Raw genomic sequence first — 57,671 nt, 5'->3', positions numbered from 1 at the left:
AACACAATTAGAACAGAATGTGTCTTTACGAATAAAGAACTATTTGCAAATCTCAAATAAATAGGGTAAATACACAGATTGGAGATAATCTTTATAAAAGTTATATTGTAAAATTACAACCTCAATTGGTAAATAATTCGTAAAATATGGTTGATTTGTATGGTAGGATAAAATATGATATTATCAATATTGTGTATTGAAAGAAAATAATTATTTTTGCGCAGTTTTTTGTTAAATGTGCAATTGATACACAGAAATGTCTAAAACACGAGAAATACTTGTAGATGTCGCAAGACAATTATTTGCAAAGTCGGGCGTCGAAAATACGACCATGAACGATATTGCAGTGGCATCTCAAAAAGGTCGGCGCACATTATACACTTATTTCAAAAATAAGAACGAGATATACAGAGCTGTAATCGAAACTGAACTGCAACACCTGTTACAACGGTTGACCAATATGGCCAACAAAGACCTCCCTCCTGAAGAAAAATTAATGGGATATATTACAACCAGACTTGATGCAATAAAAGAAACCGTAATTCGGAACGGTTCTTTACGGGCTGAATTTTTTAGAGACATCTGGAAAGTAGAGCAAGCTCGGAAAAATATAGATTTGCAAGAAGTGGAACTGTTAAAAAAAATATTGCAGGAGGGTATTAACACCGGTGTGTTCCGGATATTCAATGTCACAGCAATAGCTAACGTATTACATTATTCTCTCAAAGGGCTAGATGTTCCTTACATTAGGGATAATTTCTCAGATTTAGGAATAGAACGTTTTCGTTTAAAAGAGTATATAACGGATTTTATTTTATACGGAATTAAAAAATAATAATTTAAGACAGAATTTATGTTTATTAATGCTACCGGATATTTTATCCCAGAAGGGAGAGTGTCGAATGATCATTTTTTTGAAATAAATGGGTTAACAAGTGAATGGATATTGCAACGTACTGGAATACAGACCCGATCAAAAGCAGAAAATGGAGAAAATGCAGAGACAATGGGTATAAACGCTGTAAAAAATGCAATGCAACAATTACCTTATCCGATAGAAGATGTAGATCTTATTGTATCAGCTTGTTATTCTCCGAGAGACACAGTTGCAACTTTGGCCCATTTGATTCAAAGAGAATTTAAAATAGAGAATGCTAAAGCGATGTATCTTTCCTCTGCTTGTTCTTCTTTTGCAAATGGATTGGAATTGGTCGAAGGATATTTTGCAATGAACAAAGCCTCGAAAGCTTTGATTATATGTTCGGAGCATAATACTTATTACAGCAATGAATCTGACCCTAAATGTGGACATTTATGGGGTGATGCTGCAGTAGCTTTATTTGTATCAAAAGAAAAACAAGATGAAGATGAATCTCAAATTCTAGATGTATATACTCGTGGACTTGGTCATATAGGAAAAGGTCCAGATGGTGTGCACTTGCGTCCCAGAGAAGACGGGATTACTATGCCGGAAGGGAGGGATGTATTTATACATGCATGTAAATACATGATTGAGGTTTTAGAGCATTTGACCAATAAAAACAATATCTCCATACCTGATCTTAAATATATCATTTGTCATCAGGCAAATATGAGGATTGTAGCAAATGTCGCTCATCAGTTAAATTTAGATATGAATAAATTCCTAAATAATATTCAGGAATTGGGCAATACTGGATCGGCCAGTGCAATGTTGGTATTGGCACAACATATTCACGAACTGAAAAAAGGAGATCTTATCGGGCTTACTGTTTTTGGCGGGGGATATTCCAGCGGGGGATTTTTGGTCAAAATTTGATTAGTAAATTAATGTTTTAGTTTAATATAAAAAGTATGAAATTATTAGAAGGAAAAGTTGCCGTTATTACAGGGGCGGCCCGTGGTATCGGTAAAGCTATTGCAATTAAATTCGCAAGTGAAGGAGCAAATGTTGCTTTTACAGATTTGGCAATCGATGATAATGCAAAGGCTACAGAAAAAGAAATTGCTGCAATGGGAGTAAAAGTCAAAGGTTATGCTTCAAATGCGGCTAATTTCGAAGATACACATAAGGTAGTGGAAGAAATTGCAAAAGATTTTGGGCGTATCGATATTCTGGTAAATAATGCAGGTATTACTCGTGACGGATTGATGATGCGCATGACAGAGGCCCAATGGGACATGGTCATCAATGTAAATTTGAAGTCTGCATTCAATTTTATCCATGCAGTAACTCCGATTATGATGAGACAACGTTCCGGAAGTATAATCAATATGGCTTCAGTCGTTGGTGTATCAGGAAATGCTGGGCAGTGTAATTACTCTGCATCTAAAGCTGGTATGATAGGCTTGGCTAAGTCTATTGCCAAGGAATTAGGGTCTCGAGGTATACGTGCGAATGCTATTGCTCCGGGATTTATCATAACCGATATGACTGCAGCACTCTCTGATGAAGTAAAAGCCGAATGGGCAAAGCAAATTCCATTGCGTCGGGGAGGTACTCCAGAGGATGTAGCGAACGTATGTACATTCCTTGCCTCAGATCTGTCTTCGTATGTAAGTGGACAAGTAATTCATTGTTGTGGTGGAATGAATATGTAATAGAAAATATGTATTGAAGATAAAGCACCTGAACATTAAGTTCAGGTGCTTTTTATTATTACCTTTGTAATGGAAACAGAAAAAATATCAATATGGATGTAATATACGAAGACAATCATATTATTGTTGTAAATAAAACCTCTTCTGAAATAGTACAAGGTGATAAAACTGGGGATATACCGCTCTCTGAATCTTTAAAATTATGGTTGAAAGAGAAATATGGCAAACCTGGAAATGTATTTATCGGTGTAGCACACCGCCTTGATCGTCCGGTAAGTGGAATTGTAGTATTTGCAAAAACCAGTAAAGCTCTTACTCGATTAAATAACATGTTTCGTGATGGTGAAGTTAGAAAAACATATTGGGCAATCGTAAAAAGTTGTCCTGAAGAAAAAGAAGCAACATTGACACATTATCTAATAAGAAATGAAAAGCAGAATAAGTCTATTGCATATGAATCAATGAAACCTAAATCGAAAGAAGCAACTTTGTCGTATAAGGTTATTGCTCAAAGCAATAATTACTATTTGCTTGAAGTTGATCTTAAAACCGGTAGACATCATCAAATACGATGCCAGTTGGCAAAAATAGGTTCTCCGATAAAAGGTGATTTGAAATATGGGTTTAATCGTTCCAATCCGGATGGAGGAATATCTTTACATGCCCGGTGTATAAGCTTTGTTCATCCTGTATCCAAGAAAATAATAAATATTACAGCACCAGTTCCTGAAAATAATTTATGGAAAGCATTCGAAAATATTATTGAAAAACAAGAATAATACTTTTTGACAAAAAGTGATGAAAAATATTACAGAAGTTATTTCCCAAAGTACTTCTTAGTCAGAATTTGGAATTCCGGGCTTTCTTTTATATCTTTCAACCACACATTCAGACTATCAAGTAAAACAGGAGAAGTTTTTCTTAAAGCCCAAGATTGGAATTGAGTAAAACTTATGTCTGTCTGGTAATCAATCTCTGGAAATTCTAACGCCATCTGTTGAGCAATATTTTCATTTATCACAGCAAATTCGATATCACCTTTAGCAACCATTATGACCAGCTGTTCGGCACCATATTTTGTTTCCTCTTTTACATATATCGTATCACCGATTTCGTGAGCAAGATTTTCGATACGGTAACGAGTAGGAGCATCACTTATAATGTAAAGTGTTTTACGAGCCAAATCAAGTTGATTGCGAATAGGTTTTGTATTATTATTAAATTCAGGTTTTCTCTGTATCAATACTTGTTTATTCAATAATATAGTTTCAGTAAAATTGTATTCTTGTTTGCTTTCTGTAGTCACGGGCAAAGTTCTTCCGACAATATCATATTCATTTTTATTCAAACCCTGCAAACTTTTACTAAGACTTACTTCCGGGAAAACAAGCACGGCAAGTCCACTACGTTTACTAATCAGATTGGCCAATTCATAGTCAAATCCGATAATACTATCCTGTGTTACATAATAACTCAGAGGATTATAATCTGTTACAATACGTAAAGTATCTTCTTTTAAAATTTCCGGATAATCACGAATTTGGGAAGTTTCTGATTTTAAATTATTACGTAATATAAACATAATAATCAAACAAATTATCAGAAGTGATAGATACATAACCATTTGCTTTCCATATACAAACCGCATATCTTGAAATTTTAGTTGGCAAAGTCAATAGAAATCCCTATCTGAAGCATCGATGGAGGTAATGGATAATGGGGTAGTGTAAACGAGTTTTTCCCACCGAACAAACCTTGGTTCGCATGAGAATACATAACATAAAAACGTGTTTGCTTCAATTTCATATTTATATAGGCATTCATGAGAGGATATCCTCCAATTTTCACATCATTTTGGGTATGAAATGATAATATAGCTGGTTCGTATGCTTCTCCGTAATATTTTGTATAATACCTGAAATCTGCGCCTAATTGCACATGTAAAACTTTTGCTATTCGAAATAAAAAATACAAATTACTATATACACTGAAATCAGGAAGAGGTATTACAGAAGATTTACTTGATTTTTGATATACCAGTTGGTTATCCAGATTAAATGGACCAAAGTGAAAGTCTTGTTGCAATGTCGCACTAAATACTTGCAATATACTGCTTTCTTGTTTAGGCAAACAATCGTTTCCAAAATAAACATAGTTTTGAATATTCTCTACTCCCACATTCAGGCGAGTACCCCATCGAGGCACAGAAAATTCTCCCCCAACACGAAATCTCCTAATTTTCCCAAAATTACTATTATCCCATACAAAATGGTTAGACACATAATGTTTATAATAAAAAGCTGGCTCCGTATTTTTAAAAAAACCGTATGCTCGTAACTGGACTGTATCTTTGAATATTGGAAAGCGTGTATTGATATGTCCATCAATATCTAGAGAGCCCGCCTCTGGTCCAGTCAATCCAAGCTGTCCTTTTGCGTAATAAGTCAAAACTTTACCTTGCTGTTTCGAAACTTCAGCACCTACCCACAATATATTATCTGTATAATATTGACTATTTCTCGCATAAGAATACCTATAAGAGTCTCCGGTCAAAGAAGGAACCTCAGGCTTAGATATATAATCAATAGGTATAGTATCTGCCATAAGTTTAAATCTTCGTACCTCGTACGTCAAATAGGCCGCTAACCCCATCTTTGCATACTTATTAAATCCCTCTAACAAAGATACGCCAAAAGTATTTTTTAATGACCAATATGATGTAGAATCATTTGTACGATTATTATTTAAATATGTATTTTTGAAATATTTAGCTCCTTCACTTGCATCATTGTTGACAAACCGACGCATATTATCATTATATTCTATAGTGTGGATAAAACTGGTGACCGGGACAAAAATCTCAACCTTAGATGTATCTCGTTCTTCCGTTCTATAAAAGCCCAATTTATATCTTTGTGTTGCATAATAATTTTTCCCTCTTACACGATTGTATGCATCTGTTAGGTTCACATTTACACTTTTCGAATCTAACGTTTGTCCGCCTGCTAAATTTTCTGGATGCAAAATTTCATTATCGTCGGTTATTCCTCCGTTTTCCTGATTTACAAAATTTAGAGTATTAAATAATACTTGTAACTCATATTTCTCGCCTATATAGCTCCCGAATAATTGCCAGCTAAAATCTTTAGTAGCTAAACTTTGATAATGACCTCGGGACAAGACATAATCCATGCTTGCACCAAAAGCCAATTGCTTATTGACATTACCTGAAAAAGTAGCTCTTAAATCTTCCTGTTTATTTGTTTTTGAACCTCCGGAAAGGTAAGATAGGAAAGTGATAGGTATACGGGAATTGTAAAAATCAAAGTTTGCTGGAGTTTTGATCCAATGGCTATATGGTTCTTTAAATATAAACTGAGGCATTTCCGGACGTTCAAAAAATACTTTAGACAATCCCGGACCACCTAAGTTACCCGTATATCCATAAGCTGTTGAGTATGATGTCGGAAGATCCGTGCTATAATAATTCAACATCAATGTATCAACAGGTACACGGTAGCGATTTCCTAAAGGCTGGGTATTACGCCACGCATATGGGTCGGGACCATTATTCTTTTTCTTTGCAGAAATAGAGACGGTGCAAAGAAGAAATATGATTATGGCAAAATAAAATCTCTTCATACGGCTGCAAAGATAAAACTAAAATGCAAATATAAATAACGGATGATTTCTTTATTTATATAAAACTGCTTTATCCTCAATAAAAGGCGTTAAAATACAAACAGAAAAAGATTTATTTCATTTAACAAATATTATATCAGCAAATAAATCTAAATGGTAATGTGGCTTGTTATAGGATATATTTAGCTTACTTAAACATTAAAATAAATTATTATGGACATTACAACTTTTAATTTTTGGGGGAAAACAAAATATTGGTGGGTAATTATGCTGGCCGGAATAATTCTGATCCCTTGTGGGCTTTGGCTGTTATTTCAACCTATAATCGGCTATGCAGTTATTTCTCTACTTTTCGGTTGGGGATTAATTTTGACAGGTGTCGTACAACTTGTAGTTGCCGGAAATGTTGAAAAACGAGTCCATGGCTGGGGCTGGTGGCTTGCAGGAGGTATCATAGACATATTTATCGGATTCGTTCTGATAAGTAATCTTGCTCTTACGGAAATGACATTGCCATTCTTTTTTGCATTTATTTTCCTATTCAAAGGTATTAGTAATATTGTTTCTTCGTTTACAATGACATCCACATACAAATATTGGTGGTTGTACTTAGTAAATGGAATTTTCATGCTGATTATATCATTTTTATTTTTCTTTTCTCCATTCTCGGCATCATACACTATATTATTCCTTTGTTCTTTTGTTTTTATATATTGGGGTATATCGTTAATTGTTTTCTCGAATGATTTAAAACCAATTAAAAAAGGAGAAGCGTCCGCATCTTGAATATCATAAATTAAATAAGCCAATTGTTTTATATATATTTCTATTATTGAAGAGTATTCTTTTAAAAGAATACTCTTTTTATTTATAATGATTCTTATTAATCTTTTTACAGGTTCTTAGTTAAAAACTATTTCTATTATAATAATATTGGATTATTGTACTATTTTTGTATAAAGGTGGGTGGCACATGCAGCTTCTTATACTGCATGTATCATCTACTTAATATCGATGAGGATTAGACTCTTAAAAGATATAAAAATAATCAGATAGGCTTAAACCTTGTGGATAAAATGACGTCGAAAGATTAAAGTAGATAATAAATTTTGGAGGACACAGTTATGAGAAAGACAAGATTATCCTCTTTAGTAATTTTACTATCATTGGGTGGTAGCATCACATTTGCCCAAAAGTATATACCGGAAGATGATATTTATTATCAGCCGGGAGATGAAAACCCGATAGTAGAACAGAAAAAAAAGGAAAAAGCTGAAGATGCGAAAATACATCGAACGATTATTATCAATGAGATGAAAAATAATCAGGAACGTGATGTAGATGAATATAATAGACGGTCAAAAATCAATGTAGATTCTCTTCTGCAAAATCAAGAAGAAGATTCGGTTGTATATACTATAAAAAGTGGAAATAATGATGATGACGGATACTATCTAAATGGTTTCAATGGAACCCAGAACGATTTTGAGTATGCCGAACGGATTCGTCGTTTCTATAACCCTAAATTTACAATCCATATAAGTGATCCGGCTTATACGGATATTTATTTTCTCAATTCAAATGATTGGAATGTATATATAGACGATTCTTATGCCTGGGTTACTCCCACTTGGACAAACCCGTGGTACTGGAATTATGCCTGGGCTCCTTATAGTTATACCAGTTGGTCATGGCGTTGGAATTTTGGATGGGGATTTAACTTTGGTTGGAGCAGCCCTTATTGGGGATATAACCCATATTGGGGGTACGACCCATATTGGGGGCCAAGACCTTGGTATCCGTCTTATGGATGGGGTGGGCCTCATCATCATCATCCGGGGCACGGATGGTGGAGCGGACCTTCGTATCGTCAATCAAATGTAGGCAGGTCATCAGGTTATCGGGGTAGTAGTTATACAGGACGTCAAAGCGGTACTTCTAATTCTCATATTACAAATCGCGGTCGTACTTCGTCGACGTCCGTTTCGGGTAGACCCGTCCAATCATCGGGAAGGAATACATATACTAACTCAAGTAGAGGGCGGTCTTCATCTACAACTGTTACGACAAGACCGACAGTTGGTTCTTCGAATGATTACTACCGTAATTCAAATCGGAGCCGTACAAGGATAAGTAACTCTTCTTCATCAAGCAGTTCGAGCAGCAGTCGTCCGTCAAGTACAGGCACTTACAATTCGAGTAGAGGCCGCAGTTCTTCTTCATATGAAAATCGTTCTACATATTCTCCTTCAAACAACAGAAGTTCTTATAGCAGGTCTTCCGGCGTTTCGTCAGGCGGTGGAAGAAGTAGTGGAAGTTCTGGTGGTGCCAGACGGGGAAGATAGGTGATTCGTTTTCATATAGATAATCCTAAAAAATTGGAAAGATGAAAAAAATATATATTTTGACTACTGTTTTGTGTAGTATATCCTTGATGATATATGGGCAAGGAGAAACAGATGCATTGAGATTTTCTCAATTAGATATGAGAGGAACAGCTCGTTATATGAGTATGGCAGGGGCTTTTGGTGCATTAGGAGGAGATATTACAACTTTGTCTCAAAATCCGGCAGGTATTGGAGTATACCGTTCGTCAGAAATAGTTACGACTTTTGGATTTGATAATTTTTCCAACAATGTATCAGCATCTGGAGGTAAAGTTAATAGCTCGGATTTTCGCTTTGCGTTTAATAATATAGGGGCAATAGGAACCATCAATACAGGAAATAATTCGGGACTGGTTAATTTTAATTTCGGATTTGCTTATAATAGGCTTAAGACTTTTAATCGTAACTATCGGGCTAAATTTGATAATTTGCAAACCTCTCTGACTAATTATATAGCTAATAGAACAGGAGGAATACCGGAACAGGATCTTATATTGATAGACAATTACGATCCTTACAATAGTGTCTCATGGTTACCGGTATTGGCATATGAGTCCTCTTTAATCTCGCCTTTACCTGTGGGTGAAAATGGAAATCAACAGTATTTCGGATTATTTAACGGACCCAATACGATAGGCTATTATCCAGAGGACCCGGATAGTAAGGGTTATGCCGACTTATACGTCAGAGAAAAGGGACGTATCGATGAATACTCTTTAAATTTGGGAGGAAATATTTCGAATAAGGTATATTTCGGATTGGGTGTAGGTATTGTAGACATAGACTATACGCAAAAAACAGAGTATATAGAAAATATAACAAATCCTGAATATACCGGTAATGGTATAGCTCAGAAAAATGGGGACATAAACCTTGCCAACTATTTACAGACAAGGGGTACAGGTTTCAATTTTAAATTGGGGTTAATCGCACGTCTTACCGATTTTTGGCGGTTAGGTTTTGCATTCCATACTCCGACTGTTTATACTATGCGGGATGAGTATTGGGCTTCTGTAAATAATAGCGCGATATTAGAACAATCGAATCCGGGGGAGGCTGATAGCCCGTTTATTCCAATATACCGCACTACCCCGGACGACCATGTATATTACACAGATTATAAATACAATTCGCCGTGGAGAATAATGGCCAGTACAGCATTTATAATAGGGAAAAAAGGTATTGTCAGTTTTGATTACGAATATACTGGATATAATAAAATGAAAATGTCAGATGAAGACGGAGTTGCTCTGTATGGAGACTATGGTTACACTGTAAATGATTTGATACGGGAAGACTTTAAGGCTGGACATACATTTAAGATTGGAGGAGAATATCGTCTGACTCCGCAACTTAGCCTTAGAGCAGGGTATGCTAATCAATTATCGCCAGTCAAAGCAACAATTCTTGATATGAATACAGAGGTTATTACTGCGGGTACCCAACCTATGTACAATCTGAATCGTAGCACTCAGTATTTTACAGCAGGAGCTGGGTATCGTTTTGGTCAAGTCTATATAGATTTAGCATATATCAATAAATTGAACAAAGAAGATGTATTTCCATATTCTCCTACATTTATTGGTGATAAAGCAGATTTGCCTTCTGTTGCCAAGCTGACAGGTCATACCAATTCTTTAATGTTGACATTAGGATATAAATTTTAAAAATTAGGAATATAGAAACACCAAGGTTCCATTCAATAAAGAATGGAACCTTGGTGTTTTTATATCTTTCAGGAAAACAAAAACATTATTAGCAAATGTCTTGATAATTGCAAAAATTATTATCTTTGATAATAATATTAATCTAAGTACAGATTTTGAATATCGATACAAACAATATTGAGTTTCAGGATGCTCTGAGCCTAATTCAGTACACATCTCAATCTGTTTTTCTAACAGGAAAAGCCGGTACTGGAAAATCGACCTTCTTAAAATATATTTGTGAAAATACTCGAAAAAAGCATATCGTTTTAGCACCTACGGGAGTAGCAGCTATCAATGCTGGAGGAAGTACTATACACTCTTTTTTTAAGATGCCATTTCGTCCTATATTACCGGACGACCCGGATTTAAGTTTAACAAACGGACGAATCTTTAATTTCTTAAAATATAGAAAAGCTCATCGCAAGTTATTAAAAGAAGTCGAGTTGATTATTATAGATGAGATTTCTATGGTACGTGCCGATATGATAGATTTTATAGATCGGGTACTACGAGTTTTTTCAGGAAATATGAGACTTCCTTTTGGTGGGAAACAATTGCTTTTTGTCGGAGATATTTATCAGTTAGAACCGGTTGTGACATCTGATGCAAAAGAAATACTTGAACGCTTCTATCCAAATGCTTATTTTTTTTCGGCCAGAGTATTCAATGAAATAAAATTGGTTCCTATCGAATTGAAAAAGGTATATCGGCAAACAGATAAATCTTTTGTAGAAATACTCGACAAAATACGAAACAATACGATAACAAATTCTGATTTAAAACAATTGAACAGTCAGTATAATCCTGATTACGAATCTGATGAAAACGTGTTTTCCATTACTCTGGCTACTCGTCGGGATAATGTAGATTATATAAACGAAAAGCATTTGTCAGAACTTACGGGGCAAGAATATGCTTTTATTGGTGAAATACATGGAGATTTTCCAGAAGCAAGCCTTCCGACACAGAAGGAACTGATTCTTAAAGAAAAAGCTCAGATTATTTTTATCAAAAATGATTATGAAAGGCGATGGGTAAATGGTACTATCGGGATTATTTCATCCATTTCTGATGAGGGCATATATGTTTTACTTGAGAATGGAGAAGAGCATCTGGTAGAAAAAGATTCTTGGAGAAATATACGATATACCTATAATGAAGAAAAAAAATGTATAGAAGAAGAAGAGTTAGGGTCTTTTATACAATATCCCATGCGATTAGCATGGGCAATTACAGTACATAAGAGTCAAGGACTGACCTTTAGCCATGTAATAATTGATTTTACGGGTGGGGCATTTGCTGGAGGACAAACGTATGTTGCACTCAGTCGTTGTACATCATTGGATGGTATAGTTTTAAAAAAACAAATTAGTCGTAGCGATATATTCATCAAACCTGAAATTATATCTTTTAGCCGGAAATTTAACGATAAAAAATTAATAGAACAATCTTTAAAATTAGCTCAGGCTGATCGGCTTTATCAGGAAGCGGTCAAATATTTTGACAAAGGAGATTTTGACAATTTTTTAAATGCCTTTTTCGATGCCATTCATTCTCGATACGATTTAGAAAAGCCTGTAATAAAACGCTTCATACGAAGGAAATTGGGAATTATAAATGAGTTGAGGAACAAGAATGGACAACTTGAATCAAAGCTTCATGAACAGGCTCAATCTATGAAAGAATATGCACATGAATATTATTTGTTAGGAAATGAATGTATTACAAAAGCTCATGATGCAAAATCAGCATTAGCAAATTTTGATAAGGCATTGTCTCTCGACCCGTTATTGGTAGATGCCTGGATACGTAAGGGTATAACTCTGATGGATATGAATGATGACTATGAAGCTGCCCGATGTTTTAATGAAGCTGTCAGATTAAGCCCCCGTTATTTTAAAGCATTATATAACCGAGGAAAATTAAGATATAAAATAGGTGATTATGAAACAGCAATATCTGATTTGTTGAAAGCTTCAGATTTAAAGCCTCATAATCCAACAGTACACGACCGCTTGGGAGATGCCTATTCTAAAATTGGAAATATGGAGCAAGCCACACGACAATGGTCGATAGCCGAGACAATAAGAGAACAAAAATCTAAATAATATAAATTATGAATGCACGTGTAAAAAAAGGGCTTAAAATTACAGGGATTGTAGTTTTGTCGTTTTTCATTTTATTATTGATTCTACCTTTTGCTTTTAAAGGAAAAATATTGGGTATTGTAAAGAATGAGGCAAATAAAATGTTAGAGGCCAAACTTGAATTCAGCGATTTGAATTTAAGTTTTATTTCTCATTTTCCCAAAGCAACAATTGGATTGGAAAATCTGTCACTCGTAGGCGTCGGGGATTTCAGTAAAGATACCTTGGTATCGGCGAAAGAAATAGATATTGCTGTAGACATTTTGAGTTTGATAGGCAATGATGGAATAAAAATTCACCATATCATACTCGACAAGCCGGCGATAAGGGCAGTCAAATTACCCGATGGGAGAGTAAATTGGGATATAATGAAATCTGATAGCACGACACAGACTACAGACACGATAACATCTGAACCTTCAAATTTCGCGTTACAACTACAGAAATTTTCCATTAATAGCGGGCGCCTGGCATACGTTGATGACTCCTCGAAAATGCAGTTTAAAACTCAAGATTTAAATCTTAAACTTAGAGGTGATATGACAGTCAAAAGTACCGATATCGATTGCCAGATGACTACTGAAAAAATAAATTTTTTGATATCAGGTGTTCCCTATCTTAGAAATGCTGAATTTGAAATGGACCTGAAATTAAATGCAGATTTCGAAAATAATAAATATACATTTGATGAGAATAGATTAAGATTGAATGCCATAGAAATGAATCTCGACGGATGGCTGACCTTATTGGAAAATGGTATGGATATGGATATATCTGTGAATACTCCCCAAATAAACTTTAAAGACATCTTGTCCTTAATTCCGGGTATTTATCAGAATAATTTCGATGCATTACGAGCTTCCGGAAATTTAGATTTTAAAGCCGAAGCTAAGGGGCTGATGGTCGGAGAATCACTTCCCAAATTTGCAATAGGATTCAATGTGAATAACGGGATGGTCAGCTATGAAGGAATGCCTCAAAAAATAGAACAAATAACCATAAAGACTGCCGTCCAAAATCCCGGTGGCAATGCCGATAAAACGACTGTCAATGTCGAAGATTTCAGTTTCAAAATGGCAGGAAATCCTTTTAAGATAACCTTGTTTGCAGCGACACCTATATCAGACCTAAATTTTAAAGCTACTGCAAATGGTATGCTGAATTTGAACAGTATAAAAGATATATATCCATTAAGTGACTCTATAAAATTAAATGGTATTCTAACAACAAATTTGAATTTCTCTGGTAAAATGTCAGATATCGAGAAGGAAAAATATGAAAATATCAAAGGTGAAGGTAACTTGAAAATAGAGAAAATGAATTTGACAATGAGTGGTTACCCGGCAATTGCTATCCATACAGCTTCTGCGACCGTATCTCCTCAAGCTATGTCTTTAAATCAGTTGGATGTACAAATTGGAGAAAATGATATACATGCCCAAGGTGCATTGTCAAATTATTTATCATATATATTGAGGAACGAAACGCTAAAAGGTAATTTGGTATTGCAATCCAACAAACTAAACCTAAATGACTTCATAACAGATACTGCCTCCGGAGAAAATGAGGTAGCAGAGAATATGGATACAACTGCCATGACAGTATTTGAAGTTCCTGAAAATCTAAATTTATCTTTGAAAGCAAATTTCAAAGAAGTGATTTTTCAAAAAATTGACATTAAGAATTTAACAGGGAATATCACAGTTTCTGACGGAACAGCACGAATGAATCCGCTAAATCTGGATGCTTTTGGAGGAAATGTCTCTGCTGCGGGTTCATATAGTACGAAACAGAATAAAAAAAATCCTCAAGTTGATTTTTCTTTGGATATAAAAAAAGCATCCTTTGAAGAAACATTTAAACAATTGGATATGATACAACAAATTGTACCGATATTTGCAAAAACAGGAGGAAATTACTCTGTAAACGTTGACTTGAAAACACCATTAGATGAAACAATGAGTCCTGTTTTAAATGAGATATGGGCCAAAGGTGTCTTATCATCAAATGATATACATATCCAAAATATTGAAGTCTTCAATCAGTTGGCTACTCTTCTAAAAAATGATAAGCTAAAAAATATCGAAGCCAAAGATATTCGCATACCGTTTACTATTGAAAATGGATTATTGAAGACGTCTCCTTTCGATATCAAGTTGGGAAATATCAACATGAATCTCTCTGGAACTACAGGCTTAGACCAAAGTATCAATTACAATGCAAAAATAGAATTACCATCAAATGTTACTGGGGGATATGTAAATAATGTAACAGCCCAAATTGGAGGTTCATTTACAAAACCTTCGATAAAATTAAATACAAAGGAAATTGCTACAGAAGCTGTAAAAAAAGTAGTTGAAGATAAACTTACCGAAATTACAGGAAAAGACAATTCCGAAAGAATTGCAGCTCTTCGAAAAGAGGCTGATGCTGCTGCCGAGAAATTAGTACAAACGGCCCAAAATGAAGGTCAGAAATTGATAGATAAAGCATCTAAACCCCTTGAAAAAATAGCAGCTCAGGCTGCAGCAAAAAAGTTAGTTTCCGAGGCGGAAAAGCAAGCTGCAAAACTGAGAGAAGAGGCAGAGAAACAAATTCAAAAACTTGAACAGAAATAAATTTGTCATGATAATAATTCGGGATAGGATGTATTTTGTTGTTCTATCCCGTTCTTTTGTTTTTCCTCTCCAGAATTTTTTCAGAATTTCAGCCTATTTTTATTGCCTAAAATAATTGTCATGAAAGTATTGATTATAGAAGATGAACTTAGTTTGCAAGAGACCATGAAGCTTTCGTTGGAAAGAGAAGGGTTTGTTGTGGAAACAGCAGGAAATTATTCCCAAGGTTTACTTAAAATAGAAGACTACAATTATGATTGCATTCTTTTGGATATTATGTTACCCGGAGGCAATGGGTTAATGTTGTTGGAAGAGCTGAAAAGAATGGGGAAAAAAGAGAGTGTAATTATTGTTTCAGCAAAAGATTCTATTGATGATAAAGTCGCTGGATTGAACTTAGGTGCTGATGATTATTTGGCAAAACCTTTCCATCTTGCCGAATTGAATGCACGTGTCAAATCAGTTATACGCCGGAACAAAGCTGGAGGAAGTTTAGAAATTACATTAGGGAATATGGTTGTGTACCCCGATTTGCAAACGGTAAAAATAAATAATAAAGAACTTGTCCTTAATCGGAAAGAATTTTCTTTGCTTTACTATTTTATCACTAATCCCAATCGATTAATAAACAAAATTGCATTAGCAGAATCGGTCTGGGGTGATCATATTGACCAAGCTGATAATTTTGATTTTATATATTCACAGGTAAAAAATTTACGAAAAAAATTGACTTTGTCAGGTGCTTCTGTTGAAATAAAGGCTGTTTACGGATTCGGCTATAAATTGGTTACCGAATAAATATGAGACTATTACATTATACATTATCTCGATTGACAATTATACTTTTTTGTATTTTGTCGGTCTGGGCATTTATCTTTTATCGTTTTATGATAGACGAAATAAACGATGAAACAGATAATATGCTCAGTAATTATAAAGAGCATATACTTCGAAAATTTCTGATACAAGGTGACGATAACAGCATGCAAGAGCAGATAATGGGCTCCTACAAGATCACTCCCATCCCCAAAGATATTGCTAAAGAATATTCAGAAACATATATAGACACAGTAATTTATGTAGATATAGAATCGGAATATGAGCCGGCAAGAGCTTTAAAAACTACATTTATGGGACCAGATGAGCAACACTATGAATTGATCGTATTATCTTCGGTTCTTGAAAAAGAAGATTTGATAGAAACCATCTGGTGGAGTGTGCTTATACTATATATTATACTGCTTATTTCTATCATATGGGTTAGCGAATGGGTTCTGAAACGGAGTATGCAACCATTATACAAACTTTTGCAGTGGTTAAGTAAATACACACTCGGCAGATACTCTTTAGCACAGCCTTTAAATAACGAAACCCGTATCAAGGAATTTTCAGATTTAAACAAATCTATATCTGAAATGACTTTGAGAAACGAAAAAATATATCAATCACAGAAACAATTTATAGGGAATGCATCTCATGAACTACAAACACCTTTAGCTGTATGCATAAATAAGATAGAACTATTATCAGAGATGCCAGAATGTACAGAAAAGCAATTATCTATACTGAACGATATGTATGAAACTTTACAAAGGACTGTTCGTATGAACAAATCTTTATTACTATTATCCCGTATAGAAAATAACCAGTTTCCTGATACAAAAGAAATTTCCATTAATGATAATATAAAGCTATTACTTCAAGATTTCTCTGAAATATACGACGAAAAGGAAATTATTGTAAATATAGAAGAAAAGGGAGTTTTGAAATGGCTAATGAATGAAACTCTAAGTTCTGTTTTATTGTCTAATTTGTTAAAAAATGCGTTTGTTCATACCCCTAAAAAAGGGGAAATCAAAATAATTATTTCATCCAAAAAACTGACTATTGCCAATAATGGCTTTGCTAAACTGGACGAAAACAAAATTTTTTCTCGTTTCTATAAAGATGAAAACAAAAAAGAATCCACAGGGCTAGGATTATCTATTGTATCAACAATAGCTGCATTATACAATTTGAATATAAAATATAGCTTTCATAACGATATGCACCAATTTGAAATTACTTTCCCTAAATAGAGTTGTTTCTTTTTCCAGAATTATTCCAATTTTTGTCTATAATTTTGCCACAAACCTAAAAATGAATATAACAATGAAACGATTTGTTTTTTTACTATTTAGTGTAACATTAATAGTATCTTCCGCATGGGCTGATAGAAAAGATGTCGTAACAGACGACATTAGTAAACTGCCTCCTGCTGCAAGGACTTTTATACAAAAGCATTTTCCTAATATACCTGTTTCTTATCTAAAAATCGAAAAAGAATTTTTTTCAAAAACATACGATGTTATCTTAACAAATGGATATGATTTGGAATTTGATGAAGATGGGGCATGGATAGAAATTGACTGTAATAAAGATTCTGTTCCGGCTGATATCATTCCAAAGAAAATTTACCAATACTATAAAAATAAATTCGCCCAATACAAAATTATAAAAGTAGAAAAAGAAAAAAAGGAATATCAAATAAAACTCTCTTCGGGACTGGAGCTGATATTCAATCTAAAGCAAGAATTCTTACGATTTGATGACTAGTTCAAAATTATTTTCACATAAAGGATCCGATTTCTTTACGAGTCTTTTGGGTCATACATTTCTTTATATTATATCGATATGCCATAACTGCAAATATAAAATAAACAATACATTGAAGCCATAATGTGATATATTCTTGCCTTATATCAGCCATAGAAGCTCCCATAGAATTTATTTTCACGAAAGCTAAGGTTCCGGGAGCTGCCGGTATGATAAAATGTGCAACTTTCCAGTACCAAGGCATAAGTTCAAGAGGGTAGGAGACTCCTGATAAAAATATCAACCCTACAGAAAAAAAGGCTATCATTAGCAATGGCGATTCAGAGTCGGTATAAAATACAGAAGCAGCAAGACCAAAAAAACTGCTTGCAAGTAGATAAGGTATCATCAACATTGTAATTTCATATTTATGCCCTATATTTGGTAAACTAAATAGTACAGGCATTAATCCCAAAAGAAACAAAGAAAAAATAAAATACAGTGAACAATAAACGAAGGTTTTCCCTAAAACTATACGTGATACAGGGAAAAAACTTTTTTCCCGACCGGCATATATCGATAAAGCTCCTGTATTTTTTTCATCACCACTTATCATTCCTATTACCATAAGTAAGGTTTGAAAAATAATAACCATCAATACCGCAGGTATTAGATAACTACCATATCCCTCTGTATGATTATATAATGCTGTTCCAACTACGGAAATAGCTTTGGATTGAGTAATAATTGGGGTATCTTGTTGCGGTAAAAAAACAAGCATTTCAGGCCGATACTTCTCATCTATTGCCATCATAGCCCCGGATGAGGATTCTTGCATAGCCAGATAATAAAGAAAAGCATCAGTGGTCCCATACATTATATAAATAGATTCATTACCTCGATTTACACGTACGTCAAAATCTTCCGGTATATAAATAATACCTATTACTTCCTTTTTTTTCATTAATTCTTTTGCCTCTGGAAAATCAGCTGCATTAGTATACACAGATACTTGTGGGGCGGCATTTATCAAACGGGTGTATTCTCGGCTCAATGCTGTACGTGAATTATCCACCACAGCAATAGGGGCATTTCGTATAAGGTTCGGAGCATACATATAATTATATAAAAATCCGTATACAAAAATACCCCCTATCAATACAAGTAATATAGCATAACTCGTTGCTATAGTACTGAATTCACTTATCATTATCGAGATAATGTCTTGTATCTTGTATTTTATCTTATCTAATATTTTCATATTTATGACTTAAAATAGCTTTCTTGAGATGCGGTAACAATAGTAGTGCTACTAAAATAAAAGCAAATAAAGCTGCCACATTTTGCCATGTATAGGCATATCCATAATCTCCATATAACAAATTTTGATTAATTTCAATAAAATGGCGTACAGGAAATAAAAAGGATAAGTAATAGATAATCGGGAAAAAGAAAGGTGCAGGAAACGTTACCCCCGAAAGTGTCGCACCTAAAGATCCTACCATAGATACAATACTGATTATAATACTTATTGCAGGAAAAAGAGAGAATAGGAAAACGCCTAAAAATTGTGTTGCTATAATGAAAAGTACAGTGGTTAAATTCAATGGCCAAAAACCGCAAGAAAAAGGAATGTGCATTACTCCAAACATCACATAATTTGCGAAAATACCCATTATCACAAATATGGCAGTATAAGGTAATATTTTTCCCAATACAGCAATAACCATGTTTTTTTTTGCACATTCGAGCCAAATGTTTCCAGTTTTGAACTTGATTTCAATACCTATAGAGTAAACAGTAACCAATAAAATTATTACTTGAAACAAAATAAAGAAAAATGGATTACTCAGATAGACAGAATAATCTAAGTCCGGATTATACAGAGGATGACTTTGTGTATTGATGGGAACTAAAAAACTTTCTATTAAACTTTCATTAATTCCCAAAGCTGTTGCTTCTACTACAATTGGAGATAAAGACAAGGTTTGTAATACCGTCTCAAAGGCACCTCTGACTTCACTCCCTACACTCAATAATGCATAATGATAATAATAAGAGAGAGTAGCCCCATTTCCATTCAATAAGTTATCTTCAAAATTGGGAGGAATAACCAGATACCCATAAATTTGTTTTTTTTGTGTCGCATTTCTTGCCGAGATATCATCGATATAATATTCGGTTACTTTGAATGTGGGGACAGCAGAAACTGTACGTATTACACTTCTTGATGTTGCTGTTTGGTCATAATCAACGACTCCGACAGGAATATTTTCCATTTGTCCAGACCCAAATATTGTCGCCATGAAAAATATACTGAACAGAGGTAAAACAATACAGGCTCCAAAATACAATTTTCGAGATATCATCCGTATCCATTCACGCTTCAATACAGAAATAAAAGCACTATCTTTTATGGACCTATTCATTTTTTTGTTCATTGAGATTTACCAGTACAGACATACCCGGTCGCAATCCTTCAATAACAGGCTCTGGAACAGCATGTATTTCAAATGTTCGTAAATCGTAACTTCCGGTTTGTTTTGTAGACCGCCAAGTTGCATAACTTCCTAAAGGACTGATATAATTAATTTTGAATTTTATACTTTCTCCACCCAGAGCTGGAACACTACCATTGAATACACCATTCATCTTAAAATGAGGAAGAAGGTCTTCCCGTACATTCAATACAACATATGCATCATCCAAGACAACCAGACTCATTATAGGCATTCCGGCGCCTACCAGTTCACCTCGTTTAGGATATATGTTCGATATTTGTCCATTGTCAGGGGCCGTCAATCGTGCATCCTGAAGTAAAGCCTGAACCTCATTGACCGAACCTTTTGCTGCATTTACCAAAGAACGGGCACTTTCTCTATCCTGGATTTGAGCACCATCTACAGCCAATTGATATTGTTGATAAGCAGCCCTCTCACCGGCAAGAGCAGCTTTATATAAAGCTTCAACCTCATCCTTTCGCTGAGAAGTAATAACACTATCCTTATATAAAGAAAGTATTCGGTTATATGTAGTCTGGGCCAATTGCAAATCAGATTTGGCTTTATTCCATAGTTGAAGCATAGATTCCACTATTTGTTTGCGAGTTCCCTCATCTATTTTTTGATTTTGAAATTTTGCAATGCTTTCAAAAGCATTTACCTGTTCAAATTTTGCAAGGGCTTCAGGGCTATTTATAATCACTAAAGTATCTCCTATTTTTACATTTTGGCCTTCTTTCACCAAAAATGTATCAATCCGGCCAGGTAATTTCCCTGATATACGGATTTCTGTAGTTTCAATTTGACCTTGCAAAATAGTAGGCTTATCTTCAAGCAAAAGAATGCCAACAACAGATATAATAATAACAGCAATCAATATTATAATGAAAGCTATCGCTAAATATTTTCTTGTCTTATCCATATAAGTATATTATTTACAATAAAAAATCAAGGTTCAAATATGTAGTGCTCCGACTTGCCGTCAAGACTATACTGATGAAAAGAATCGGGAATGCCACATGTAGATAATAAATTGATTAATGCTACATCATATTGATAATAAGCTAATAAAGATGCTATCTGTACTTTAGATAACATAACTTCGGCATCAATAACTTCTGTAGATGTCGCCATGCCTTCAGTAAATGATTTTTTTCGTATTCTGACCAATTCTTTACTCATCTCTATTGTTGTATTCAATGCTGATACATTTTCCAAAGCATTTTGCAATTGATTATAAAACTTATCTAAAGCGACAGACAAGTCATCTATAGCCTTATCTTTTCCTAAAGCAAGAGCCTGTTTCGTTATTTTCGCTTGTTTAATTTTTTTTTCTCTATCCAAGCCGTCAAATAAGTTCCAGCTAAATCCGACACCTACCATTGTTCGAGGCAGAAGATTTTTTTCTATACCATGTGCATAAAAAGTATGCTTACCAAATAATGCTATATTAGGAATATAGCCGGTTCGACCTATTTTCAATTCATTATTTGCAATATTTTCTTGAAATCGGAGCTGGTTGACTATATAATTGTTTCCCTCAATTAAGCTTTTAAAATATAACACGGATGGCAGAGTATCATTTATAAATAAAGATGACACCGGTAATATATTAGTGTCAGAGTCTATCTTTATCAAAGTTTTCAATGCATTTTGTGCAACGTTGAGCTCTTTTTTTGCCGATTCCAACTCTCTTTTTGCCTCATCCATATTCACTTGTACAAACAATCTTTCAGCTTTATTTATCATGCCGTTGGCTTCCAATTTCAAAGCATCTTGAAAATGTTTTTGAAGTGACTTATAAGTTTCTTCTCTAACATCTACAATTCTCTGTCCCAGACGAAGTCCATAATAGTTTTCAACAAGTAAAATTTGCATATTTGCGCTGACCTGCTCTTTATTTACTTCTGCAATAGAAATCATGGCTTTACCTATTTTACCTGCGTAGATTCTTTTTCCTCCTGTAAAAATAGGCCATGTAATATTTGCATCAATGGTTGTTAAATCTTTAGGAGCCAGAGGAAAGGAGAGGGAATAAGCTCCTATTTTATCTAATATAGATGAAATAATCTGATCGTTGGGTATAATAGTATGGACGAAATCTTTTGCAGGCTCAGTAAATTGACTCAATGGTTCCTTGACTTCAACTTTGTTTGACATATGTACATAGGCGCCTGTTGCACTCAGGTTTGGATACCAAAGAGCATTTAATCGTTCATGTTCGTTTTTGGCAAGGTCGACTCCCTTATTTGCGATTTTTAAGCTTTGATTTTTTTCTTGAAGCATTTGTATTGACTGCTCAAATGTCAATTCCATATAATTACTCTGGGCCCAGAGAGTGACTTTGGAAAACAACAACAGATACAAAACAGATACAAAAATATTCCTGAACATATATATTTATTGTTATAAATTTTGTTTCTGATTTATAACGGGATATATAGACCTATTGTTCGCAGAAATTTCATTAAGTAACTCTTTATTCTAAAAACTAACTACCATTTATAAATGTTATATAGTCCATTATAAAGAAATAATTTCAATTTCTTTTTTTAAAGAAAAATATTCCAAAATCTTTTCAGAATTACTTCTTTATTTTGTAATCAAATTAAAATAAATAATAACCACTAAAAATTAGAATTATGAAAAAGTTGATTTTATTATTGGTATGTGTCCTTTCTATTCAAGTAACAATGGCAGATAATGACAAGCCTATTAGTTTTGCTCAATTACCTCAGACAGCTCAAAAATTTGTAAAGCAACATTTTCCAAAAGCAAAAATTGCACTTACCAAAATGGAAACAGAGCTATTTGACAAATCCTATGATGTAGTATTTACAAATGGGGATAAATTGGAATTCAATAAGAAAGGCGAATGGACAGAAGTAAATTGCAAATTCTCATCCGTTCCTGTCAAAGTTCTTCCTGCACAAATAAAAAAATATGTAGAAGAAAACTATCCTGAAGCAAAAGTCCTCAGTATTGAAAGAGACAATTACGATTATGAAGTGAAATTATCTAATTTCTGGGAAATTAAATTTGATTTGAATTTTAATGTGATTGATTTAGATAATGACCGAGATTAATACATTGAATCTCAAAGTCTATAACCAAAGGGGTACCACTTTACATTTTTTAAGCGGTACCCCTTTGGTTATCAGAATCCATATCAATATAAATTATTTTTTAAGTTGTAAAACTTTTTTAATTATTTCAATATGTTTAAGGGTTTGTCGAATCTGGCAAAGATATTTACTTTAAGGAGATAAAAGAATATAAAAAAAGTTTCATAAATTCAACAATTTATGGAACTTTTTATTTATTGTTTAACTAATACAGCGGAAAGACAGGTTTTTGAACCTATAACTCTAACCGCCTGTATTTTAGCTACTTCTTGTTCAATGCTTCATTAAGGTAACGAAACAGTAACGATTTTCAATCGCTTTTTTGTCCGACTTTGACCGTTGTCTGCCTGCGTAACTTTCAGGTGCAAAGATACAAGTTTATTTTGAAATGAACAAGTAGTTGATAATAAATATTCTGGGGTTAGTGCAAGGTGCAAGCCATATATATAGATATATGCTTGCACCTTGCACTAAAAATCACTGTGTTGCAAATGATTGAAATAAAATCCGTATCTTCGTGTCCTATTAAAAACAAAGGTGTATGATAACAAACCGGGAAGAAATCATTGACAGGGCATTCGGGGTATTTGTCAGGATGAACTATGAGAAGGCAAGCATCATCACGCTTGCCAGAGCCTGCGGACTGACCAAGACGGGCATCGTCTATTATTTTCCGCACAAGCTGGACTTGTTCATGGCTGTGGTGGACAAGTATGTGCTGCAAATACACAAGCCGGACAACAAGTTTGCCGCTCCCGCCGATACGTTGGCGGAATTTATCGGGCAATACGTGGCGGGAGTAGCCGCTTCCATGAAAAGGATTCTCGAACTGATTGGCGATAACCACAGCCCGCATGATTGCAGCCTTAATTCCTATTACTTCCATTTTCTCTCGCAAGTGCGCATGTACTATCCGGACATCAAGCAAAAAATCGAGCGGATTTTCCAACTGGACTATGAACTTTGGGAGAAAGTCATACAGAAAGCGAAGGAAAGCGGAGAAATCGGGAGCGACACGGACGTGAAGAAAGCGGCAGCCCTGTTCCGGCAGATGTTTCTCGGACTGTCCTACGAACAGGCGTTCCTGAACGGTCTGGACGTGGACGAACTGGAGAAAAACTTCCGCTATATCTATTCCCTGCTTAAAGCCTGACGCCGTTTAGTCTTTTTAACTTCCATATTTTGAACGATTGTTCAAAATATACCGTTTTTTCACTACCTTTGAAGCCATGAAGCAAAATTCGACGACATGGACAAGGCTCAGAGGCAAAGAGGAAGCATCGTTCTTCACAAGGAAGAAAAGGATGGTGTGGATTATGTCCGGATAGAGTATGCAGGAAACGGGGCAATCCCCCTGCTGCTCGCCCAGGATACAGGCGTGGAAATGACCGGCAAGGATTCCGCTTGCATGGCGGCTGCTGTTTTCAAGCTGTCGGATTTCTACGACCGCTATTCTCCCCATGCCTATATTGATTACAGCCGGGTATATGTGCGGCATCCCAGACCCAAGAGGGAATACACGCTGCCGGAAGGCTATCTGGAACTACTGGAACAGAAACGCTACAGCCCATCCACCATAAAGACCTACCGGGCTTATTTCAGCGACTTCGTGGAGTACCACAAAGGGCGCAACATCGACCGCCTGAAAGTGGCGGACATCAACAGGTACATTCTTTATCTTGTAAACGAAAAGAAAATTTCTGTTTCACAGCAGAATATGCGCATCAACGCCATCAAGTTCTACTACGAGCAGGTGAAAGGCGGGAAACGGCAGTATTACGGCGGCATCACACGAGCCAAAGAATACAAGACCGTCCCGGAAGTATTGAGCAAGAACGAGATAAAACGCATCCTCGACCAACTGTCCAACATCAAGCATCACTGCATGATTTCCTTGGTTTATTCAGCCGGATTGCGGCGTAGTGAATTGCTGAACCTCACACCAAAAGACATCAACAGCGAAATGATGTCCGTGCGTATCATGGGCAAGGGCAAGAAATGCCGCTACTCGCTGCTTTCGCCCAAGCTGCTGGAAGAGCTGCGGCGGTACTTCCGTGAATACCGACCGAAGAAATGGCTGTTTGAGGGCGAAACGCCCGGAGAACCATACTCGGCAAGCGCATTGGTGAAAGTGCTGAAAGAAGCCGCACAACGTGCGGGCATCAAGCACCGAGTGCATGTACACATGCTCCGCCACTCGTTTGCCACCCACCTTTTGGAACAAGGGACAGACTTGCACACGATACAGGAACTGTTGGGACACAACGACATAAAGACTACAGCCATATATCTTCATACATCGAATGCACACAAAGCTAAAATCCCAAATCCGCTTGATTCGCTGGATGATTCGTAGGGTGCGGCTATTAGAGATTAGGAAACACACCTGCCAGGTGTCGGTTATCGAAATATCCTATACCTACAGGTGTATTTATAAACAAATTAGTAACAACATTGTTATGAGAAAAGAAGTTGAACAATTAGCTTTAATGGGTGCTATGCCCAATGAAACAGACGAACGAATAACGGCTGAATTAATTTATGAATATGAAGACTTATTATGCAAGATAGTTAAGCCTATCACTTGGGATGAAGCACATATTTTAATCAAGCTCTTTCCGCCGACTGCTTTATATGGAATAGAATGGACATTGTTACATTTAATAGAGTCTGTGTATTCAGAAATAAATTCTCTTGAATACAGAGAACTTATAAATGAATGTAATAGTACAGAGTTTAAGGAAATGCTTGTTCAACGTCTTAATAACTCACAACAGAAAAAAGTTACTAACAAAGCGTGATAACGCTTGACAGCGTTCCCCGCTATCCCATTAGCAACAATCAAATCATTATCGTTATTATGGAAATAGAAAGAATACTTAAAACAAGAGAAAACGCAATATACTACGGCATTTGTGAATACCAAAAAGAATGTTTTAGTTGGGTTGGTGGAAATGCCCCAACGTACTTTGATGATAAGAATATATTGAATAATGAAAATTTCTATTTTTATCTGACATTTCAAAACCCCTTAAACCCAAACAAGCAAATATCAATTTTCACTCCGGAATTTGATGTTGCTTTGGAATATAATACATATCCCGATTGCAAATTGTTGTTGTTTGAACATGAATTAAGTAGTCAAAGCAAGAGTGATAGATATAAACATCCCGAAATAGATGAAATTTACTCAATATACGAGATGAGTATAGAAAAAGATATGCCAGAAAAAGATTGCGCAATCAAATTTGGTGGTAACGTAATGCCTATTCAATGGGGGTTAGATAATGATAGTAAAGTGACTAAAGATGGAAATAGTTTTATTTTTCAAATCAACGAAATCTGCATAAAGGATATTTCCGTTTTCATGGATGGCTGTATATATGTTTATGGAAGAATTGAAGGTAATAATGTCATAAATCCATTTGTGGCATATTGGGAATATTCCTAATAACGATAAATTGAAAAGTTATTATAAATCGGTTGCTAACAACGAAAGATAGCATCTGACGATGCCCCTTTCTAACCATTAATAATAATTGAGCGCATGAAAACAGTTATATCATTACTTTTTTTATTGTTGCCCCTAATGCAAAGTTGCGGGTTCGTATATGAACGTCATCTTACTGGGAACTATTATTTGATAGCGGTAGATACCAAAGAAGATATGGATGTGTGTTATCACCAACAAAACGATGATGATGCGCCTTATACGGGAATAACCGGAGCAAGTGTTTACGCAGTGGGATATGACAATGATTTTATTCTTGTCAAGGCATATCGTGCTTTGAGGGACAGCATAGGAATTTCCTTACCCCGTTATGATAAGAATACAACCGAATATTACATCATTCCCGTAAATAACACACAAGAAGCATGGGAAGCACAAGAAAACAAATTCGGGGCATTCAGTAAAAAGGACTTTGAAGTTAAACGGAAAGAATTGGGAGTGTCGGATGATATAACTTTCAAGAGGCTATAAATATATTATTAACAAGAAAAGATAACGTCTTACGCCGTTCCTTTTCAAACCATTAGATATAAAGACATGAGAATATTTGTATTATATAGTTTGCTCCTTTTCCCACTTTGCTGTGTTATAGCGAAAAACGGCTATGTGGAACAAAATCCAGCCAAGTATAGTTCTTTGACTGAACAAGATACCCTTTATATAGAAACAGAAGAAACAGAATTTGAAATTCTATATAGGCTGTGTTTTAATCAACAAGGCAAAAAGCGTGTTGTTTTTGAGTTAGAAGCGGTAGATGATAGCAGTATTGACTTCATGCAAAGCTATACAATCAATGGAGTGGGAAAGTTTGCTTGCTTTGCCGTGTATGATAATGTAGCGGATGGGAATCGTTTTTTATTCTTTGATTATGAAAGCCAAATTGTTTACATAACGCCTACTTGCTTTTCCGGTTTCTATCCGATATACAGTTCTGTGGACTTTTCAAAAGCGGAAGTCTTGTTGCGAAATGAGCATTCCCATTTGAAGCAGCTAAGTGATACGTTAAGTATTGATAGCAAGGTGGATTATGTGCCATTTAACTGTAATAATCAAATTATAAAGGCAACTTTTGTTCCATGCTCCCAAGTGGGAAAGGACAATAAATATCTAACAACGAAAGATAGCATCTGACGATGCTCCTTTCTAACCATTAGCATCAACATAACTAAAAACAATAAAATATGAAAGCGACTGAAATAATTTTTAATGAAAATCTTGAAATGTATGTGTCATTAAAAGATTTGAGTGATGAGGTTTGTATCACATTATCAGATGGTTTGTTTGCATCCGAAGAAGAACTGACAGATGAATATAAAGAAAAGATTGCCACATTTGTCAATAACCTGTCAGAATGGTATAGTCTGGCTTGTAGTGCGGTTATAGCATGGGCTAAAGATACCTATAAAATTGAAGCATGTATGCAGGATATTGAATTGACACATATTTTCGTCTTGTTTGAACAGAACGCAGAGGAATTGTTTGGACTGGAATTTAGAGTTGAATTTGATATTGAGCATGGTTGTGGCATTAAGATAAGGATTAATGATGGCAAATATGATATTGTTGAAGTTGGAACGGGAGATGTCGCTTTCTGCTGATAGTTAAATATGATGCTAACAACGCAGGATAACGGACAAGCCGTTCCCTGCTAACCATTAGTGATAACAGCATAATTTACAAATTCAAAATATATAGGTATATGATTGTATGTGCAATAACTATTATACTCATAGCGATTTTACTCTCGCTATTCTTGTTTAGGAAAAAAAAGTACAGTATCGGAAAGAAAATAATATTGATAGTATGCTTTTCGATAGGCATGTATATTTTGTTCAGTATCATTATGCTGCTATATTTCTTCTTAGGTGATTTCTCCGCAGAAGAATTATGGTAAAAATATCACTAACAACGCAGGGTAACGGCAAGCCGTTCCCTGCTGAACCATTAATAATAATTGAGCACATGAAAACAGTTATATCATTACTCCTTTTATTGTTGCCCCTAATGCAAAGTTGCGAGTTTATATATGAACGGCATCTTACAGGGAACTATTATTTGATAGCGGTAGATACCAAAGAAGATATGGATGTGTGTTATCACCGACAAAACGATAATGATGCGCCTTATATGGGAATAACCGGAGCGAGTGTTTACGCAGTGGGATATGACGATGATTTTATTCTGGTCAAGGCATATCGTGCTTTGAAGGACAGCATGGGCATATCCATGCAGCGTTATGACAAGAATACGACCGAATATTACATCATTCCCGTAAATAACGCGCAAGAAGCATGGGAAGCGCAAGAAAACAAATTCGGGGCTTTCAGTAAAACGGATTTTGAAGTCAAACGGAAAGAACTGGGAGTGTCGGATGATATAACTTTTAAGGAGCTATAAATGTATTATTAACGAGAAAAGATAACGTCTTACGCCGTTCCTTGTCAAACCATTAGGCATAAATAAATACAATACTTGAGTTTATGGATTTTCTAATATGTATGAATAATTTTCCGTGGAATAGATTTGCTACGGCATATGAAAATAATTCCAAACAGCTAAAGGATTGCTTTATCAAAATGTATGAAGGTAAAGCGGATGAACAAGATTATCAATATGCCATAGATAGACTTGAGCATCAAGCGACTTTATATAGAGTTAGTCCTTGGGGGTTAAAATTCTATTTTTACTTATTATCAACCAATAAAGCAAACAACAGCAATATATTACAACATATCAATGTTATTGTAGAAGCTGCCATGTTTCATAAACAAGAAGATTCTAAGCCATCAAAAAAAGACTTAGAAAAATATGAGAAACTCAAATCCATACTTCTTGATTCAGATTTTGACGGCAACCTTGATAATGAAACTCTTAAAACATTAAAAACAATTGATTGCCAATTTATCTACCTAAGTATTATGGATTTAATAGGACAGAATATTCAATTGTTGGAAAGTTTTATTCAAAATAAGGATGTATCAGTAGCAGAAAGAGCTTCAAAACTGTTGGAACATATCCGTAATCCAAAGTTATGCTGTGTTCGAGAAGAAGAAACGTTGAATGTCCAGTCCAAAGTACTTGTCGTCAATGAAATGTCTTTTACTCCCTTAAATAATAATGGTATTAGTATGCTATATTGTATAACTGATGAAGGATATTATAAAATCACAAAGGGTGAGATGGATGAAAAGGTTTATATGGAATTAAATGATCCTTCAAATGGAGAATATTTTGATACAGATTTTTTTGAATATAATATATCAAACGGTAGTTTATCTATTTATGTAAATGAGAACAGACCTTGGAATGCTGGTATATATCAACATATCAAACTATTGTTTTCTCCACTTGAACAAAACGATTTTAACGAATTAAAATTGACGATAGAAAATCTGTTACTTGATATAACAGTGAGAAAATTATTACTCGATATATAATATGCCTAACAAGCCAAGTCAGCTGCTGAACGCAGCTCCTTGTCAAACCATTAACGACAATAATTATTGCAATTATGAATACAGAAGAACTTTATATTTGGCGATATGATAGATAAACTGCCTAAAGGATTATTGGAGTATGGCAAATCTGATGTTTGTGATATTTACGATGAAAGTAAAAGGCAGAAGTTTCAGAATCTCGGACAATGGATGTGGCAAAATAATGATGGATGGCGTGAGAATTTACCTCCCGTCTTATACCTTGTATGCAACAAGAAACCAGGAATCTTACAATTTGATTTTCTTGATAAAAGCAGTATACAACTAAAAATCGTATCGGAAGAGTTTTTGTCTTTACTTCAAGAAAATGGGTTCGTTGATAAATATGATATTGCTACCGTCAAGGTAGTAAACAAGAAAAACGAATCTCTAACGGATAAAAAATACTATGCTCTACGTATAAATCATTTTGACAATGATTCTTTTCATTTCGGAAAAGGCATAACATATCAGAGTGACTTACAGAAAGAAAGAGGTACTTGTTTTACAGTATATCCTGACATGAAACTGAAAGACAATTCAATCAAACAAAATTTCTTTATTTTGGGTAGCATAGAATATAGAGATGGTATAATATTCCGAGAAAGAGTTTTGGATAAAGTGTTGAATCTGTATAAACCTGAAATTTACAAATTATCAGACTACTCCAAACTATGGATAGATAAAGGTTTTTATCCATATGGGAATGAATTTATGATTAAATAAAATCGTTAATAAGGTCAAGCCGACAGCTTAACGCTGTCCTTCACCAACCATTACCAATTTTTTACGATGAAGACGAAGTTAAAATACCCGATATTCAGTTTTTCCACCAAAGGCAACATGATATACGTGTTCCGCACGGAGAAATTGTACACAACGACCAATACCGAGTTGTTAAAGAAGCGGAAAAACTATATCGTAGTGGATGCAACGGGGACGAAATATGTTGAAACGGGGGCGCATAAAGTGAAATGGCAAGGGATATTCGGGTATTTTACCGGAATGCAGGGGCGTGTGATTTCCATTGAATACGAGTACAAGGACAACCCCGAACCGTTCCCGCTGCAAAAGCTGCAAGAACTGATAACGGAGCGATACCCCAAGACACGGTGGTTCAAGGAAGAAAGCTGGGAAAGCGTGGACGAGTTCCGGCAGGCGATTTTCGCCTGCAAGACCTTTGAGGAAGTGGCGGACATACTGATGCCACGACCGCAGACAGCAGGTGAACGCATAAAAAAATGGTTTCATCCCACCCGGAAAGAACTCAAATTCAGGATAGGCTTCATCGTATTTCTCATCCTATACCTGTTGGCGTGTTACTGGATATTTGGCTTGGAATCGTATAACAAGGTGGGATGCATCATTTTTTATTAATTACCGATAACGACTAAAGTTATAGATATGAAGCGTCTACAATTCATAACAATGGTGTGCATACTTTATGTAACCGCAAGTTGTACAACGCAAAAGCCTGTATATAGAGAACGGCTTGAAGAAGCAAAAGGATATGCCCTTTATGCTTGTATCGCACACATGAACAAGTTTGTTGATAGTACGTCAGTTATCAACAAAGATTATTCCGGCGAATATTTTGTTCAATTAAGCAGCTTATCGCCGGAAGAAATCATTACAATTAAGAATTATGTAGATAAAGAATGTATGAATTACTGGAGTGTATCTCAAAATCCAGAAGGTAATATGATTGCATATTCATCATGGAAATTCTATAAGTCCAAAGAATTAGATAACTTTATTCGTAAGACATTAAGAAAAAATACCGGTAACGACGAAAGATAGCATCTGACGATGCTCCTTTCTGTCCATTAATAGTAATATGAGTATGACAAAAATAGAATTGAACCCCTTAAAGGGAATACATATCGCAGAAGTTGGAACAATAGAATTTGGAATGACAGCTAACGAAGTAAAAGAGGTTTTAGGACAACCAGAACAAGAAGATGATTTCCAATTATTCTATTATTCTGAAGAACTTCGTTTGGATTTCAATTCTCAAAAATGTTTAGAGTTTATTGAAATTATATCAGGTCCATATCCCAAAGCTATTAAGCCAATATTATATGCTGTCAATCCTTTTGAGTTATTGGCAAATGAATTAGTGGATTTGCTGATACAAAAGAACGGCTCTGATATTGACTATTCAGAAGCTCCCGAATGTTATGCTTTCAGAAATATTTCTGTTGGCATATTCCGAGAGGTTTCAGAAGAAACGATACGACAAAGCATAAAGGAAGCTAAGGAAAATGGAACATATGAAGATGAAAAGATATGGCTTTTAGATGATTTGGAGAAAAGTAAACATTTTTGGACTATCGGCATAGGTCTGAAAGACTACTATAAGTAATTTACTATTAACAAGCCGGGATAACGGACTAACGCCGTTCCCCGCCAAGCCATTAGTCACAATTTGAGATATATTTAGATAATGGAACGATATAGAGAAGTACCAGAAATAAATCGGCTAATAATATTTCCTCGTCATTTAAGAGAAGGATTGGAGTTTGCCAAAAATCAGGGCTACTACGACATATTAATAAATGTCGGTAGCACTACGTCGTGTAAGCATAGATTAAATGTAAGTTTAATATGTGAATATGATTTTATTGAATCCTTGACTATTTTGGGGTACGACTATACCATAGAACCGTGCAATCTAAATCAACTAAGTGTTTTACCTCACTTACATAAACTTGGGCTTTGGGTTGATAAGGTCTTTACTATCGATTTCAGCTTATTTCCAAAACTTGAAGAATTAAAATATTATCATACCAAACATACAATAAACATTGATACTTTAATAAATTTGAAACAACTGCATATCTATAACTTTAACTCTAAAGAATTAGAGGAATTAAAAAACATGGTTTCATTAGAAAATCTAACATTATGGGATGCAAAAAATACTAACTTAAATGGCTTACATCAACTCACAAACCTTAGGAATATTGAAATTGTCCGTTCAAAAAAATTGTCAAACCTTGATGGGTTATGTAAAGCAGATAAACTTGAGTCAATTCAAATATATTCTTGTAATAGTTTGAATGATCTGAGAGCATTAAAGGATATACCTAAATTAAAACAGCTTTCAATTGAAAAATGCAAGCAACTTAACGATTTGTCTCAGTTAGCTCCCAATCATTCAATAGAAGCCATTTATATATCAATCCTTAAAGACCTTGATTTTGTAAAAACGATGTATAATCTTAAAAAATTGGCTTTTGATGATGTTATAAGTGGGGATTTATCTCCTTTGTTTGAATCCGAATCACTTGAATCTGTAAGTATGGAATCTAAAAAGAAATATGGATATTCTGAAGGTGAAGTAAATAAAATGCTTATTAGAAATAAAGATTGCGATAAAACAGATAAAATTCAAAAAAGGAAAGTCGCATATTTTGGTGAAATCGATATTAAACCTTCAGAAGAAGAAATTGACTGTGAAGTTATATTGGATAAAAAGAAGATTTATCTTGCTTTGAATCTTTTTGATGGTGTACCAGAATATGATTGGCTGAATGAATATGAGGATTATGCAAGCAATTTGCTACAATATAAGAAAGCTATTGATGATTATATTGTAAGAGATTATGATTCAAATGGAAAAGCGAAAGAATATATTGATTTCCATGTTGAAGAACTGGATAAATCGAGCATAAACAAAATATTGAAAAAAACGGAATCTGATACTACAATAGAAAAAAGGCTACTATCAGTTTTGAAATTGGAAAGAGTAGGATTCTATCCCGGAGATGATGATTATGCTGTATGGGATTATACCATAGGAAAAAATGTAACAGATCGGTTAATAATTGTTGTTACAGATAATAATGGAAATATAAAAGAAATAACAACAGAAAGCTAAGTTTATTAATAATAATGTTACTAACAAGGTCGAGATAACAGCTAAACGCCGTTCCCCGCTGAACCATTACCAACAAATAGCGTACATATATGAATAATACAACAAAAGTAAGAATTGTATATGAATGTAGCATAATAGGCATTGTTTTGCTGACATTCTTAAAAAGTATGTTCCCATACATGGGGGCATGGTGGCAAGTAGCTATTATCGCTTCACTTGTAGGACTATGGTTCTCGTTGTCTTATCTGAAACGTCATAATTATAGATGGGGTTTCAGCTACATAGAAAATCACTTATACATTGACCTGTTATTGAAAGTACAGAAATGGTTTCAGAACGCTACAATCATAGCCCTATTGATACCTGTCTTCTTAACAGACCTCATGTATAATCATTTTTGTTTTGTAGCATATATATTGCTTGTAGGCATGTTCTTAGGTGTGAAGTTGGCTACTTACACTGTAGAGTACGCCATATATAAAAGCAAATTCATTGGAAACAAAGGAAGATAACCCCTGAACGGGTGTTTTCCACCAAACCATTATCAAATATGGAACAACGGATTACATCATTATTGCAGCCCGCTCCCGAAGCGGGACTGAAAGTAGCTTGCAAGGAGTTAGACAACAAGGTAACATGGCTGGTACATAACAGCCGGAAGATGGACAATTATTTGGAACTGGAGCCATTCAGCCGGGACGAACGTCTGTGCGGCTGCGTGTGCGACACGCTCCGAAACCTGCCGGAAACGCCTACGCTGGCGGCGTACAAGGACTACAAGGCAATCATCATCCTGCTGGGCATATCCACCACGCATTACGCCATCTTGGACGAGCTGGCTGAACAGCACCGCAAGCGGGGCGACATCCCCGAACTGACCGCCTACTGCGATGCCCTCCACTGGATGCGTCCGGGCAGGCAATACCTCTGCAACGTGTACAATACAGTGTGTTATGCCTTCCACCAACTGCGACGCAATCCGGTAAAGGACAATGTGCTGTTGGTATCAGAAAAAGAGTTGCGCCACGCCGAACGGATGCTGCCGGAACTGGGCAGGCAGACATTCACTGAAATGGTGCGTCTGAAAGGGTACAAGGTCTATGATGCCGAAGAACTGGCGGAAAAATGCGGCATGGAATATGGCTCGTTCCGGCGCAAGATGAAGAAAGTCACCGGGTACACGCCCAAGGAATGGGTGGTGAAGGAACGGGCGAAGGACGTGGAACACTATTTGAAAAACACGCACCTCACACTTACCGAAGTAGCGTTCACCACCGGATTCTCATCAACCTCGAACCTGAACGATTTCTGCCAGGCTTACCTACTCGACACTCCGGGTGAAATCCGCAAAAAATGGCTGAAAACAAGAAAATGCACAGATAGCGGAATGTAATGCGCAAAATGAAGAATGGGGTGGATTGCTGATGCCCGTAACTTTGTGCTTTCATCAACGGAATAAGCACAAGATATGGAAAACAAAATACCGCTCCAAACCTATTTTGACAACCTGTTGCAACGGGTGGAATTACAAATACAGGACTATGAGGACAATGCAGGCGACCTGCTGACGTTGTGCCGTCTGTGCGTAGATTATCTGCAAGAAGTCCTCGGCGAACTGAAAGCCTTCATCATCACCTACCGCTTTGCCAGCCCGGAAGAGGAAATACACTTCTTCAAGGCACAGAAGCCGCACCTCGTGAGCAAAATCATCTATTACAACACCGTCTATCAGACCGAACTGCGTTTTCCCAGCGGCAGCATAGAAGTTCAGAAAGCCTACCTACGCTCCGAAATAGACCGAATAAGTACGTTCTTCCAGAAGAATCTGAGCTTTTACCAATACTACCGTACGAAAGCCACCTATTTGGACAATAAGTATTTCTTGCGTGGCAAACCTGACATACAGATACTTGTCGATAACTTCCACTACGAGACAGACCCACAGTTCAGCACCAGTTACGACTTCAAGACCGCCAAAATCATAGCCAACGGGCTGCTGGAAATCTATCTGACCAACCGCCTGAACGAACTGGACAAACGGGAACAGCGCAAGGAGATAAAGAACGGTTATGCCGGGAAGCCCGTGCGCTGGACAGGCACAAAGCGGGCGTTGGTGGAACTCATCTATGCGCTTGACACGGTGGGATGCCTGAACAAAGGGACGCTGGACATCAAGGAGATAGTCGCCTATTTTGAAGAAATGCTGGACATCGACCTCGGCGATTTTTACCACTGCTACATGGAACTGAAAGCCAAAGCCAAGGACAGCACCAGCTTCCTGACCCTGTTGCGAGAACGGCTCAGGCTGCGCATGGACGAGCAGGACTGAACACGACCGTTTAACATACTTTATTTCGCCACAGGTGGGTAAGCCTGTGGCGTTTTATTTTCCCGTTAGGCTGAACTTTGCGGCGAAATCAATAAAAGTTAGCGATATGGACGTAATAACAATGGAATCGAAAGCCTACAAGGAACTGGACAACAAGATTACCGCCATAGCGGATTACATTTTTAACCGCCTTGAAGCGGAAAAGCCTAACGAGGATGACATGTGGGTGGACAGTTACGAAGTCTGCACCTTTTTGAAAATCAGCGAAAAGACCCTGCAACGGCTGCGGGTGTCGGGGACTATCGCCTATTCCAATATCCGGGGCAGGTATTTCTACAAGGTCAGCGAGATACGCCGGATGCTGGAAGAACGGCTGGTAAAGAGCAACAAGGAAAACATCGACAACCTGATAACCAACCACCAACTGTATGCTAAGGAAAGAAGAAATCTTAGAAAGGACAAATAACGGCTTGTCGGTGTTCAAGCACTACCTGCCCGGTAACTGGCGCATCGGTCGGAACTTCCTCAATCCGCTGTACGAGGACAGCAAGGCTTCCTGCAACATTTACTTTGACCGACACAGCGGCATGTACAAGATGAAGGACTTCGGCGATGACAGTTACAGCGGCGACTGCTTTTTCCTCGTGGGGCAACTGAAAGGGCTGGACTGCAACCGGGCTTCGGACTTCATCGAGATACTGGCGACCATCGACCGTGATTTGGGATTGGGACTGGCTGCGGGTACTCCGATAGCCATACCCCAAACGAACCATAACCGGAAAGTATCAAGCAAGAGCGAAGAAACCTCCGAAAAGCCCGCCAAGCCCTACCAGTTCCGGGAACAGAAGTTCACCCCCGCCGAACTGGAATACTGGCGGCAATACGGCATCACGCCCGAACTGCTGGAGCGGTACAAGGTCTGTTCACTCCGGGAATACCGCAGCGAAACGGTGGAGGGGAAGCCATACGCCTACATTTCATCAGCGGCAGAACCGATGTACGGCTACAAGGGAAAACAGCATATCAAGCTGTACCGACCGTTCTCCACGCCCCGCTTCTTCTACGGCGGCAGCTTCGGCGAGAACTATTGCTTCGGGTTGGAACAACTGCCCGCCAAAGGCGATACATTATTCATCACGGGCGGCGAGAAAGACGTGCTTTCGCTGGCGGCGCATGGTTTCCATGCCATCTGCTTCAACAGCGAAACGGTAACTATTCCGGCAAACCTGATTTTCAGGCTGTCTTTCCGCTTCAAACACATTGTCCTGCTCTATGATACAGACAAGACGGGCAGGGAAAGTGCCTGCAAGCAAGAAAAGTCATTGGCGGAGTTTGGCGTGAAACGCCTGTTACTTCCGCTTCCGGGTACGAAAGAGGAAAAGGACATCTCCGACTACTTCAAAGCCGGGAACACCCGTGAGGATTTCCTGAAACTGTTCATCGAATTTTTAGACAACCTGTATAGCGACACACTCATCATGCTTAAATCGTGCGAGATAGACTTCAATAACCCGCCTGCCAAAGCGCAGGTGATTATCTCGGCGGGCGATGTCCCGCTGGGTACGCAAGGCAACCTGTTCGGCATCACGGGCGGCGAGGGAACGGGCAAGAGCAACTATGTAGCCGCCATCGTGTCGGGCTGCGTATGCCCGGCGGATGCGGAGATAGACACGCTCGGCATCCACGTAACACCCAACAATAGGCGCAAGGCGGTCTTGCTCTATGACACCGAACAGTCGGAAGTACAGCTTTTCAAGAACGTGAGCAACCTGCTGGCACGGGCAAAGCTGCCCGGCAAGCCGGACGAACTGAAAGCCTTCTGCCTGACGGGGATGTCCCGGAAAGAACGCCTGAACGCCATCGTGCAGAGCATGGACAAGTTCTATTACCAATATGGCGGCATCCAACTGGTGGTCATTGACGGCATCGCCGACCTTGTAAAGAGTGCCAACGATGAAGCGGAAAGCGTGGCGGTGATAGACGAACTCTATCGGCTGGCGGGCATCTACAACACCTGCATACTTTGCGTGCTTCATTTTGTCCCCAACGGATTGAAACTGCGTGGGCATCTGGGCAGAGAACTGCAACGCAAGGCGGCTACCATCCTTTCCATCGAGAAGGACGAAGAACCCACGCAGTCGGTGGTGAAAGCCCTTAAAGTGCGAGACGGAAGCCCGCTGGACGTGCCTCTGATGCTTTTCGCTTGGGACAAGGGAGCCGGGATGCACGTGTACAAGGGCGAGAAACCCCGTGAGGAAAAGGAGAAACGCAAGGAAAGGGAACTGGTGGGCGTAGCCCGCGATATTTTCGGCAGGCAGACACACATCACCTACATAGACCTTTGCGAGCAGTTGCAACAGGTCTTGGACATCAAGGAGCGGACAGCCAAAAGCTACATCCGCTTCATGCGGGAGCGGGAAATCATCCTGAAAGACCCGGCGAACCAGAGTTATTTCATGATTGGTCTCATTTAATCCGGCGGCTTATGTATATCGACAAGGAAAACTTCGAGGCATGGATGGAGCGCATCATGGACAGGCTCGACATGCAGGACAAAAAGATAGACCGCCTGCTGAACAGCCAGAACTGCTTGGACGGTGAAAAACTGCTCGACAATCAGGACTTGTGCTTTATGCTCAAAGTGAGCGTCAAGACCTTGCAGCGTTACCGGAAGAAAGGCATACTGCCCTACCTGCTGCTGGACGGGAAGTATTATTACCGGGCAAGCGACATACACAAGCTGATTCGTGAGCGCACGGATTAGCGGGTGTTTTTATCATCGTTCAATTATGTAATCCTGTTTTGTCGCGAGACAAGGCAGGATTTTTTGGTCTCATGCCAAATTGTTCCGGTTATTTGATTAACTTTGCAAAAGTTACATAGAGAATAACGGCGACGGGCGGCATCTTGCCGTGCTTTCGTCTTTATATATAACATATACGTTCGCCGAACGTCCCAATGCGAAAACTGGCACTTTTCAAAATGAGGGGATATTCAGCGCAGGATATGCTATGCCTTGTCATAGCGTGGTCTTGCCTGTTTCCTCATTTGGGTATGCCAGTACCTCGCATTGAAGCAGTGTAAGAGCCACGCTTCTTTTTTTAGGTCTTGGCGGACAGTTGGATAGGAATTATTAAACTGTTAAATACCGGATAAGATGAAACAAGTAAAAGCGCACATCGCCGTATCTCTGGACGGGCATATAGCCACGTTGGACAATGAACTGGACTGGTTGCCCGGTAAAATAAAAACTATCGTCGGCAAACACTGTCAGGAAGCCGACTGCCTGCTCATGGGAGCGAACACCTACAACTATATCTTTGAGCATTGGGGAGGGTGGCCGTACAAAAGCCAGCGGTCTTTTGTCGTGTCGCACCACGATACCAATGTCACGCCGGGCTGCGGCGTGGAGTTCCTGACCGAAGAACCGCTGCGCAGAGTCTATGAGCTGAAACAGGCGCATGACATATTGGTGGTGGGCGGCGGCAAACTGCTTACCTCGCTGATAAAAGCCGAACTGTTGGACTGTCTGACCCTATACACCGTCCCGGTGATGGTGGGCAAAGGCATCGGTTTCATCGGGGAAACCTTCGGCTCTAAATGGAAACTGTCGGAAAGCGGGGTACTGGATGGCGGGGTTGTTCGTTCAACCTACTTGTTTGAGGGATAGAAGATGCGCCCGGCTTTGTTCTCCGGGCGCAAACCGTTGGATTGCCATCGGCAAAACGGGTTACTTCTTCGGTTTTCCTTTCTTCTCTGGGAACGAGAAAGCGACATTGAACTGTTCGTCCAGCACCAGCGAAGCGTCGAAAGCCTTGCCGTTCTTGCCCTTGAAGCCTTTAATCAGCCCGGTCTTGCGTTTCGTCACCAGTTCGACAATCTGTTTATCTGTAAGTTGTTTGTCGCACTTGCTGCGGAATATGGTCAGCGTACAGTCCACGTTGGAACACTTCGCCACTTTCGGGTAGAACAGGATGCGCCCGCTGCCGCACTTGGGACACGGGCAGGTCTCGCCGCTGGCGAAGGACAACTGCACCGACAACAGTTCCGCCGTGATTTGGGCGGCGTACACCTCGATGCCCTTGCGGAACGTGTCGGCATCCATGCTGCCCGCTTCTATCTTGGCGAGGGCGGTTTCCCACATGCCCGTCATCTCCACATCGGCAATCTTCTTGTCCTTGACAATCCGGTAAACGGCAAGTCCTTTGTCGGTCGGCACAAGGTTCTTCTTCTCCCGCACGATGTACTGGCGGGCAAACAGTGTCTCGATAATCGCCGCACGGGTGGCTGGCGTACCTATCCCGGCATCTTTCAGGCTGGCTTTCAGTTCGGCATCCTCCAGTTCCTTCCCGGCGTTTTCCATTGTCGCCAACAGGCTGCTTTCCGTGTGCAGCGGTTTCGGCTTGGTCTGCTTTTCGAGCAGATCCACGCCGGAAAGCGGCAAGGTCTGTCCCTCTTGAAGCGGCGGCAGGGTGGCGGTATCTTCATCTTCGGTGTCCTGCTCACTGAACACGGCACGCCAACCCGCTGTTTTCATCACAGCTCCTTTTACCGTGAAACCGGTATCTCCGGCGGACAACAAGGCGGTGGTAACGTCTTTCACGCACTTGCCCGAAAAGGCTTCCAGCATACGCCCGGCTACCATTTCATAAATAGCCCGTTCGTCTTTTGAAAGTTCGCCCGGCAGGTTCTCGGTAACAATCAGGGCATGATGGTCAGTTACTTTACCATCATTCACGCTGCGGCGGTTCAGGGTTGCGCCATCCAGCCCGGCGGCATATCCGGCAAAACGTGGGTATCGCTCCAAAAGGGCGATGCGTTCCGGCATTTCCTCGAAAACATCCTCCGAAATATAACGGCTTCCGGTTCTCGGATAAGACATCACTTTCTTCTCGTACAGGCTCTGCGCTATGGAAAGCGTCTTGTCCGCCGAGAAGTTCAATTTCGTATTGNTAGTTGTTATTGCTTTGGATAATCTTTTACTTTGGATAATCACGCCCGGCATCGGTGGCGACAATAATCCTGTCGCACTGATCGAACACCTCCTTAATCACTTTCAACTGTTTCAACACGCCGGGGTCTGCCTTGTAGCCTTTCTCGGCTTTCACCTGACGGGGGATAAGCCGGAAGTCCGCCGGGATTATCGGCAGGCTCTCCCTGCGGAAGTTCGCCACGCCGTAGGCTTCGGGCATGGCAAGCTGGATGAGATGCCCGAACGCCCATGTTACCATATACCCGTTGCCGGAAAGATACCCGTCATTCTTCTGTGTCGCCCCGATGATGCGGGCGATGTCCTTAGCCACGCTGGGCTTTTCTGCTATCAGTGCTATCATAATGTTTTATGTTTTAGGAGTTGTTTTTATCGTTTCAAGCCTCTGGACTTCTTGGGCTTGTCCGCTTTCAGGGCTTTGTCCTGCGTTTTCTCTTGCTTCTCTTTCTGTTTGGCGGTGGGCTTGTCCTGACCCTGTTTCAGCGGCTCTTGGGTCTGCTTGGTGGCTTCGTTGGTCTTGCCCTCCGTATTGACCGCCACCTGCGTCCGGCTCTCGGCGGCGGGGGTAACGTCTTTCGGTTGTACCTTGCCGGGGGACTTCCCTTGTGCGCCGGGCTGCACATGACCGTTGAACTCCACGCCTTGCCCGTCTTTCACTCCGGCTACCTGTTGCTGTGCGGGTTGCTGTCCTTGCTGCAAGGCTTGCACGGCTGACCTTGGCAGGAACTCCAAGCCACGCTCCACCGCACTGACTTGCAGGCAGGCACTGCGCCTTGTCCCGTCCTTGAATTGCAGGTTCTCCATCCTGACCGCTTTCCCGGCTTCAAAGGCGGCTTTCTGCTCCGGGCTTACTTTCACGCCGCAAACGCTGTCGGGACATTTCCATTTGTCCGCCCGCATGTATTCCAGTTCGTGCGTGTGCCTGTCCCGGCTGATGAACACGGGGATTTGCCCTCCGCTTTTCGGGTCGGTGATTTGGGCGACACCGCCCAGATTGCCGATATGCTGCAAGTTCCCTTGTTCCTGCTTGGAAAACTCATGCCCGTTATATGGGCGTTGCAGCAACTTTTCGTCCTGCTGTACACCATGCAGCTTGGGGACTATCGTGCCGTCCTTCGCCTGATAGAAAGACAGCTTGACATCGGTCGGTCTGAGGTAGAAACCGCCTATCGTCCCCGAAACGGTATAGGTGTTGCGGGATTTGTAGCCACGCATCACCCGGTCGAAGTCCTTCGTGTTTTTCAGGGTGTCGGCGGTGATGCCCACTTTTTTCAGGCTTTCCCAATCAATCTTCGCCGGGTCAAAGCGGTAGCCCTGCTTGGATTCCGGGTTGTCCGGTTTCGGTACACGGAGTGCTTCCACCTGTTTGTCGCCCTCCGGCGTGGGGTTGCGGTGGTTGTCCTCGATAGCCTTTGCGTTTTGTTCCACCTCCGATGCCTTGCAGCGGAACAAAGCCAGCCCCTCGGTGTCCTGAAACTTGCGGTAGAAGTTGGCGACAAGGTTGCTGATGATGTCGCCGTTCCTGTCCACCTGCATGAACTCGCCGCCCTGTATCGGCGGTACGGTCTGCAAGTTGCCTTCCTTGTCGAATCCTTTAACGGCACTCACTTTCCCCTGCTGTTTGTCCAAGACCAGCAGCACGTCCTTTTCCTGCCCCTCTGCGGGCGGGGTCATTCTGTTTTCGCTCATAAATCATTGAAATTAAACGGTTGCGGGAATAGTCCCGTCCAAAGGTAGCGACTAAATATGCTATATTTTGACGGGCGGCAAGGGGTGTCCGGCTTTGTCCGGCTGTGGGTAGATTTGTCCGGATATAATAAATCTCCAACTGGCGGTTGGATGAATTGAATGCGCCTTCGGCAAAATATTTGTTATGTTTTTGCTTGTAATTACATAATATATTATCTTTGCATCGGAAACAACGGAGATTAAAGATATGGCTTCATTCAGGAAAGAAATACTTGGGCAGATTGAACGGATAGATGCCGGACGTATATTCACGTTCCGGGATTTGTCGTTCGATGCGGAAAAGACAGCTAATGTTGCGGTGCTGCTCTCCGAACAGAGCCGCAAAGGGCTATTGGTGCGGATTGAAAAAGGTGCGTACTACCGTCCCAAAAAATCTGTGCTGGGGTTGGGGAAACTGCCCGTCTATCAGGATGAACAGTTCCGCTACCTTACTGGAAAACTGAATGGCTATATCACGGGGGCTTACATCTATAATAAAATGGGGCTGACCGAACAAGTCGCCACGACCATAACGATAGCCACTCCAAATCCGGTACGCCGTTTCCGTTTCAAGAATTTGGACGTGGAGTGCGTGAAAGCCTACTGCATGGACTGTTCGGATGAAAGCCTTGTGCCGTACTTGCGGCTGCTCGATGCGATAAAGGACATGAAACGCATACCCGGAACAACCGGGCAGGACATCTACAACCGGGTCAAAAGCCAATATTTCAACGGGTATAGCCTGCCGGAACTGAAAAAAATAGTATCTTTGGCAAAAAGTTACCCGCCACGTGTCAGAAAGACGGTTACGGACATACTGGGCGACATCGGGCAAACCGTGCTGCAAGCGGAAATGGCAAAGACGCTCCTTCCCACAACACGGTTCAACTTGGATTACAGAACAGCATAAGGAAGAATTATGAATTTACATTCGGACAAGGAAGCGTTCAAGGAAATCATCGCACTGGCGGCTGAGCATTTCGGCTACGAACAGTCGCACGTGGAAAAGGATTACTGGGTATCTAAGATACTGCGGGATATTTCCCTGTCCGAATATGCGGATAAGACCTACTTCAAAGGCGGCACTTCGCTTTCCAAAGCCTACGGGCTGATAGAACGCTTTTCGGAAGATTTGGACTTGTTCGTGTTCACCGGGAACATGGAAGCGTCCAAGCAGGCGGAAAAGACTTTGAACAAGAAACTTTCCAAATACATTATCGAACAGAATAATGGCATTTACAAAGAGGAACTGTCGGAAACGGGCGGTAACTACCGCAAACTGTATTTCTCGTATGACAATGTATTCCAAGGCGTGGGGCTGAAAGAGCATTTGGAAGTAGAAATAAAATCCTGCGACCTGCCAGACAAAAGGCTGATGTTCTACCCGGCGGACAAGCGGGTTATCAAACCGATAACAACCGCCTTTCTTGAAAGCATCGGGCAAGAGGAACTGATAAGCGTTTACGGACTGGAAAGTTTTGAGATGCAGTGCATCAACCCACGAAAGACTATCTGCGACAAAATTTCAAGACTGGTAAAGCTATCCTACAACGAGGATGCCAGCGCACTGCTGGCAAAACATATCCGTGATGTGTACGACCTCACAGCATTGTACCACAATCAGGAATATAAAAGCTACCTGCAATCTGACGATTTTTTGGAAGCCATGTTCCGGGTAACGGTAGAGGACGGATTAAATAAGAACTCCCGTTCGCACCTGTCGCTGGCTGACGCACCGATATTCAAGGATGCCGACACTGTCATGGCATTGCCCGAAGTGGCAACGGCGTACACTGCCGATTTGAAAAAGCTGACCTTTGACAAAACCAAGATGCCGCTGATAAGCAAGGCTGTGGAAGCATTGAAGAACCTGCATGGAATACTGGTGCGCTTTGAAACCTACCGCTCCCAAAAACAGAATGAGGAACAACCATAAAACAATATCCGGCTATTCCTCGTTCTCTATACATTATTATATATAGCTATTCTTCCTCGTCCTTAATCAAATGGCATAGCTCCGGGTCGTTCTTAATCCGGGTTATCTCGTCCTCGACAATCTGCCGGACTTCCTGCCGGATGCGCTCGTAGTTGGCTTGTATTTCTTCCTGCATCCGGTCGTTGCCGTCCTTGTCGGTGAAGTCGATAATCTGCGGCAACTTCACGTAACGGGCGGTTTCCCGCTTCACCTTCTCGTTGTCCACCACAATTTCACAATGGAAAATCTTCTGCTCTATCCGCTCGTCGAAATTGTCCGCCACCGCCCCCACGAACATCCCTTGCGTGAGGTTTGATATTTTGCTGGCAGGTATCAGGCTGTCCATCTGGGTGCTTATCGAGGTGGACTTCTCCCGCTGGTTGATGGTCATGCTCTGCCGCTTCTGCAACACCTTCCCGAAACGCTCCGACAATATCTTTGCCGTCTCGCCGACCACCTGACCGCTGAACACGTTGCCCACCGTGTTTTGGATAACCTTGCTTTCCTTGTCCCCATAGTCACGGGTAAGCTGGCTGTAATCCTGAAAGCCCAGCAGAACCGCCACCTTGTTGCTTCGGGCGGTCGCAATCAGGTTGTCAAGACCACGGAAATAGATAGTGGGCAATTCGTCTATAATCACCGAACTTTTAAGCTGACCTTTCTTGTTTATCAGCTTCACTATTCTACTGTTATACAATCCCAGTGCCGCCGAATAAATGTTCTGGCGGTCGGGATTGTTACCGACAACCAGTATTTTAGGCTCTTTCGGGTTGTTTATATCCAGCGAGAAATCATCACCCGTCATTACCCAGTAAAGTGCCGGGCTTATCATACGTGAAAGCGGTATTTTGGCACTCGCTATCTGCCCCTGCAACTGCTCTTGGGCATCTGATTCCCAAGCGTCCACGAACGGGGAAAGATAATTTTCCAGTTCCGGATAGCTGCGCAAAATCGTGAACACATCGGCGTATTTCTTGTTCAACAGTTCAATGGCATGGGGAAACGTGCAATACCTGCCGCCCTGATAGATGCGCAAGTACCAAATGATAGCCGCCAAAAGGATAATCGGGCTTTCCACGAAGAAGTCGCCCTGCTTGGTTATCCAACTGCGATTGAGGTTGAGCATAATCGTATAGCTGGCTTCGTAAGCGTCCGCTATGTCCGACATGAAGCTGGCGTTTATCGGGTTACATCGGTGGCTCCTGCGTGGGTCGTCAAAATTGATAATGTAAAACTTGGGCTTGACTTTATAGCCGTCCAAATGCGTGAGCAAATGATTATATGCTATTTCCGACAGGTCGGGAAACTTATAATCATAACAATAGAGTGCAAAACCCTTCTCGATTTGCTGTTTTATGTAATTGTTTACTACTGCGTATGACTTTCCGCTTCCAGGCGTGCCCAGCACAAGGCTGGCACGGAACGGGTTCACCACATTTATCCAGCCGTTGTTCCATTTCTTCTTATAATAGAAACGGGTGGGCAGGTTTATCGAATACTCGTTCTCGATAAGCCGGGTTTCCTGCTGGAAACTCTCGTTCTCGGTGTTAAAGACGTCATCCATAAGGTTGTTCTTCAACAGGCGGGACATCCATGTACCCGCCATGAGCAGGCATATATAGCCCGCAGACAGCGTGGCGATGTAAAATGCCGTGTCCGCCGTATGCGGCAAGGGTAGTTCCAGCAGCCACCAGTTCAGGAAAAACAGGACGAAACCCACCGCAAGACAGCAATGTATCTTCGTCCAAGTTATCTTCTCGTTCTTCACCCCCTTTGTCCCGATGCATGACAGGGCGAGAAACACCACCGCAAAAAGTTTCGTCCACAGCATGGACGAGAACAGCCCGGTGGTACGCTGGAAGTTCCACAAAATCTTGTCAATCACCTCAAAGGTTACTCCCCATCCTTTCAGACTGGAGTAACAGAACCAGTACACGTTTATTCCCACGAATAAGATACTTATGGCACGCATAAAGTCCATGACCCTTGCAAGCCCCCTCAAATCATCTTCCTGTTGCATAGTCGTATGTTTTTAAGTTATTCGATGCGTCTTGTGCGCTTCTTTTTCTTCTTTCTCTTTTGCCCGGCGGTGTCCTGCGGCGGTTCTTCTCCTATGGAAGATCCGCCGAACACCCCGCCCAGTCCGCTGACCGGAAGCCGTGCCGCCGTATGCGGCTGCTGCGTGCAGTCCTGCCCTTGTCTCCGCTGCGGAGCAACGTTTTCGGTCTGTCCCGTTTGGACATCCGAATACAGGTCATTGAACACGTTCGCCGAAAACTCCTTGCCCAAACGTGAACCGTTCAATACCACCCGGCTGTCGTGGTCGATGAACGTAACGCCATAGATGCGCCCGCTGTCGTTCTGCCGGAACACCACGTCAATGCCCTGCCGTTTCAGTTCCTGTTCAAACTTTTGTCGGTTACGGGCGGTCTGCATGGCTGCGGCGACAATCTTCCGGGTACGCTCTTTCAGCTTCCCGTCCTTAATCGTTTTGCCAGACTTTTCCATCCTGCACAACACCGCTTCGTAGCCCACCGACTTGCCGATGCGGGATGCCTTTACCGAGTTGCCCACCTTTTCGCCCTTATCGTCCGTGGTGGAATAGACAATGCCCTGATAGGATCTGCCGTTTATTTTCCCCTTGACTTCCTCGGCGCACACGTTGCAGGTGGCAAGCAACGCCCTGTACTCCCCGAACGACTGGAAGCGGTAGCCGTAACAAGCCGCTTTCACGGTATTGCCAATCTGGTGCTTCACGTCTCCGGCTGCGTAATCGACCTTTTTAAGTTCGGGGCGTTCGGCACGTTCCTTTCTCTCCGCCGGATGCAGGTTGTATTTCCGTTCTAGTTCACGGGTAATCTGCTTGCTTCTCCGGTGCTCGAACCTGTCATTCAGCGGCTTGCCGTTTTCGTCCACCCGTAAGCCCACGATGTGGATATGGTGGCGGTCGATGTCCTCGTGTTTATAGACCAAATAAGGCTGGTCGCCATAGCCCAACTTCCGCATATACTCCCGTGCGATGTCAGACAACTGCTGGTCTGAAAGCACGTCTTCTGGGTGCGGGTTTATGGAAATGTGCAATATCGGCTTCTTGGTAGACAAATGGACGGGCATCTGCATTTCAAAGCTGCGCATACACCCGCCGATGCTGGAATGCCCGTCCTCGTCCAACTGCATTTTATTGGAGAAAAGCACCTTCGCTTCCCCGTTGTCCACCTTTTCCTGATTGTATGCCAGTGCGCCGAACATGGAACTTCCCGTACTTATTTTGGCAACCATAGTTCCCTGCACTCGTTTGTCAGGTCGATAACCTGACGGTTCAACATAGCCAGTTCGGTAGTCGCTTTCTCCAGTTTATAGAGAAAAGCCAGTGCCTTTTTCTCCGAAAAGTTACTATTTAGAGCCTTTACCACTTGATTGTAATTGACCGCTACCGCTCTGAATTGTGCATAAAATTCGGTCAGTCGGGCGCAATACTCGACCGCCGACTTGTCCACTTTCACCACCCGGAACGAATCGCCGAAGATACGTGCGGCGATGAAACGGGACTTGCTCGAAACGCCCGACTGCTCCCACTGCGAGAGGAAGCGGGCGTTCTCCCGGTCGTTCAGGTAAAGGACATGGCGATGTTTCGCCGGGTCTTGGAGGGCGGGGCGACCGCCCTTGCTGTTTTTCCTTGTTTCCATACTTCCTTGAATTAAAAAATCACGACTTCGGAGTGGTTTTTACCCCCGCAAAGGGCAAGGCGTTTTCAGGCACGGAAAACGGTTTCGTGTGCCACGAAACACACCTTGCTATTTTCTGGCGAAAATCGAAAATCCGTCCGGGACGGATTGGGGTCTGCATCAGGCGGCAAGCCCTACCGTCCACCAGCACCGTTACACGTTTTTACCCCCTTGCGGCTCGCTACTCCGCTACAAAGTAACGGTGATTTATAATGCTGTAAAATAGGTAGTTGGTGGACAAAACGGGACACGAAAGGACAAATCGGGACACATCTAAAAACGGACGTTTTTTCTCCTTTTATTTGCATAAGATTTCAAGATTGAAAGACACATTTCAATCAGGCAAGAACGGTTGAAAGCAGGATTTCAAGAAAACGTGATTGCTGGATTTCAAGAAAGAATGAAAGCAGGAAAGCAAGATTGAAATAAACCAGTCTTTCCATATTTCAAGCCTGCAATATGGAAAGCCCGAATGATTGGAAGCAATAAACAAATATATCAACCAATAATGAACGGAAGCAATATGGAAAACGAGAAAACACCCCTTTATGTCGCCTTTTCCACCCAGAAGGGCGGGGTCGGCAAAACCACCTTTACCGTGCTTGCGGCAAGTTACCTCTATTACCTCAAAGGCTACGATGTGGCGGTAGTCGATTGCGACTACCCGCAACACTCCATTGCCGGGATGCGCAAGCGGGATGCCGAACAGGTCGGGGCAGACGAGGATTACAAGCGCATGGCGTATGAACAGTTCACCCGTCTGGGGAAGAAAGCCTATCCGGTGCTGTGCAGTTCGCCCGAAAAGGCGATAGCCACGGCTGACGGATATACGGCAGAAGCCGGACACGCGCCGGACATCGTGTTTTTTGACCTGCCGGGCACGGTGAACAGCGAGGGCGTGATAAACTCCCTTGCGGGCATGGACTATATCTTCACCCCGATTTCCGCCGATAAGGTGGTTCTTGAAAGCAGCCTGTCGTTTGCGGTGGCTATCCAAAAGCTGCTGGTGAGGAATGAAGCCTGCCGACTTGCCGGGCTGTACCTCTTCTGGAACATGGTGGACGGTCGGGAGAAAACCGACCTCTATGCCGCCTATGACAAAACGATAAAGGAACTGGAACTGCCGCTGATGAAAACCTTTATCCCCGACACCAAACGCTACAAAAAAGAACTGGTGACGGACAGGAAGGCGGTGTTCCGCTCCACGCTCTTTCCCGCCAGCCGCCCGCTGGTAAGGGGCAGCAACTTGGAAGAACTGATAACAGAAATGATGTATTACATTAAATTACAATGATATGGCAAAGCAAAACGGCACTCTGCCGAAAATAGACGAGGATTTCATGCGGGAACTTATCTCGCAGGGTGTCCCAACCAAGCAGGACAAGCAGCCGGAGGACATACCGAACCCCGGCGGTGAAACGGGCATCCCCCAAGAGGGACAACAGACGGAAACGGTACGGATGGAGAAACCGACACCCCGCAGGCGCAAGGGTTGCACGGGCGACTACCGGGAAACCTACTTCCAGAAAGTGGAACTGGCAGACCGACAACCCTTGTACGTGAGCCGAGCCACCCACGAGAAACTGATGCGTATCGTGACGGTGATAGGCGGGCGCAAGGTGACGGTAAGCAGCTACATGGAAAATATTCTGCTGCGGCACTTCGAACAGTACCAGGACGAGATAAACGCCTTGTACGAAAGCCACTTCCAAAAGCCTGTCTGACTATGGTAACCTATTGCATACTTACCGGGCTTCTGGTGTACTATATCGCCCTGTGGCTGTGGTATCGCCATGCGGACAACAGGCGTTCCGAAAAGGGAACAAATGATAAAACCGTTCCCGAAAGTCAGGCGGACGGCTACACGCTGATAGGCGAGAGCCGCTACAAGGGTGGACTAATCGGGACAGTGCAGGACAAATCGGGACACCTCCCGCAAGCGGTTGAAAATGATACTATTTTTACGCCGCAGGCTGCCGGGAAGCCGGAGGAAAGCGTTTTTGAAACACTGCCCGAAGAGGACGGGACACCCGATTATGAGGACGAGGAAATAGCCGGGTACATGGATGGGGACGATGATACGGGCAGGGCTGCGGGCGTGAGCTTTGAGGAACTGGGCGAAGCGGTACGAACGGCGAACGCTGACAACTCTACCGAAGCGGAACAGCGGCAAGCCGCCGGAACGCTGGCACGGATTGAGGGGACGAACCTCTACGATGCGGTGGTGGAGAACATCAACGGCGGGCTGGCAAGGGTGGCGGAACTGCTGAAACGGAATGAAGCGGGGCTGGTTACGGCTACCGTTCCTACCGGAGCTACCCCACCTGCAAGCGAGGAATACGAATCGTTCAATATGAACGACTTCCTGTAATATAATAATGTATGGCAATATGAAGCAACGAGATTACGGTTGATTGACAACCCAAGAACCGACAGGCGGCATCCGTGCCGCAACCACTAAAATTCCAATTTCAATTATTCACCAGCCGGGAGTGGCGGACTATCCACCCGCCGCCCGGCATAAAAACAAATCGCAATGAGAAAGAAAATCTTCTTGTCGGCGGTTCTCCTTGCCGCCGTATTGAGTGCCCACGCACAGGGCAACGGGCAGGCGGGTATCACCGAAGCCACCAATATGATAACCAGCTACTTCGACCCCGGCACGAAACTCGTGTACGCCATCGGTGCGGTCTGCGGGCTGATTGGCGGGGTAAAGGTCTATAACAAGTTTTCGAGCGGCGACCCGGACACGTCAAAGACCGCCGCAAGCTGGTTCGGGGCGTGCATCTTCCTGATTGTCGCCGCCACTATCCTGCGCTCGTTCTTCCTCTAAACCTGCGGCTATGTCTGAATATCCGGTAAACAGGGGCATCGGCAAGCCCGTGGAGTTCAAGGGGCTGAAAAGCCAGTACCTTTTCATCTTTGCGGGCGGCTTGCTCGCCGTGTTCGTGGTGTTCATCATCCTGTTCATGGCAGGTGTGAACCAGTGGCTATGTATCGGTTTTATCGTGTCGGCTTCGCTGCTGCTCGTGTGGCAGACGTTCCGGCTCAACGCCAAGTACGGTACGCACGGGCTGATGAAAGCCGCCGTCCGCAAAAGACATCCCCGCTTCATCATCAGCCGAAAGGCGATACCCAGATTATTCACCTATAAAAAAAGAAAGGAAGAAAGACCATGAGGAATATGTTAAAGGCTACCACGCTGGAAAGGAAATTTCCCCTTTTGGCGGTGGAGAACGGCTGCATCATTTCAAAGGATGCCGACATAACGGTGGCTTTCCGGGTGGAACTGCCCGAACTGTTCACCGTCACCAGTGCCGAATATGAAGCCATACATTCGGCATGGTACAAGGCAATCAAGGTACTGCCCAACTATTCCATAGTACACAAGCAGGACTTCTTCATCACGGAGAACTACCAGCCCGACACCGGAAGGGACGAACTCAGTTTCCTGTCCCGGAGTTTTGAGCGGCACTTCAATGAACGCCCGTTCCTGAACCATTACTGTTATCTGTTCCTGACAAAGACGACAAGGGAGAGAAGCCGCCGACAGAGCGATTTCTCCACCCTCTGCCGGGGCAGGATTGTTCCGCAGGAGATAGCGGACAGAGAAACGGCTATGAAATTCATCGAAGCGGTCGGACAGTTTGAAAGGATCATGAACGACAGCGGGTTTGTCACGCTTACCCGGCTGGCGGCACCGGAAATCACCGGGCAGGACGGAAAGGCTGGCATCATCGAGAAATACTTCTCGCTCTCGCAGACAGATACCACCTGCCTGAAAGACATCAGGCTTTACCCGGAAGAAATGCGTGTCGGGGACGACATACTGTGCCTACACACGCTTTCGGACGTGGAAGATTTGCCGGAAAAGGTCGGTACGGACACACGGTTTGAAAAGCTGTCCACCGACAGGAGCGACTGCCGCCTGTCATTCGCCGCCCCGGTGGGCGTGCTACTGTCATGCAACCATGTCTATAACCAATACATCTTCATAGACGACCATGCCGAAAACCTGAAAACGTTCGAGCAGACCGCCCGGAACATGCAGTCGCTTTCCCGCTACTCCCGTGCCAACCAGATAAACAAGGAATGGATAGACGAGTACCTGAACGAAGCGCACAGCAAGGGGCTTGTTTCCGTGCGCTGCCACTGCAACGTCATGGCTTGGAGCGATGACCGGGAGGAACTCAAACGCATACGCAACGATGTGGGAAGCCAGCTTGCCCTGATGGAATGCAAGCCACGCCACAACACGGTCGATACGCCCACGCTCTTTTGGGCGGGCATACCGGGCAACGAGGGGGACTTCCCGGCGGAAGAAAGTTTCTACACGTTCTTGGGGCAGGCTCTCTGCCTGTTCGTGGAAGAAACGAACTACAAGAGTTCGCTTTCGCCCTTCGGCATCAAAATGGTGGACAGGGTAAGCGGTCGCCCGCTGCACATCGACATATCAGACCTGCCCATGAAGAAAGGCATCACGACCAACCGCAACAAGTTCATACTTGGGCCGAGCGGCAGCGGGAAGTCTTTCTTCACCAACCACATGGTACGCCAGTATTACGAGCAGGGGGCGCACGTGCTGCTGGTAGATACGGGCAACAGCTATTTGGGGCTGTGCCAGCTTACCCACAACCGCACGCACGGCGAGGACGGGATTTATTTCACCTACACCAACGAGAACCCGATAGCGTTCAACCCGTTCTATGTCGAGGACGGGGTATTTGACATAGAGAAGAAAGAGAGTATCAAGACCCTTATACTCACCCTGTGGAAGCGGGACGATGAAGCCCCGAAGCGGTCGGAAGAAGTGGCGTTGTCCAATGCGGTAAGTGCCTATATCGAACGTATCACGGGCGACAGGTCGGTAACACCCTGCTTCAACACGTTCTACGAGTTTGTCCGGGACGAATACCGCCGACAGCTTGAACGGAAGAATGTCAGGGAAAAGGACTTTGACATTGACGGCTTCCTGAACGTGCTTGAACCCTATTACAAGGGCGGCGAGTATGACTACCTGCTCAACTCCGACAAGGAACTGGACTTGCTGCACAAACGCTTTATTGTCTTCGAGCTGGACAATATCAAAGACCACAAGATACTGTTCCCGATAACGACCATCATCATCATGGAAGCCTTTATAAACAAGATGCGCAAATTGAAGGGAATAAGAAAATTAATCCTGATTGAAGAAGCGTGGAAAGCGATAGCGTCGGCGAACATGGCGGACTACATAAAATATTTGTACAAAACCGTCCGAAAGTATTTCGGGGAAGCGATTGTGGTAACGCAGGAAGTGGAGGATATTATTTCCTCGCCTATCGTGAAAGAGAGCATCATCAACAATTCGGACTGCAAGATTCTGTTAGACCAAAGGAAATATCTCAACAAGTTCGACAGCATACAGAACCTCTTGGGACTGACCGACAAGGAACGTTCGCAAATATTGTCCATCAACATGGCGAACCATCCCGGACGGAAGTACAAGGAAGTGTTCTTCTCGCTGGGCGGCACGCAGTCGGCGGTGTACGCAACGGAAGTTTCGCTGGAGGAATATTACACGTACACGACCGAAGAAAGCGAGAAAACGGAACTGTTCGCCCTTGCCGACAAGCTGGGCGGCAACCTTGAACTGGCTGTCAAACGGCTTGCGGAGAGCAAAAGAAATCCCGGATTATCAACCACCTAAAAATAAACGATATGAAATTAATGGACAATCTGATTTACACGCTGCTGTCCGCCTGCCTGCTGGCTGGCTGCAAGGACAGTGAAAGCAAGGAACTGGAAAGGATGCAGGGCGACTGGGTACACGTCAGGGGACACCCGGCTTTCACACTCACGGAAACGGACGGCAGATACACCGTCACCCGTAAAGCGAATGTCAGGGGCAGGGTACTGGAAACTACTTATCCGGTGACAGAGCGGAACGGCTGCCTGTTCATTGAAACAGGCTTCGGCATACAGTTCACCTACGACAAAAAGAACGACCGGATAACGCTCCTGCCCGGCGGCGAATACAGGCGTGTTACAAATCCTAAAAACAAAAAATGATGAAAAGAACGATTCTTCTTATGGCGGTATGCCTGTGCTTCATGGGCAGGGCATCCGCCCAGTGGGTGGTGTCAGACCCCGGCAACTTGGCTCAGGGCATCATCAACACCGCCAAACAGATTGTGGAAACGGCGGGAACGAAAGCCAACACCCTGAACGGCTTTCTGGAAACGCAGAAGATTTTCCAGCAGGGGAAAGCCTATTACGATGCGCTCAAATCCGTGCATGATGTCGTCAAGGGCGGTATCAAGGTGAAGAAAAGCATCGAACTGGTGGCGGAAATCTCCGAAATCTACGTCAGGAACTACCAAATCATGCTCGCCGACCCGTATTTCACGGCGGACGAGCTGGCGACCATATCCTCCGGTTATGCCATGCTGCTGGACGAGAGTTCGGACGTGCTTCAGGACTTGAAAAATGTCGTGAACATCACGGGCATGTCTCTGACGGATGCCGAACGGCTGGCAATCATCGACAATGCCTACCGAAGCCTGATGAACTACCGCAATCTCGTGAACTACTACACCCGCAAGAACATTTCCGTGTCCTACCTGCGGGCAAAGAAAAAGAACGACACCGACCGGGTGCTGGCTCTCTACGGCTCGGCGGATGAACGCTACTGGTAACATCAAACGGACATGCCTATGTTATTAGCAGTGGATTTTGACAACCTGCACCAAGTGCTGCGGGTGCTGTATGACGAAATGATGCCCCTGTGCGGCAACATGACGGGGGTAGCCAAAGGGATAGCCGGGCTGGGTGCGCTGTTCTATGTAGCCGCCAAGGTATGGCAGTCGCTCGCACGGGCGGAAGCCATAGACGTTTACCCGCTTCTACGCCCATTTGCGCTGGGGCTGTGCATCATGTTCTTCCCCACGTTCGTGCTGGGGACTATCAACACGGTGCTGTCGCCGATTGTGAAAGGATGCAGCCAGCTTATGGAAACGCAGACCTTCGACATGAACGAGTACCGGGCACAGAAAGACAGGCTGGAGTACGAAGCCCTGATGCGAAGCCCGGAAACGGCATACCTCGCTTCGGACGAGGAATTTGACAGGCAACTGGAGGAACTGGGCTGGTCGCCCTCCGACATGGTTACCATGACGGGCATGTACATGGACAGGGCGGCATACAACATCAAAAAATCCGTCCGGGACTGGTTCAGGGAACTGCTGGAAATACTCTTTCAGGCGGCGGGGCTGATTATCGACACGCTGCGCACGTTCTTCCTGATAGTGCTCTCGATACTGGGTCCACTGGCGTTCGCCCTTTCCGTCTATGACGGTTTCCAAAGCACGCTGACCCAGTGGTTCTCACGCTATATCTCCATTTACCTGTGGCTTCCCGTTTCCGACCTGTTCAGCAGCGTGCTGGCTCGCATACAGACGCTGATGCTCCAGAAGGACATCGAGCGGCTTTCAGACCCGAATTTCATTCCTGACGGGAGCAGCACCGTGTATGTAATCTTCATGATTATCGGCATCGTGGGGTATTTCACCATTCCGACTGTGGCAAGCTGGATTGTGTCGGCTGGCGGCACGTCCGCCTACAACCGCAACGTGGCAAGAGCCGGGTCGGTCGCAGGAGCGGTGGCAGGTGCGGCAAGCGGGAAGATTGCCGGAAAACTTCTCAAATAACCAACTTCAATTTTTAGAATATGGAATTTAAGTCATTAACGAACATCGAAACGAGCTTCCGGCAAATCCGGCTCTTTGCGCTGGTATTCATCTGCCTGTGCGCACTGGTTACGGGCTTTGCCGTATGGAACTCGTACAGCTTCGCCGAGAAGCAGCGGCAGAAGATATACGTCCTCGACAACGGCAAGAGCCTGATGCTGGCACTCTCGCAGGACATGGCGCAGAACAGACCGATTGAAGCGAAATCGCACGTGAAGCGTTTCCACGAACTCTTTTTCACGCTCTCGCCCGACAAGGACGCCATCGAGGGAAACATCAGACGCTCCCTGTTCCTCGCCGACAGGAGTGCGTTCAACTATTACAAGGACTTGGCGGAAAAGGGCTACTACAACCGGGTGATTTCGGGCAACATCAACCAGACGGTGGAGATTGACAGCGTGAAATGCGACTTCGACCAGTACCCCTACAAGGTGAGAACCTATGCCCGGCAGCTTATTGTCCGGGAAAGCAGCCTGACGGTCAGAAGCCTTGTAACCACGTGCAGGCTCCTGAACGCCACACGCAGCGACAACAACCCGCACGGCTTCATCATGGAAGCGTTCACGATTGACGAGAACAGGGATTTGCAAACCATTAAACGATAGCCTTATGGAGAGAAAACAAAATTATATCGAAAGGATGCGGGACTGGGCGGATGAACGCCTGCGCCGCCTGTGCGGGCGTATCACGCCGGGCAAGCGGCTGGCGGTCATCCTCGTGATGTCCGCCCTGTTCGGCGGCTTGTCCCTCTATATCACCGTTTCGTCCATTTACAGCATCGGGAAACGGGACGGGCAAAGGCTGCAAATCGAACACATCCGGCAGTTCCCGCTGCACGGTAACGACAGTATCAATCTAACAAACAGACCTGAATATGGAAGAAGTACAGAAAAATGAACCGGGCAGACAGCCCGAAAAGGAGAAGAAGCCCAAACGGGAACTTTCCCCGAAAGAGGTGCAGCGGCGCAGGAAAATGATAGTCTTCCCGCTGATGTTCCTCGCCTTTGCAGGGTGCATGTACCTGATATTCGCCCCCTCCGGCAA

Annotated in this window: 56 protein-coding genes and 4 pseudogenes (1 of these 60 running past the window's edge); 49 read left to right on the top strand and 11 right to left on the bottom strand. The window is 41.8% G+C overall.

What is annotated here, in order from left to right; translation table 11 throughout:
• The 5 genes from BN2628_RS05100 to BN2628_RS05080 form a co-directional block, all read left to right on the top strand.
• Positions 1-64, top strand: partial view of a DUF3089 domain-containing protein gene (locus tag BN2628_RS05100; protein WP_055096366.1) — the end only. It extends 902 nt beyond the left edge of the window; 64 of the gene's 966 nt are visible here — the last part of the coding sequence; its start codon lies off the left edge, out of view; its stop codon occupies positions 62-64.
• Positions 65-256: 192 nt separating this feature from the next.
• Positions 257-835, top strand: coding sequence for a TetR/AcrR family transcriptional regulator (locus tag BN2628_RS05095; protein WP_021931261.1), 579 nt, complete (start codon positions 257-259; stop codon positions 833-835).
• An 18-nt stretch (positions 836-853) separates the two neighbouring features.
• Positions 854-1,798 carry a 3-oxoacyl-ACP synthase III family protein gene (locus BN2628_RS05090; RefSeq protein WP_055096364.1) on the top strand — a complete coding sequence of 315 codons (945 nt, stop codon included), beginning with the start codon at positions 854-856 and terminating at the stop codon, positions 1,796-1,798.
• 35 nt (positions 1,799-1,833) lie between these two features.
• Positions 1,834-2,580 (top strand): 3-oxoacyl-[acyl-carrier-protein] reductase, encoded by a 747-nt coding sequence (fabG, locus tag BN2628_RS05085; protein ID WP_021931263.1) that lies wholly within the window; start codon positions 1,834-1,836, stop codon positions 2,578-2,580.
• 92 nt (positions 2,581-2,672) lie between these two features.
• On the top strand, positions 2,673-3,359 hold the full coding sequence (locus BN2628_RS05080) for an RluA family pseudouridine synthase (RefSeq protein ID WP_055096363.1): 687 nt from the start codon (positions 2,673-2,675) through the stop codon (positions 3,357-3,359).
• Between the two features lie 38 nt (positions 3,360-3,397).
• Here BN2628_RS05080 and BN2628_RS05075 read toward each other — a convergent pair whose 3' ends face one another.
• Both BN2628_RS05075 and BN2628_RS05070 read right to left on the bottom strand, forming a co-directional pair.
• Positions 3,398-4,228, bottom strand: coding sequence for a transporter substrate-binding domain-containing protein (locus BN2628_RS05075; RefSeq protein ID WP_055096361.1), 831 nt, complete (start codon positions 4,226-4,228; stop codon positions 3,398-3,400).
• Positions 4,229-4,239: 11 nt separating this feature from the next.
• Positions 4,240-6,222, bottom strand: coding sequence for a putative porin (locus tag BN2628_RS05070; protein WP_055096359.1), 1,983 nt, complete (start codon positions 6,220-6,222; stop codon positions 4,240-4,242).
• A 213-nt stretch (positions 6,223-6,435) separates the two neighbouring features.
• Here BN2628_RS05070 and BN2628_RS05065 point away from each other — a divergent pair, with 213 nt between their 5' ends.
• The 8 genes from BN2628_RS05065 to BN2628_RS05030 all read left to right on the top strand — a co-directional run bounded on the left by BN2628_RS05065 (position 6,436) and on the right by BN2628_RS05030 (position 17,678).
• Entirely contained in the window at positions 6,436-7,008 is a 573-nt protein-coding gene (locus BN2628_RS05065) for an HdeD family acid-resistance protein (protein WP_021931267.1), read from the top strand.
• Between the two features lie 338 nt (positions 7,009-7,346).
• Positions 7,347-8,567 carry a hypothetical protein gene (locus tag BN2628_RS05060; RefSeq protein WP_154668410.1) on the top strand — a complete coding sequence of 407 codons (1,221 nt, stop codon included), beginning with the start codon at positions 7,347-7,349 and terminating at the stop codon, positions 8,565-8,567.
• Positions 8,568-8,608: 41 nt separating this feature from the next.
• Positions 8,609-10,276 (top strand): OmpP1/FadL family transporter, encoded by a 1,668-nt coding sequence (locus tag BN2628_RS05055; protein ID WP_074024017.1) that lies wholly within the window; start codon positions 8,609-8,611, stop codon positions 10,274-10,276.
• Between the two features lie 155 nt (positions 10,277-10,431).
• Complete coding sequence (locus tag BN2628_RS05050; protein ID WP_044230688.1) at positions 10,432-12,426, top strand: tetratricopeptide repeat protein; 1,995 nt, start codon at positions 10,432-10,434, stop codon at positions 12,424-12,426.
• A gap of 8 nt (positions 12,427-12,434) precedes the next feature.
• Positions 12,435-15,083, top strand: coding sequence for an AsmA-like C-terminal region-containing protein (locus BN2628_RS05045; protein WP_074024014.1), 2,649 nt, complete (start codon positions 12,435-12,437; stop codon positions 15,081-15,083).
• A 120-nt stretch (positions 15,084-15,203) separates the two neighbouring features.
• Positions 15,204-15,881 carry a response regulator transcription factor gene (locus BN2628_RS05040; protein ID WP_044230686.1) on the top strand — a complete coding sequence of 226 codons (678 nt, stop codon included), beginning with the start codon at positions 15,204-15,206 and terminating at the stop codon, positions 15,879-15,881.
• 2 nt (positions 15,882-15,883) lie between these two features.
• The gene (locus BN2628_RS05035; RefSeq protein WP_044230685.1) at positions 15,884-17,161 is read left to right on the top strand and encodes a sensor histidine kinase; all 1,278 of its coding nucleotides are present in this window, start codon (positions 15,884-15,886) and stop codon (positions 17,159-17,161) included.
• A gap of 73 nt (positions 17,162-17,234) precedes the next feature.
• On the top strand, positions 17,235-17,678 hold the full coding sequence (locus BN2628_RS05030) for a PepSY-like domain-containing protein (protein ID WP_044230732.1): 444 nt from the start codon (positions 17,235-17,237) through the stop codon (positions 17,676-17,678).
• 13 nt (positions 17,679-17,691) lie between these two features.
• Here BN2628_RS05030 and BN2628_RS05025 read toward each other — a convergent pair whose 3' ends face one another.
• Genes BN2628_RS05025 through BN2628_RS05010 form a run of 4 tightly spaced genes read right to left on the bottom strand, consistent with a single transcriptional unit; the run spans position 17,692 to position 22,552 of the window.
• On the bottom strand, positions 17,692-18,918 hold the full coding sequence (locus BN2628_RS05025) for an ABC transporter permease (protein ID WP_044230684.1): 1,227 nt from the start codon (positions 18,916-18,918) through the stop codon (positions 17,692-17,694).
• Positions 18,902-20,086 (bottom strand): ABC transporter permease, encoded by a 1,185-nt coding sequence (locus tag BN2628_RS05020; protein WP_082002326.1) that lies wholly within the window; start codon positions 20,084-20,086, stop codon positions 18,902-18,904. The genes BN2628_RS05025 and BN2628_RS05020 overlap by 17 nt, the downstream gene beginning before the upstream one ends.
• Complete coding sequence (locus BN2628_RS05015) at positions 20,079-21,080, bottom strand: HlyD family secretion protein (RefSeq protein ID WP_044230682.1); 1,002 nt, start codon at positions 21,078-21,080, stop codon at positions 20,079-20,081. Before BN2628_RS05015 ends, BN2628_RS05020 begins: the two co-directional genes overlap by 8 nt.
• Positions 21,081-21,106: 26 nt before the next feature.
• A complete protein-coding gene (locus BN2628_RS05010; protein ID WP_044230681.1) occupies positions 21,107-22,552 on the bottom strand; it encodes a TolC family protein in 1,446 nt (481 codons plus the stop codon).
• A gap of 248 nt (positions 22,553-22,800) precedes the next feature.
• Between BN2628_RS05010 and BN2628_RS05005 the strand changes: the two genes are divergently transcribed.
• From BN2628_RS05005 to BN2628_RS04895, 22 genes and pseudogenes are all read left to right on the top strand, one after another.
• Positions 22,801-23,244 carry a PepSY-like domain-containing protein gene (locus BN2628_RS05005; RefSeq protein ID WP_044230680.1) on the top strand — a complete coding sequence of 148 codons (444 nt, stop codon included), beginning with the start codon at positions 22,801-22,803 and terminating at the stop codon, positions 23,242-23,244.
• 580 nt (positions 23,245-23,824) lie between these two features.
• Entirely contained in the window at positions 23,825-24,436 is a 612-nt protein-coding gene (locus tag BN2628_RS05000; protein WP_055096353.1) for a TetR/AcrR family transcriptional regulator, read from the top strand.
• Between the two features lie 96 nt (positions 24,437-24,532).
• Complete coding sequence (locus tag BN2628_RS04995; protein WP_044230678.1) at positions 24,533-25,639, top strand: tyrosine-type recombinase/integrase; 1,107 nt, start codon at positions 24,533-24,535, stop codon at positions 25,637-25,639.
• 103 nt (positions 25,640-25,742) lie between these two features.
• Complete coding sequence (locus tag BN2628_RS04990) at positions 25,743-26,084, top strand: hypothetical protein (RefSeq protein WP_013616518.1); 342 nt, start codon at positions 25,743-25,745, stop codon at positions 26,082-26,084.
• Between the two features lie 59 nt (positions 26,085-26,143).
• Positions 26,144-26,734, top strand: a complete 591-nt coding sequence (locus BN2628_RS04985) for a hypothetical protein (protein ID WP_055096351.1) — start codon at positions 26,144-26,146, stop codon at positions 26,732-26,734.
• Between the two features lie 96 nt (positions 26,735-26,830).
• Positions 26,831-27,265, top strand: coding sequence for a DUF3997 domain-containing protein (locus tag BN2628_RS04980; protein WP_013616530.1), 435 nt, complete (start codon positions 26,831-26,833; stop codon positions 27,263-27,265).
• 66 nt (positions 27,266-27,331) lie between these two features.
• Entirely contained in the window at positions 27,332-27,925 is a 594-nt protein-coding gene (locus BN2628_RS04975; protein WP_044230677.1) for a hypothetical protein, read from the top strand.
• A 50-nt stretch (positions 27,926-27,975) separates the two neighbouring features.
• The gene (locus BN2628_RS04970) at positions 27,976-28,392 is read left to right on the top strand and encodes a hypothetical protein (protein ID WP_044230676.1); all 417 of its coding nucleotides are present in this window, start codon (positions 27,976-27,978) and stop codon (positions 28,390-28,392) included.
• A gap of 364 nt (positions 28,393-28,756) precedes the next feature.
• Positions 28,757-29,191, top strand: coding sequence for a DUF3997 domain-containing protein (locus BN2628_RS04965; RefSeq protein ID WP_044230731.1), 435 nt, complete (start codon positions 28,757-28,759; stop codon positions 29,189-29,191).
• Positions 29,192-29,274: 83 nt separating this feature from the next.
• Entirely contained in the window at positions 29,275-30,231 is a 957-nt protein-coding gene (locus BN2628_RS17500; RefSeq protein WP_257606400.1) for a hypothetical protein, read from the top strand.
• Between the two features lie 74 nt (positions 30,232-30,305).
• Positions 30,306-30,996, top strand: a pseudogene (locus BN2628_RS04955) (Imm43 family immunity protein).
• A 66-nt stretch (positions 30,997-31,062) separates the two neighbouring features.
• Positions 31,063-31,647, top strand: a complete 585-nt coding sequence (locus BN2628_RS04950; protein ID WP_044230518.1) for a hypothetical protein — start codon at positions 31,063-31,065, stop codon at positions 31,645-31,647.
• A 27-nt stretch (positions 31,648-31,674) separates the two neighbouring features.
• Positions 31,675-32,070, top strand: coding sequence for a hypothetical protein (locus BN2628_RS04945; protein WP_013619058.1), 396 nt, complete (start codon positions 31,675-31,677; stop codon positions 32,068-32,070).
• 43 nt (positions 32,071-32,113) lie between these two features.
• Positions 32,114-32,635, top strand: a complete 522-nt coding sequence (locus BN2628_RS04940) for a hypothetical protein (protein WP_013619062.1) — start codon at positions 32,114-32,116, stop codon at positions 32,633-32,635.
• Positions 32,636-32,716: 81 nt separating this feature from the next.
• Positions 32,717-34,153 (top strand): DUF2004 domain-containing protein, encoded by a 1,437-nt coding sequence (locus BN2628_RS17005; RefSeq protein ID WP_257606399.1) that lies wholly within the window; start codon positions 32,717-32,719, stop codon positions 34,151-34,153.
• Between the two features lie 89 nt (positions 34,154-34,242).
• Positions 34,243-34,665 carry a hypothetical protein gene (locus BN2628_RS04925; protein ID WP_026320188.1) on the top strand — a complete coding sequence of 141 codons (423 nt, stop codon included), beginning with the start codon at positions 34,243-34,245 and terminating at the stop codon, positions 34,663-34,665.
• A gap of 38 nt (positions 34,666-34,703) precedes the next feature.
• Complete coding sequence (locus BN2628_RS04920; protein ID WP_044230519.1) at positions 34,704-35,546, top strand: helix-turn-helix domain-containing protein; 843 nt, start codon at positions 34,704-34,706, stop codon at positions 35,544-35,546.
• 31 nt (positions 35,547-35,577) lie between these two features.
• Positions 35,578-36,482: pseudogene (locus BN2628_RS04915) on the top strand (RteC domain-containing protein).
• 34 nt (positions 36,483-36,516) lie between these two features.
• Positions 36,517-36,948, top strand: coding sequence for a helix-turn-helix domain-containing protein (locus BN2628_RS04910; RefSeq protein ID WP_074024007.1), 432 nt, complete (start codon positions 36,517-36,519; stop codon positions 36,946-36,948).
• On the top strand, positions 36,911-38,956 hold the full coding sequence (locus BN2628_RS04905) for an AAA family ATPase (protein WP_055096348.1): 2,046 nt from the start codon (positions 36,911-36,913) through the stop codon (positions 38,954-38,956). Before BN2628_RS04910 ends, BN2628_RS04905 begins: the two co-directional genes overlap by 38 nt.
• Positions 38,957-38,967: 11 nt before the next feature.
• A complete protein-coding gene (locus BN2628_RS16750; RefSeq protein ID WP_074024005.1) occupies positions 38,968-39,246 on the top strand; it encodes a helix-turn-helix domain-containing protein in 279 nt (92 codons plus the stop codon).
• Positions 39,247-39,639: 393 nt separating this feature from the next.
• The gene (locus tag BN2628_RS04895) at positions 39,640-40,152 is read left to right on the top strand and encodes a dihydrofolate reductase family protein (protein ID WP_044230523.1); all 513 of its coding nucleotides are present in this window, start codon (positions 39,640-39,642) and stop codon (positions 40,150-40,152) included.
• A 60-nt stretch (positions 40,153-40,212) separates the two neighbouring features.
• Here the strand turns inward: BN2628_RS04895 and BN2628_RS04890 are convergent.
• Positions 40,213-41,815: pseudogene (locus tag BN2628_RS04890) on the bottom strand (DNA topoisomerase).
• A 26-nt stretch (positions 41,816-41,841) separates the two neighbouring features.
• The gene (locus tag BN2628_RS04885) at positions 41,842-43,161 is read right to left on the bottom strand and encodes a DUF3945 domain-containing protein (RefSeq protein ID WP_055096346.1); all 1,320 of its coding nucleotides are present in this window, start codon (positions 43,159-43,161) and stop codon (positions 41,842-41,844) included.
• A gap of 247 nt (positions 43,162-43,408) precedes the next feature.
• Between BN2628_RS04885 and BN2628_RS04880 the strand changes: the two genes are divergently transcribed.
• Both BN2628_RS04880 and BN2628_RS04875 read left to right on the top strand, forming a co-directional pair.
• Complete coding sequence (locus tag BN2628_RS04880) at positions 43,409-44,110, top strand: hypothetical protein (protein WP_055096344.1); 702 nt, start codon at positions 43,409-43,411, stop codon at positions 44,108-44,110.
• A 9-nt stretch (positions 44,111-44,119) separates the two neighbouring features.
• Positions 44,120-45,136: a nucleotidyl transferase AbiEii/AbiGii toxin family protein gene (locus tag BN2628_RS04875; RefSeq protein ID WP_055096342.1), complete on the top strand. Its 1,017-nt coding sequence runs from the start codon at positions 44,120-44,122 to the stop codon at positions 45,134-45,136.
• A gap of 46 nt (positions 45,137-45,182) precedes the next feature.
• Here BN2628_RS04875 and mobC read toward each other — a convergent pair whose 3' ends face one another.
• From mobC to mobA, 3 genes are read right to left on the bottom strand one after another with little or no spacing between them, the layout of a single operon-like run.
• The gene (gene mobC, locus BN2628_RS04870) at positions 45,183-47,195 is read right to left on the bottom strand and encodes a conjugal transfer protein MobC (RefSeq protein ID WP_055096341.1); all 2,013 of its coding nucleotides are present in this window, start codon (positions 47,193-47,195) and stop codon (positions 45,183-45,185) included.
• 17 nt (positions 47,196-47,212) lie between these two features.
• Entirely contained in the window at positions 47,213-48,454 is a 1,242-nt protein-coding gene (gene mobB, locus BN2628_RS04865) for a conjugal transfer protein MobB (RefSeq protein ID WP_055096339.1), read from the bottom strand.
• Entirely contained in the window at positions 48,439-48,861 is a 423-nt protein-coding gene (mobA, locus tag BN2628_RS04860) for a conjugal transfer protein MobA (protein ID WP_055096338.1), read from the bottom strand. The genes mobB and mobA overlap by 16 nt, the downstream gene beginning before the upstream one ends.
• A 547-nt stretch (positions 48,862-49,408) precedes the next feature.
• Between mobA and BN2628_RS04855 the strand changes: the two genes are divergently transcribed.
• From BN2628_RS04855 to BN2628_RS17220, 12 genes and pseudogenes are all read left to right on the top strand, one after another.
• The gene (locus BN2628_RS04855; protein ID WP_055097069.1) at positions 49,409-50,194 is read left to right on the top strand and encodes a ParA family protein; all 786 of its coding nucleotides are present in this window, start codon (positions 49,409-49,411) and stop codon (positions 50,192-50,194) included.
• A 1-nt stretch (position 50,195) separates the two neighbouring features.
• Complete coding sequence (locus BN2628_RS04850; protein ID WP_055096336.1) at positions 50,196-50,624, top strand: DUF3408 domain-containing protein; 429 nt, start codon at positions 50,196-50,198, stop codon at positions 50,622-50,624.
• Positions 50,625-50,626: 2 nt separating this feature from the next.
• Positions 50,627-51,271 (top strand): hypothetical protein, encoded by a 645-nt coding sequence (locus tag BN2628_RS04845; RefSeq protein WP_055096334.1) that lies wholly within the window; start codon positions 50,627-50,629, stop codon positions 51,269-51,271.
• A 165-nt stretch (positions 51,272-51,436) separates the two neighbouring features.
• Positions 51,437-51,733: a DUF4134 domain-containing protein gene (locus BN2628_RS04840; RefSeq protein ID WP_055096332.1), complete on the top strand. Its 297-nt coding sequence runs from the start codon at positions 51,437-51,439 to the stop codon at positions 51,731-51,733.
• Positions 51,734-51,743: 10 nt separating this feature from the next.
• Positions 51,744-52,079 (top strand): DUF4133 domain-containing protein, encoded by a 336-nt coding sequence (locus BN2628_RS04835; RefSeq protein WP_055096330.1) that lies wholly within the window; start codon positions 51,744-51,746, stop codon positions 52,077-52,079.
• Positions 52,076-54,589 carry a TraG family conjugative transposon ATPase gene (locus tag BN2628_RS04830; RefSeq protein WP_055096329.1) on the top strand — a complete coding sequence of 838 codons (2,514 nt, stop codon included), beginning with the start codon at positions 52,076-52,078 and terminating at the stop codon, positions 54,587-54,589. The genes BN2628_RS04835 and BN2628_RS04830 overlap by 4 nt, the downstream gene beginning before the upstream one ends.
• 11 nt (positions 54,590-54,600) lie before the next feature.
• Complete coding sequence (locus tag BN2628_RS04825) at positions 54,601-54,951, top strand: DUF3876 domain-containing protein (protein WP_055096327.1); 351 nt, start codon at positions 54,601-54,603, stop codon at positions 54,949-54,951.
• Entirely contained in the window at positions 54,951-55,577 is a 627-nt protein-coding gene (locus BN2628_RS16735; protein ID WP_068856518.1) for a DUF4141 domain-containing protein, read from the top strand. The genes BN2628_RS04825 and BN2628_RS16735 overlap by 1 nt, the downstream gene beginning before the upstream one ends.
• Before the next feature lie 12 nt (positions 55,578-55,589).
• Positions 55,590-56,588, top strand: a complete 999-nt coding sequence (gene traJ / locus BN2628_RS04815; protein ID WP_055096324.1) for a conjugative transposon protein TraJ — start codon at positions 55,590-55,592, stop codon at positions 56,586-56,588.
• A gap of 20 nt (positions 56,589-56,608) precedes the next feature.
• Positions 56,609-57,232: a conjugative transposon protein TraK gene (gene traK, locus BN2628_RS16730; protein ID WP_074024001.1), complete on the top strand. Its 624-nt coding sequence runs from the start codon at positions 56,609-56,611 to the stop codon at positions 57,230-57,232.
• A gap of 4 nt (positions 57,233-57,236) precedes the next feature.
• Positions 57,237-57,524, top strand: coding sequence for a TraL conjugative transposon family protein (locus BN2628_RS16725; protein ID WP_074023999.1), 288 nt, complete (start codon positions 57,237-57,239; stop codon positions 57,522-57,524).
• A pseudogene (locus tag BN2628_RS17220) lies at positions 57,502-57,671 on the top strand (conjugative transposon protein TraM); the annotation flags it as partial. The gene BN2628_RS16725 and the pseudogene BN2628_RS17220, both read left to right, overlap by 23 nt.

Origin of the sequence: Gabonia massiliensis, from assembly GCF_001403595.1 — a bacterium.
Lineage (GTDB): Bacteria > Bacteroidota > Bacteroidia > Bacteroidales > Coprobacteraceae > Coprobacter > Coprobacter secundus.
Note: the sequence above shows the minus strand (reverse complement) of the source record. Positions and strands in the feature narration are given on the sequence as shown.

What these genes read in the sequence shown, in the direction of transcription:
- BN2628_RS04965 (WP_044230731.1), top strand. Translation starts at nt 28,757, where the DNA reads ATGAAAACAGTTATATCATTACTCCTTTTATTGTTGCCCCTAATGCAA.
- BN2628_RS04840 (WP_055096332.1), top strand. Translation starts at nt 51,437, where the DNA reads ATGAGAAAGAAAATCTTCTTGTCGGCGGTTCTCCTTGCCGCCGTATTG.
- BN2628_RS04905 (WP_055096348.1), top strand. Translation starts at nt 36,911, where the DNA reads ATGCTAAGGAAAGAAGAAATCTTAGAAAGGACAAATAACGGCTTGTCG.
- BN2628_RS05055 (WP_074024017.1), top strand. Translation starts at nt 8,609, where the DNA reads ATGAAAAAAATATATATTTTGACTACTGTTTTGTGTAGTATATCCTTG.
- mobB (WP_055096339.1), bottom strand. Translation starts at nt 48,454, where the DNA reads ATGGTTGCCAAAATAAGTACGGGAAGTTCCATGTTCGGCGCACTGGCA.
- BN2628_RS04945 (WP_013619058.1), top strand. Translation starts at nt 31,675, where the DNA reads ATGAAGCGTCTACAATTCATAACAATGGTGTGCATACTTTATGTAACC.
- BN2628_RS16735 (WP_068856518.1), top strand. Translation starts at nt 54,951, where the DNA reads ATGAAAAGAACGATTCTTCTTATGGCGGTATGCCTGTGCTTCATGGGC.
- BN2628_RS17005 (WP_257606399.1), top strand. Translation starts at nt 32,717, where the DNA reads ATGGAACGATATAGAGAAGTACCAGAAATAAATCGGCTAATAATATTT.
- BN2628_RS04925 (WP_026320188.1), top strand. Translation starts at nt 34,243, where the DNA reads ATGAATAATACAACAAAAGTAAGAATTGTATATGAATGTAGCATAATA.
- BN2628_RS05080 (WP_055096363.1), top strand. Translation starts at nt 2,673, where the DNA reads ATGGATGTAATATACGAAGACAATCATATTATTGTTGTAAATAAAACC.
- BN2628_RS04940 (WP_013619062.1), top strand. Translation starts at nt 32,114, where the DNA reads ATGACAAAAATAGAATTGAACCCCTTAAAGGGAATACATATCGCAGAA.
- traK (WP_074024001.1), top strand. Translation starts at nt 56,609, where the DNA reads ATGGAATTTAAGTCATTAACGAACATCGAAACGAGCTTCCGGCAAATC.
- BN2628_RS16750 (WP_074024005.1), top strand. Translation starts at nt 38,968, where the DNA reads ATGTATATCGACAAGGAAAACTTCGAGGCATGGATGGAGCGCATCATG.
- BN2628_RS05030 (WP_044230732.1), top strand. Translation starts at nt 17,235, where the DNA reads ATGAAACGATTTGTTTTTTTACTATTTAGTGTAACATTAATAGTATCT.
- BN2628_RS04830 (WP_055096329.1), top strand. Translation starts at nt 52,076, where the DNA reads ATGAGGAATATGTTAAAGGCTACCACGCTGGAAAGGAAATTTCCCCTT.
- BN2628_RS05010 (WP_044230681.1), bottom strand. Translation starts at nt 22,552, where the DNA reads ATGTTCAGGAATATTTTTGTATCTGTTTTGTATCTGTTGTTGTTTTCC.
- BN2628_RS04880 (WP_055096344.1), top strand. Translation starts at nt 43,409, where the DNA reads ATGGCTTCATTCAGGAAAGAAATACTTGGGCAGATTGAACGGATAGAT.
- BN2628_RS05075 (WP_055096361.1), bottom strand. Translation starts at nt 4,228, where the DNA reads ATGCGGTTTGTATATGGAAAGCAAATGGTTATGTATCTATCACTTCTG.
- BN2628_RS16725 (WP_074023999.1), top strand. Translation starts at nt 57,237, where the DNA reads ATGGAGAGAAAACAAAATTATATCGAAAGGATGCGGGACTGGGCGGAT.
- BN2628_RS05090 (WP_055096364.1), top strand. Translation starts at nt 854, where the DNA reads ATGTTTATTAATGCTACCGGATATTTTATCCCAGAAGGGAGAGTGTCG.
- BN2628_RS04980 (WP_013616530.1), top strand. Translation starts at nt 26,831, where the DNA reads ATGAAAACAGTTATATCATTACTTTTTTTATTGTTGCCCCTAATGCAA.
- BN2628_RS04970 (WP_044230676.1), top strand. Translation starts at nt 27,976, where the DNA reads ATGAAAGCGACTGAAATAATTTTTAATGAAAATCTTGAAATGTATGTG.
- BN2628_RS05095 (WP_021931261.1), top strand. Translation starts at nt 257, where the DNA reads ATGTCTAAAACACGAGAAATACTTGTAGATGTCGCAAGACAATTATTT.
- BN2628_RS04855 (WP_055097069.1), top strand. Translation starts at nt 49,409, where the DNA reads ATGAACGGAAGCAATATGGAAAACGAGAAAACACCCCTTTATGTCGCC.
- BN2628_RS05025 (WP_044230684.1), bottom strand. Translation starts at nt 18,918, where the DNA reads ATGAAAATATTAGATAAGATAAAATACAAGATACAAGACATTATCTCG.
- BN2628_RS04895 (WP_044230523.1), top strand. Translation starts at nt 39,640, where the DNA reads ATGAAACAAGTAAAAGCGCACATCGCCGTATCTCTGGACGGGCATATA.
- BN2628_RS05015 (WP_044230682.1), bottom strand. Translation starts at nt 21,080, where the DNA reads ATGGATAAGACAAGAAAATATTTAGCGATAGCTTTCATTATAATATTG.
- BN2628_RS04920 (WP_044230519.1), top strand. Translation starts at nt 34,704, where the DNA reads ATGGAACAACGGATTACATCATTATTGCAGCCCGCTCCCGAAGCGGGA.
- mobC (WP_055096341.1), bottom strand. Translation starts at nt 47,195, where the DNA reads ATGCAACAGGAAGATGATTTGAGGGGGCTTGCAAGGGTCATGGACTTT.
- BN2628_RS05000 (WP_055096353.1), top strand. Translation starts at nt 23,825, where the DNA reads ATGATAACAAACCGGGAAGAAATCATTGACAGGGCATTCGGGGTATTT.
- BN2628_RS05020 (WP_082002326.1), bottom strand. Translation starts at nt 20,086, where the DNA reads ATGAATAGGTCCATAAAAGATAGTGCTTTTATTTCTGTATTGAAGCGT.
- BN2628_RS04845 (WP_055096334.1), top strand. Translation starts at nt 50,627, where the DNA reads ATGGTAACCTATTGCATACTTACCGGGCTTCTGGTGTACTATATCGCC.
- BN2628_RS05005 (WP_044230680.1), top strand. Translation starts at nt 22,801, where the DNA reads ATGAAAAAGTTGATTTTATTATTGGTATGTGTCCTTTCTATTCAAGTA.
- BN2628_RS17500 (WP_257606400.1), top strand. Translation starts at nt 29,275, where the DNA reads ATGGATTTTCTAATATGTATGAATAATTTTCCGTGGAATAGATTTGCT.
- BN2628_RS05035 (WP_044230685.1), top strand. Translation starts at nt 15,884, where the DNA reads ATGAGACTATTACATTATACATTATCTCGATTGACAATTATACTTTTT.
- BN2628_RS05070 (WP_055096359.1), bottom strand. Translation starts at nt 6,222, where the DNA reads ATGAAGAGATTTTATTTTGCCATAATCATATTTCTTCTTTGCACCGTC.
- BN2628_RS05060 (WP_154668410.1), top strand. Translation starts at nt 7,347, where the DNA reads ATGAGAAAGACAAGATTATCCTCTTTAGTAATTTTACTATCATTGGGT.
- BN2628_RS04875 (WP_055096342.1), top strand. Translation starts at nt 44,120, where the DNA reads ATGAATTTACATTCGGACAAGGAAGCGTTCAAGGAAATCATCGCACTG.
- BN2628_RS05040 (WP_044230686.1), top strand. Translation starts at nt 15,204, where the DNA reads ATGAAAGTATTGATTATAGAAGATGAACTTAGTTTGCAAGAGACCATG.
- BN2628_RS04950 (WP_044230518.1), top strand. Translation starts at nt 31,063, where the DNA reads ATGAAGACGAAGTTAAAATACCCGATATTCAGTTTTTCCACCAAAGGC.
- mobA (WP_055096338.1), bottom strand. Translation starts at nt 48,861, where the DNA reads ATGGAAACAAGGAAAAACAGCAAGGGCGGTCGCCCCGCCCTCCAAGAC.
- BN2628_RS04990 (WP_013616518.1), top strand. Translation starts at nt 25,743, where the DNA reads ATGAGAAAAGAAGTTGAACAATTAGCTTTAATGGGTGCTATGCCCAAT.
- BN2628_RS04825 (WP_055096327.1), top strand. Translation starts at nt 54,601, where the DNA reads ATGAAATTAATGGACAATCTGATTTACACGCTGCTGTCCGCCTGCCTG.
- traJ (WP_055096324.1), top strand. Translation starts at nt 55,590, where the DNA reads ATGCCTATGTTATTAGCAGTGGATTTTGACAACCTGCACCAAGTGCTG.
- BN2628_RS04885 (WP_055096346.1), bottom strand. Translation starts at nt 43,161, where the DNA reads ATGAGCGAAAACAGAATGACCCCGCCCGCAGAGGGGCAGGAAAAGGAC.
- BN2628_RS04995 (WP_044230678.1), top strand. Translation starts at nt 24,533, where the DNA reads ATGGACAAGGCTCAGAGGCAAAGAGGAAGCATCGTTCTTCACAAGGAA.
- BN2628_RS04835 (WP_055096330.1), top strand. Translation starts at nt 51,744, where the DNA reads ATGTCTGAATATCCGGTAAACAGGGGCATCGGCAAGCCCGTGGAGTTC.
- BN2628_RS04985 (WP_055096351.1), top strand. Translation starts at nt 26,144, where the DNA reads ATGGAAATAGAAAGAATACTTAAAACAAGAGAAAACGCAATATACTAC.
- BN2628_RS04975 (WP_044230677.1), top strand. Translation starts at nt 27,332, where the DNA reads ATGAGAATATTTGTATTATATAGTTTGCTCCTTTTCCCACTTTGCTGT.
- BN2628_RS05045 (WP_074024014.1), top strand. Translation starts at nt 12,435, where the DNA reads ATGAATGCACGTGTAAAAAAAGGGCTTAAAATTACAGGGATTGTAGTT.
- BN2628_RS04850 (WP_055096336.1), top strand. Translation starts at nt 50,196, where the DNA reads ATGGCAAAGCAAAACGGCACTCTGCCGAAAATAGACGAGGATTTCATG.
- fabG (WP_021931263.1), top strand. Translation starts at nt 1,834, where the DNA reads ATGAAATTATTAGAAGGAAAAGTTGCCGTTATTACAGGGGCGGCCCGT.
- BN2628_RS05065 (WP_021931267.1), top strand. Translation starts at nt 6,436, where the DNA reads ATGGACATTACAACTTTTAATTTTTGGGGGAAAACAAAATATTGGTGG.